Origin of the sequence: Streptomyces asiaticus, assembly GCF_018138715.1 — a bacterium.
GTDB lineage: Bacteria > Actinomycetota > Actinomycetes > Streptomycetales > Streptomycetaceae > Streptomyces > Streptomyces asiaticus.
Window position 1 is genome coordinate 3717663 of the sequence record NZ_JAGSHX010000006.1, and the last position, 56282, is coordinate 3773944.

Genomic DNA, 56282 nt, shown 5'->3' on the forward strand with positions numbered 1-56282 from the left:
TCCAGCGGGCGGCTGCGCTTCACCACCTCCTACGAGGAGGCCGGGGAGTTCGGCGACATCCACTTCATCTGTGTGAACACCCCGCAGAAGCACGGCGAGTACGCCTGTGACATGAGCTACGTGAACTCCGCGGTGGAGTCGCTGGCCCCGCATCTGCGCCGCCCCGCGCTGGTCGTGGGCAAGTCCACGGTGCCGGTCGGCAGCGCCGACCTGCTCGCGGCCCGGCTGGCCGAGCTGGCCCCGGTGGGAGCGGACGCGGAGCTCGCCTGGAACCCGGAGTTCCTGCGCGAGGGCTTCGCCGTCCAGGACACCCTGCACCCGGACCGGATCGTGGTCGGCGTCGCGGGCGACCGGGCCGAGAAGCTGCTGCGCGAGGTGTACCAGACGCCCATCGGCGAGGGCTCGCCCTTCGTGGTGACCGACTTCCCGACCGCCGAGCTGGTCAAGGTCGCGGCCAACTCCTTCCTGGCGACCAAGATCTCCTTCATCAACGCGATGGCCGAGGTCTGCGAGGCGGCGGGCGGCGATGTGGTCAAGCTCGCCGAGGCCATCGGCTACGACGAGCGGATCGGCAAGAAGTTCCTGCGGGCCGGGATCGGTTTCGGCGGCGGCTGTCTGCCGAAGGACATCCGGGCCTTCATGGCGCGCGCCGGTGAGCTCGGCGCCGACCAGGCGCTGACCTTCCTCCGCGAGGTCGACTCGATCAACATGCGGCGCCGGGGCCATATGGTCGAGCTGGCCCGCGAGGCCGTCGGCGGCGCCTTCCTCGGCAAGCGGGTCGCGGTGCTGGGCGCCACCTTCAAGCCGGACTCCGATGACGTCCGGGACTCCCCCGCGCTCAATGTGGCCGGTCAGATACACCTCCAGGGCGCCCAGGTGACTGTCTTCGACCCCAAGGGCATGGAGAACGCCCGGGCCCTCTTCCCGACCCTCGCCTACGCCCCGACCGCCGCCGCGGCGGCGGAGGGCGCCCATGCGGTGCTGCACCTCACCGAGTGGCGCGAGTTCCGGGAGCTGGACCCGGCGAGCCTCGGCGCGGTCGTCGCCGAGCGCCGCATCCTCGACGGGCGCAACGCGCTGGACCCCGACGTCTGGCGCGACGCCGGGTGGACGTACCGGGCGCTCGGGCGCCCGATGGCGTGAGGGCGTCGCAGGGTTGCCTGTTTCACGGGGTGTGAGTGTGAGGCTTCCCGTTTGACGGGGTGTGAAACTCTCCGTTTGACGGGGTGTGAGGTTCCCTGTTTGACGGGGTGTGAGGTTCCCTGTTTGACGGGGTGTGAGGTTCCCTGTTTGACGGGGTGTGAGGTTCCCTGTTTGACGGGGCCCGTTCGGTCAACCCGGGACGGGACCCGAGGAGGAGCCATGGCCACCGCCAAACTGGAACTTGTCGCGTTCGACTGCCCCGACCCCACCGCGCTCGCCTACTTCTACCAGCAGGTGCTGGGCGGTGAGATCAAGAACGAGGGGAAGCCCTGGGTCGATCTCCACCTGCCCGACGGGGCGCGGCTGGCCTTCCAGGAGGCGCCCGGCTTCGTCGCGCCGAGCTGGCCGTCGGCGAAGGAGTCGCAGCAGCTGCACCTCGATCTGCGGGTGGCCGATATGGCAGAGGCGCAGGAGCGGGTGCTGGCGCTGGGGGCCCGGGCGCTGGACCTCGACGACGAGGGCGGGAAGCGGGACTTCCGCGTCTTCGCCGACCCGGCGGGACATCCCTTCTGTCTGATTCATCCCTGACTCGTTCCCCGTTGTGTGCGCCTCAGACCGGGGCTTCCCCGTTGTGTGCGCCTCAGGCGGCGTCCGTGCCGTCCAGTTGGTCGATCGTCGCGATGGACGGGCCGCGTGTGGTCTGCGCCGCGCGTGCCGCGTCTTCTGCGCCGCGCAGCGTACGGACCGCGTTCTGCCAGGTCAGCTTGGCCAGGTCGGCCGGTGACCAGCGGCGGTCGAGGAGTTCGGCCACCAGGTTCGGATAGCCCGCGACATCGCCCAGGCCCTCCGGGGTGAAGGCGGTGCCGTCGAAGTCGCCGCCGATGCCGATGTGGTCGATGCCCGCCACCTCGCGCATGTGGTCGAGGTGGTCGGCGACGGTCGACACGGTGGCCATGGGGCGCGGGTTGGCCTCCTCGAAGGCGCGCTGCACCTTCATCGCGGCGGGCGTCATCTCCAGCGGATGCAGCCCGTGGGCGCGCATGTTCTCGTCCGCCTCCCGGGTCCAGGCGACCGCCTCGGGCAGTACGAACTTGGGCACGAAGGTGGCCATCGCCACGCCCCCGTTGGCGGGCAGCAGTTCCAGCACATCGTCCGGGATGTTGCGCGGATGGTCGCAGACGGCGCGCGCGGAGGAGTGCGAGAAGACCACGGGCGCCTCCGTCACCCGGAGCGCGTCCCGCATGGTGTCGGCCGAGACATGGGAGAGGTCGACGAGCATGCCCAGGCGGTTCATCTCGCGCACCACCTCCTCGCCGAAGTTGGTGAGGCCGTGGGCCTTCGGCTCGTCGGTCGCCGAGTCGGCCCAGGGGACGTTGTCGTTGTGGGTCAGCGTCATATAGCGCACGCCGAGGTCGTAGAGGGTGCGCAGGGTGGCCAGGGAGCAGTTGATGCTGTGGCCGCCCTCGGCTCCCATGAGGGAGGCGATCCGGCCCTCGGTCCGGGCCGCCTCCATGTCGTCGGCGGTGACGGCGGGGCGCAGGTCGGTCGCGTACCGGTCGGTGAACCGGCGGACGACATCGATCTGTTCGAGGGTGGCGCTGACCGCCGTGTCGCCCTGGAAGTCGGAGCGGACGAACACCGACCAGAACTGGGCGCCTACGCCGCCGGCCCGTAGCCGGGGCAGGTCGGTGTGGGTGTAGGCGGTGAGGTCGGTGGCCATGTCGCGCTGGTCGAGGTCGTAGCGGACCTGCTCGCGCAGGGCCCAGGGGAAGTCGTTGTGGCCGTCCACGATGGGGTGGGTGGCCAGCAGGTCGTGGGCTTGCGCGAGGTGATCGGTCATCCTCGTAGTTTCGTATGGGGCGGCGTCGAAGTCACGTGTTGTGGGGGCGAGTGGGGTGGGGGCGCCTACGGTGGGGCGCCTGCGGCGGGCTTTCCCCACCCCGCCCCTTCCCGAAACTGGGGGCTCCGCCCCCAGCCCCCCGTTTTCGGGGGCTCCGCCCCCGGGCCCCCGCCGGAGCTCCGCCCCGGACCCCGCTCCTCAAACGCCGGAGGGGCTGGAATTGCCCCGCCAGCGCCGGAGGGGCTGGAATTGCCCCGCTGGGGCTTGAATACGGCTCAGTGGCCGAAGCCGAACGAACCCGACCCGTCCACCTTCGCGCGCAGACGCTTGCCCTTCTCCGTGGCCTGGGCGTTGAGTTCGTCCTGGAACTCGCGCATCCGGGCCTGGAGTCCGGCGTCGTGGGCGGCCAGGATGCGGGCGGCGAGCAGGCCCGCGTTGCGGGCGCCGCCCACGGAGACCGTGGCCACCGGAACCCCGGCGGGCATCTGGACGATCGACAGCAGGGAGTCCATGCCGTCGAGGTACTTCAGCGGTACGGGTACCCCGATGACCGGCAGCGGGGTGACGGACGCGAGCATGCCCGGGAGGTGGGCGGCGCCGCCCGCGCCGGCGATGATCGCCTTGAGGCCGCGGTCCGCCGCGTTCTCGCCGTAGGCGACCATCTCGCGCGGCATGCGGTGTGCCGAGACGACATCCACCTCGTAGGGGACCTCGAACTCGTCGAGGGCCTTGGCCGCTTCTTCCATGACGGGCCAGTCGGAGTCGGAGCCCATGACGATGCCGATCACAGGAGCGCTCATTCGGTGATGGTCCCTCGGAGGTAGTCGGCGGCGTGGCGGCCGCGCTCGCGGACGTCGGCCAGGTCGTCGCCATAGGTGTTGACGTGGCCGACCTTGCGCCCGGGCTTCACGTCCTTGCCGTACATATGGATCTTGAGCGCCGGGTCGCGGGCCATGCAGTGCAGATACGCCGCGTACATGTCGGGGAAGTCGCCGCCGAGCACATTGGTCATCACCGTCCACCGCGCGCGCGGGCGCGGGTCGCCCAGCGGGAGGTCGAGCACCGCCCGTACGTGGTTGGCGAACTGGGAGGTGACGGCGCCGTCCTGGGTCCAGTGGCCGGAGTTGTGGGGGCGCATGGCCAGCTCGTTGACCAGCAGCCGGCCGTCGCGGGTCTCGAAGAGCTCGACCGCGAGATGGCCGACCACCCCGAGCTCGGCGGCGATCTTCAGCGCCATCTCCTGCGCCTGGCCGGACAACTCCTCGGAGAGGCCGGGGGCCGGGGCGATCACGGTGTCACAGACCCCGTTCACCTGGATCGACTCCACGACGGGGTAGGCGACGGCCTGACCGTGCGGGGACCGTACGACATTGGCGGCGAGCTCGCGGGCGAAGTCGACCATCTCCTCGGCGAGGACGGGCACGCCCGCGCGGAACGGCTCGGCCGCCTCCGCCGCGCCGCGGACGACCCAGACGCCCTTGCCGTCGTAGCCGCCGCGCACCGTCTTGAGGACGACCGGAAAGCCGTCGCCCTCGTCCGCGAATCGCGCCACGTCCTCGGGGTCGGCCACGATGCGGTGGCAGGGGCACGGCACACCGGCCGTACGCAGCCGCTCGCGCATCACACCCTTGTCCTGGGCGTGCAGCAGCGCCTCGACTCCGGGGCGGATGACCACGCCGTCCGCTTCCAGCGCGCGCAGATGCTCGGCCGGGACATGCTCGTGGTCGAAGGTGACCACATCACAGCCCTGTGCGAAAGCACGAAGCGTGTCCAGGTCGCGGTAGTCGCCGATGACGACATCGCTGACCACCTGGGCCGCCGAGTCCTGGGGGGTGTCACTGAGCAGCTTGAACCTGATGCCGAGGGGGATGCCCGCCTCATGGGTCATACGGGCGAGCTGGCCGCCGCCGACCATGCCGACTACCGGGAATGTCACCCTCCCAGGGTAACTTCCCCCTCCGACCGGCCCTGACCTGCGTTGGAGGAACCTCCAGACAATCCGCCGGGCCCAGCCTCGCGGCCTGAAGGGCGCGAGGCGCGGCTGCTGGTTAGCATGGGGTGATTGACAACGCCGACGGGACGGGGCTGAACGATCACCATGAGTGAACGGAGCACACTCGGTGGGCTGCGTGCCCGGATGGGGCAACTGACCCGCGAGATCGCGAAGTTCGGGGTGGTCGGCGGTGCCGGCGTCTTCGTCAATCTCGCGGTGTTCAACCTGGTGCGCGGGGTCACCGAACTCCCCGTGGTGCGGGCCAGCATCGTGGCCACGGTGGTCGCCACCGGCTTCAACTACGTGGGATACCGGTACTTCACCTACCGGGATCGCGACAAGCAGGGCCGCACCAAGGAACTCAGCCTCTTTCTGCTGTTCAGCGCCATCGGCCTGATCATCGAGAACGGTGTGCTCTACACCGCCACCTACGGCTTCGGGTGGGACAGCTCACTCCAGAGCAATATGTTCAAGTTCCTCGGCATCGGCCTGGGCACCCTCTTCCGCTTCTGGTCCTACCGGACCTGGGTGTTCCGGACGCTGCCCGCGCGGGAGGCCGTCGAGCACGCGGAGGCTTTCCTGTCCGAGGCGCCGCCCGCCCAGGCCACCCGGAAGCAGCCGGTCCGCAAGTAGCCCAGCGGCACGGCGGGGCCGCTCAGGAGACCGAGGGGTCCTCGGCCTCCCGGCTGAGGAAGAGTGCGAACACCGGCGGATGCTGCTGGAGCAGCTCCAGCCGCCCGCCGTCCGCCTCCGCCAGGTCCCGCGCCACGGCGAGCCCCAGCCCCGTGGAGTTGCGCCCGCTGACCGTGCGCTCGAAGACCCGCGCCCCCAGGTCAGGCGACACCCCGGGCCCCTCGTCCGAGACCTCCACCACGGCCTGGTTGCCGGTGACGCGGGTACGCAGCGCGACCGTGCCGTCACCGTGCATCAGCGAGTTCTCGATCAGCGTGGCCAGCACCTGGGCGACCGCGCCCGGGGTGCCCACCGCGCGCAGCCCCTTCTTGCCCGAGCGCACGATGGCGCGGCCCTCGCTGCGCGAGGCCGGGCGCCACTCCTCGATCTGCTGCTTGACGACCTCGTCCAGGTCGAAGGCGACCGCGGAGCCGCTGCGCGGATCGCGCGAATTGGTCAGCAGCCGCTGAACGACATCGGTGAGCCGCTCCACCTGGCCCAACGCGATCGTCGCCTCCTCCTTGACCGTCTCCGGGTCGTCGGTGAGCGTGATCTCCTCCAGCCGCATCGACAGCGCGGTCAGCGGCGTACGGAGCTGATGGGAGGCGTCGGCGGCCAGCCGCCGCTCGGCGGTGAGCATCCGGGCGATGCGCTCGGCGCTCGCATCCAGGACGTCGGCGACCCGGTCCAGCTCTGGCACCCCGTAGCGCCGGTGGCGCGGCCGGGGGTCCCCGGAGCCCAGCCGCTCGGCGGTCTCCGCGAGATCGGTGAGCGGGGCGGAGAGCCGGTGCGCCTGGCGTACGGCGAGGGCCACCGCGGCGAGCACGGCGAGCAGCGCCACCGCCAGGATGATCAGCATGGTGCGGCCGATCTCCCGGCTCACCGTGGAGCGGGACGCCTCGACCCGTACGACCTCGCCCTGCTCCCCCGGCTCCTCGGCGGAGATGACACTGCCCGCGGGGCGCTTGCCGATCTCCACCGTGCGGTGGTCGGGCATCCTGATCACGGCGTAGCGCCCGGGCTCGATCTGCTCGCGCAGCACCTTGGGGGTGACCCCCTCGCCGCCCAGCAGCCTGCTGTCGACGATGCTGACCAGGCGCACGGCGTCGGAGCTCACGCTCTCCTGGGCGCTGTTCTCGATGGTCCGGGTCTCGACGATGACCAGCGAAAGACCGAAGACCGCGATGACGACGAGCACCACGGCCAGGGTGGAGTTGATCAAGCGACGGCGCATTGCCCTACCGTGTCAGCTCTGGTCAGCTTTTCTCGAATCTGAAGCCGACACCGCGGACGGTGGCGATATAGCGGGGATTGGCCGCATCGTCACCGAGCTTCTTGCGCAGCCAGGAGATGTGCATGTCGAGGGTCTTGGTGGAGGACCACCAGGTGGTGTCCCACACCTCGCGCATCAGCTGATCGCGGGTGACCACCCGCCCGGCGTCCCGCACCAGGACCCGCAGCAGATCGAACTCCTTGGCGGTCAGCTGGAGCTCCTCGTCGCCCATCCAGGCGCGGTGCGACTCGACGTCGATCCGCACCCCGTGGGTGGCCGGCTGCTGTTGCTGCGTCTCGACCGCGCCGCGCCGCAGCAGTGCCCGGACCCGGGCGAGCAGTTCGGCGAGCCGGAACGGCTTGGTCACGTAGTCGTCGGCGCCGGCGTCCAGGCCGACCACCGTGTCCACCTCGTCCGCGCGGGCCGTGAGCACCAGCACCGGAAAGCCATGGCCCTCCGTACGGAGCCGACGGCAGACCTCGAGCCCGTCCATCCCGGGCAGGCCGAGGTCGAGGACGATCAGATCGACGCCTCCTTGCAGACCGGCGTCGAGCGCGGTGGGTCCGTCCTCACGCACCTCGACCTCGTACCCCTCGCGGCGCAGGGCGCGGGCGAGCGGCTCCGAGATGGATGCGTCATCCTCGGCGAGCAGTACTCGGGTCATGGGGGTGATGGTAGTCCGCTGAGATCGGAGCACGGGGCGCGTACGGCGCGACGGACGGAGCACGGACGGTTGCACACCTCCCCGTGAGCTATCTCTCACCGTCCCCAAAGGTGTCAAGAACGTGTCGTATGGTGAAACAACGTCTGTAGCACTCCTCCGGGACCTTTGGTGGCGACGACGCACCCAAAGGTCTCTGTCATGTCCGGAGCGGGACGGGGTCGGCACAACCGGCCCGGCCGCGCCCGGCCGCTCAGTCGCTCAGCCATCCCCCCCACAGGGCGCTGGCCCCGCCTGGCAGCGCTCCCTGAGCACGCAAGGAAACCACCATGGCGTCCAGCCTGACGAAGGGCGCCACCGCGCAGGGGACCCCTGCCGGCGGCAAAACCTTCTTCGGCCACCCCCGCGGCCTGGCCACTCTCTTCATGATCGAGATGTGGGAGCGATTCAGCTTCTACGGTATGCGGGCCCTGCTCGTGGTCTATCTGATCTCCGGTGGCCCCGACGCCAAGGACGGCGGGCAGGGCGGCGGACTCGGGATGACCGAGGGCAACGCGGTGGCCATCTACTCGGTGTACCTGGCCATGGTCTATCTGCTGGCCATGCCGGGCGGCTGGTTCGGCGACCGGGTCTGGGGTCCGCGCAAGACGGTGGTGATCGCGTCCGGCATCGTGATGGCCGGGCATCTGGCGCTCTCCGTCCCCGGCCAGGCGACCTTCTTCGCCGGACTCGGCCTGGTGGCACTCGGCTCCGGTCTGATCAAGGCCAATATCTCCACGATGGTGGGCCAGCTCTACGACGGTCCGCAGGACCCGCGCCGGGACGGCGGCTTCACCATCTTCTACATCGGCATCAACCTCGGGGCCTTCGCCGCCCCCCTGGTGATCGGCACCGTCGGCCAGTCGTACAACTGGCACCTGGGCTTCGCGCTCGCCGCCCTCGGCATGGCGCTGGGCCTGGTCCAGTTCCTGATCGGCACCCGCCACCTGAGCGCGGAGAGCAGCGTCGTCCCCACCCCGCTGGCCGCCGAGGAGCGCCGCTCCTGGCTGCGCAAGGCGATGATCTGGCTGATCGTGGCCGCGGTCTTCTACACCGGCGTGGTGCTGAGCGGCAGCTGGACCCTCAACTGGGTCCTGATCCCGATCACCATCCTCGGCCTGATCATCCCGACCGGGGTGCTGATCCGGATCAAGCGCGACCGGGAGCTCTCGGCGGTCGAGCAGACCAAGGTGAGCGGGTACATCTGGTTCTTCGTGGCCGCCGCCGTGTTCTGGATGATCTACGACCAGGGCGGTTCGACGATGTCGGCCTTCGCCGACTCCAAGACCGCGGACACGGTCTTCGGGCTGCACTTCCCGTCCTCGTGGTTCCAGTCCGTCAACCCGCTGATGATCATGGCGCTGGCGCCGGTCTTCGCCTGGCTGTGGCTGTGGCTGGCGCGGCGTGACCGGGAGCCGAACACCACGCTGAAGTTCGCGATGGCCCTGGTCCTGGTCGGTGCCTCGTTCTTCGTCTTCGTCGTGCCGATGGGGATGGCCGGGGACGGGACCAAGGTCAGCCCGCTGTGGCTGGTGTCGATCTACATGATCCAGACGATGGGTGAGCTGTGCCTGTCGCCGGTCGGCCTGTCGGTGACCACCAAGATGGCGCCGGCGAAGTACGCCAGCCAGATGATGGGCGTGTGGTTCCTGGCCGTGACCGCGGGCGACTGTGTCACGGGCCTGCTGTCCATCGCCGGGGTCGATCTGAGCGGGGGCGGGGTGATCGCGCTGGAGGCGACGATGGCGGCGCTCGCGGGCTTCGCGGTCTTCATGTACCGGAAGAAGGTCGTGGCGTTGATGGCCGACGTCCACTGACGTCCGTAAGGACGTCCACTGACGTCAGTAAGAGGCTCACGAGGGGCCCGGCGCGGGGAGATCCGCGCCGGGCCCTTCGCCATTCGTGTGGGCTTTCGTATGGGCCGGTGTTCAGCGGGTGGTGCCGCGCAGCTTGCGCCACGGGGTGAGGGTGAAGATGGCGCCGCCGAGCAGCACGGTGGTACCGGCGATCAGGGCGAGCGCCTTCAGCCCGCCGTGGTCACTGGCACCGGTGTCGGCGAGTCCGCCGCTGGTGGACGAACCGCCGCTGCTGCCCGAACCGCCGCCGCCGGAGGTGGAGCCACCGGAGCCGCTGCCGCCGCCGGTCGAGTCACCGCCGGTGGTGCCGCCGGGCTGGCCGGTGGTGTCCAGTTCCAGCGAGGCGCCGGGGTCCTTGGACGGGGTGCAGGTGGTGGTCGTACCGAGCGCCTTGACCGTCAGCACCCCGGGGGTGAGCGTCGACTTGCCGCTCGCACCCGGTTTGTAGGTGCCGGTGAGGTCGGGGATCTCGATCGGATCGCCGGACTTGATGGGCCCCTTGTTGGTCGGCCCCGCCACGGCGACGGTGCCCTTGTCCGCACCGCCGACCTTGACGGCCATCGACGGCTTGACCGAATTGGCGGGGATGTCGGCCGGGCTGTCCATCACGGACTTGCCGAACTTCACGGTCAGCTCGAAGTTCCCACCGCTCTTGGTGGCGTTGATCTGCACCGGGGAGGTCGCGTTCTTGTCGCCGATGGGGGTCTTGCAGGCGTAGGCGACCTGAACCTCCTTGCCGGTGTACGAACCGCCACCGCCGCCCCCGCCACCGGTGGTGCCGCTCGTGGTGCCACTGGTCGTTCCGCTCGTGGTACCGCTGGTGCTGCCACTGGTCGTTCCGCTCGTGGTACCGCTGGTCGTACCACTGGTGGTGCCGCTCGTGGTACCACTGGTCGTCCCGCTCGTGGTACCACTCGTCGTACCGCTCGTCGTACCGCCCGGGCCGCTGCCGCCGTCCGTCACTTTGATGGTCGCGGCGGCCTTCACGTCCTCCTTCGCCGAGCACTTGGTGTCCGTGGACAGCGGCTTGCTGACATTGATGTTGTAGCCGCCGGGCGTCAGCGTCACCTCTCCCGCCTTGGTGAGCTTGAGCTTCCCCTTCATGTCGGAGAGCTTCATCTCACCGCCCTTGGGGATCGCCGGGTTCTCCCGCGGCCCCTCCATGGCCAGTTCGCCGGTCTGCGCGCCGCCCACCGTGACGGTGCCGGTCGGCAGCACGGTGTTGGCCTCCAGGTCGAGGATGGGCGGGTTCTTGGAGGCGGCCTGCACCGTCTTCCACACCACCTCGACCTCGTCCCCGACCTTGGCCGTCTCCGGTGCCGTCACGGCCACGGTCGTGGTGCCCTCCACCGGGGGCAGTCCGGAGATGGGGGGCGGTAAGCACTCGGTCTTGTACGAGACGTCGGCGCCCTCCGCGCTGCCCGCGCCGAGCAGCACGCCCGCACCGCCGAGCAGCAGCGCGACGGCGGCCGCACTCACTCTTGGTCGCATCTCACGTGGTTCCTTTCGGGGTCGGTCGGTTCTCCTCGGTCGGTGCGGAAATCTGGTGGCGCGGCCGAGCCTCCGGCGCGGTGTCCGGGGTGAACCAGGGCAGCGCCGGCGGTGCGCCGTCCGCCGCGGCCGGTCCGGACGGCGGCGACGAGGGCGGGAACGGGGGCGGTGGCGGTGGCGGCGCGGTCCGGGCCGTACGGGGCCGTACCTTGTCCACGACGGCCATGCCGATCCGGAAGACCGTCGCCGAGACCACCACGCACAGCAGGACCCAGAAGAGCGTGACGCCCCAGGGCCGTCCCACCGCCCACGGCTGTTCGACGAGCAGCTTGTGGCCGTAGCGCAGTGAGACCAGATAGTCGCCATGGGCCCCGGCGGACAGTTCGACGTCCAGCTTGACCTGCGCCTTCTTCCCCGGCTTGATGGTCCCCCGCCAGCGCTGCTCCTCCCAGGACGGGGCGAAGACGCCGTGCGAGCTGCCCACCTCGAAGACCGGGTCGCGGGCCGGGGTCGAGCCGAGATTGCCGACGGTGACCACGAGCTTTCGCCTCGGCGGTGCGCCGAACCAGGTCAGCACCCCGCTGGAGCCGTCGAGCCGGGCCGAGAGCACGCTCAGCCGCTCGCCCCCGGTCCGCTGCTTCGGCAGCGGCGCGACCGGGTGTCCGGCGACCTTGAACGCCACGTCCGCGGCGGCGGCTTCGCCGGTGACGGTCGCTATATGGATGACACAGGGGCAGGGTTTGGGCGGCTCGGACACCGGCAGCTTCTTGGTGAAGGTGCCGTCCTTGCCGACGGTGACCGCCCTGCCGGCGCCGTTGGCGCACGCATTGGTGCCGCCGATCATGTTCTGCCCGCAGATGAGCAGGGTGAGCAGGGCGCGCGGCCGCCAGTGGGCGCCGGTCACGGTGACCGTGCCGCCCGTGCCCGCCTCGGCCTTGGAGACCTTGGCGGTCGGGCCCTCGGCCGCCGCGGCGCCGCCCGTAAGGGGCGCGCCGAGGGTGAGGAGGACCAGGGCGAGCACGGTGAGCACGGCGGAGGGCCGGACCGGGGTGCCTGGGTGTCGGCGTGCGTTCACGTGGTCGCTCCTGCCCCTGTGCGCTGCGATTGCGGCTGCGGTTCCGGCTGCGGCTGTGCTTCCGGCTGCGGCTGCGATCGCGGTGTGCGGTGTCGGCGGCGCCGCCTACGCAGCAGCCAGACGCCTCCCCCGGCGCCCGCCAAGGCGGTCGCCGCCGGTGCGAGCAGCCACCAGGGGACGGCCGTGTAGCCGGCGGTCGCGGTGGCGTGCGCGCCCCCGCCCGCGGTGACGGTGAGCGTCACGTCCACCGAGTCCAGGGCGGGCGGGTCCGGCCAGCTCTCGGTGAGCCGGACCCGTTTGCCCGGCGGCAGCTCGACCGGCAGGGTGCGGGGGGCCCGGCGCAGCACCTGGCCGAAGAGCCCGTCGGCACGTACGGCCAGCCGGGGGGTGAGCACGGTGTTGCCGCGGTTGACCAGGGCGTAGCGGATGGCCGCCCCGTCCCCGTGACCCTGGACCGTCACGTCCTCGACGGAGAGGGCGGACAGCGTCGCGCCGCTGATCCGCAGCCGCAGCCGGACCGCGATCTCCCGGCCGCCGGAGGAGACCATGACCGCGCCGGGGTGCTCACCGGGCACCGCGTCGGAGGGGACGGTGACGGTGAAGGGAATGTCGGCGCGGGTGCGGGGCGGCACCGTCACCCGCCGTTCGGCGAGCGCGATCCGGGCGCCGTCGCCGCCGCGCAGCCGGACGGTGCGGGGGTGCTCGCTCCGGTTGGTGACCGAGAGCTTGTCCTCGAGGACGGCGCCGGGCCCGCCTTCGAGGTAGATGTACGGCCGGTCGCCCGCGCCCGGCGCGCCGCCGCCCCCGGCGGCAGGGGCCGCCGACCAGTCGGGCCCGGCCGCGGCCGCCGTGGCGGTCCACGACGCGGAGCTCACCAGGGAGGCCAGGGAGGCGGCCAGCAGGACCGGGGCACAGGCGCGGACGGCTCGGCGGACGGCCGGACGTACCGCTGCCCGGACACCCCGGCGTACGGCTGCCCGCCCGGCCGGGCGGATGACGGCATGGACCGTGGCACGGATACGCGACGGCATCGGCGGCTCCTCGGCTGCCGCGCGCGTCAGGAGGTGGGACGCTGACGGCGGGTCAGCCAGAGCGCCCCGGCCACCCCGGCGAGCAGCACCGTGCCGCCGAGGGTGCCGAGCGCGACGGCGGAGTCCGTCGGTCCGGTCTGCGGCAGCTGGTCGTTGCCGGAGCCGCCCTGCGCACCGCTGGAGCCGTCCGATCCGCCCGTGCTCGTACCACCCGTACTACCCGTACCGCCCGTACTGCCCGAACCGCCGGTGGAGCCGGAGTCTCCGCCGCCGCCCGCGGCCTTGACGTCCAGCGTCAGCGAGGGCTTGGGGTTGTTGCCGGGGGTGCAGGTGGTGGTCGTGCCCAGCGCCTTGATGGTGAGCGTGGAGGCGGTGAAGGTGACCTTTCCGCTCTTCTTGGGGGTGTAGGTGCCCGACAGGTCACTGATCTTGATCGGGGTGTTGGCGGGGATGGCCTTGTCGTTGGCGGGGCCCGACACCGATACCGTGCCGCTCTCCGCTCCGCCCAGTTTGATGAGCGCGCTGGGGTGCATGGCGCCCTTGCCGAGCTCGACGGGGCTGGAGGAGACGCCCTTCTGGAAGGACATCGTGAGCTTGTAGGAACCGCCGCTCGCGACGCTCTTGATGTCGATGGGCGATACGGCGCTCTTGTCGCCGATCGGCGTCTTGCACTTGTAGTCGACGTCCACGGTGTCGGCGTGCGCGGCCGGGGCGGTGAGCAGCACCACGGACCCGGCCAGGGCCGCCGCGAGCGTGAGGGCGCCGCCACGGCCGGCCGGACGGCGTTGGTTGTGGGACACCACGAGATCCCCTCTCGTCAAGCGCCGCAGCCGAATGTAACTGACGGCACATCAGATTGGGCGCTGACGGTACGCCGGGGACCTCGTCAAGGGAAGACAAAGAGCACGCCGGATCGGCGTGGGGCGGAGAAGGGGTGGGGGAAAGCGGGATCGTGGCGCCGGAGCCGTGCTCTTCAGCCCGGCGCGGCCAGCTCGGCCCAGACCGTCTTGCCGGTCCCCTCCACGTTCCGCACGACCCCCCAGTCCAGGCACAGCCGCTGGACGATGAACATGCCATGGCCGCCGGGGCGTCCGGCGCGGTGCGGGGTGCGCGGCGCGGGCGTACCGGTGCCGAGGTCCACGACCTCCAGACGGAGCACTTTGGCGTTGCAGCTGACGCGCAGCTCCTCGGGGCCCTCGGCGTGCAGACAGGCGTTGGTGACCAGCTCGGAGACGACGAGCAGCACATCCTCGGCGGCGGCCCGGTGGTCGGCGGTCGCGGCCGGAAGCCACCCCCAGTCGCGCAGCGCCTGGCGGGTGAAGTCGCGGGCGCGCGGCACGGCCCCGCTGGCACCGATCAGATGGAGTCTGCGGATCTGGCGGGTGGGGCCGGCGGTCGGAGGGGCGCCGGCGGTCGGAGGGGGCGGTGGGGAGGCCGAAGCGGCGGGGCCGTCCGGGTCCGGGCCGCGGTCGCCCGGCGGGTACGGCCGCGTGGTGCTCATCAGCGCTTCACCTCACCGATTCACCGATTCAGGGACAAGGGATACCTGATCTCTTCAACAGTTTCAGCCTGTCTCCTGCCCGGCCATAGCGTGAGAACACCCACTACTTCCGCCCCATCGATGTGACGCGGGCAACGCATCGATGACCCATCGATGACACGCCGGAAACAGGAGTGAGCCAAGTCACTCGACAAGAGCGGCGTCAAGCGACCCATGCACGGTAAAGACGGCGTCCGCGCCCGTGATCTCGAACACCCGGGCAACGATCGGCAACATCCCTGCCAGGTGGACGCCGCCGCCCGCGGCCTCGGCCTTGAGCCGCGCGCCGAGGAGGACATTGAGCCCGGTGGAGTCGCAGAACTCCAGCTTCGAGCAGTCCACCACCAGCCGGACACGTCCCCCCTCCACGCATTTCTCAAGCGGCTCGCGCAGCACCTCGGCGGTGTGGTGATCCAACTCACCCACCGGCGTGACGACCGCACTCGCCCCGTGGTGCCGAACCTCGACCTGAAGTCGGCCCTTGCTGGCGCTGCCGACCATCCCGCGGTCCATCTGCGCACCTCTTCTGGCGTCTCGTTGCTTTCGATTGCGCGCATCGAACCCTACGCCTTCTACCCGCTGCTCTGGTAGCCGAACATTTCGCATAGTTCGGCAAATATGGACAACGTGGACTTGCCACTTGGTGGCCGATGCAGGTAGGCGTAGAGGGTCACACCCGCTTACGGACCGGCTTTGGAGGCGCCGCTCACCGGAGCAGCACGTTATGGCACCGGCAGCCATATGCCGAAGAACGATGGAGGAGACTATGTCACCCCGCCTCGACGACACGCGTACCGAACCCACGGGGAGTACTCGGACCACCGTTTCGTCGGCCCCCCTGCCCGAGCAGTTCACCCCCGACGTTGACGCCCCGGCGACCGTTGGCCATCTCTTCGATGAACTGCCGGAATTGTCCGATCTGCCGGAAATCCCGCCGTATGACACGGTAGCGCCGGTGGACGCGAGGGCTCTGTCGAAGACCCTCTTCGAACGTCTCGAGGTGCTGGAGGAAGGCACCCACGAGTACGCCTATGTGCGTAACACCCTGGTCGAGCTCAACTTGGCGCTGGTCAAGTTCGCGGCCTCCCGGTTCCGCTCCCGCAGCGAGCCGATGGAGGACATCGTCCAGGTCGGCACCATCGGCCTGATCAAGGCGATCGACCGCTTCGAGACCGGCCGGGGCGTGGAGTTCCCGACCTTCGCGATGCCGACGATCGTCGGTGAGATCAAGCGCTTCTTCCGCGACACCAGTTGGTCGGTGCGCGTGCCGCGGCGCCTCCAGGAGCTCCGTCTCGACCTGGCCAAGGCCGGCGACGAGCTGGCCCAGCGGCTCGACCGCGCCCCCACCGTCGGCGAGTTGGCCAAACGGCTGGACATCAGCCCGGCCGAGGTGGTCGAGGGCATGGCCGCGAGCAACGCGTACACCGCGAGCTCGCTGGACGCCCAGCCGGAGGAGGACGACTCCGAGGGCGCGCTGGCGGACCGGATCGGATACGAGGACCACGGGCTCGAAGGCATCGAGTACGTCGAGTCCTTGAAGCCGCTGATCGCCGATCTGCCTGCCCGCGACCGGAAGATCCTCTCCCTGCGCTTCGTGGCCAATATGACGCAGTCGGAGATCGGTGAGGAGCTGGGCATCTCCCAGATGCATGTCTCGCGGCTGCTGTCGCGCACCCTCCGTCGGCTCCGCAAGGGTCTGATGATCGAGGAGTGACGCCTCCGCAGACGGATAAGGGCCCGCCCCCGGATCGCCCGGGACGGGCCCTTATCCGTGTGCTCTGCGCCTATGCCTATGCGTGTGCCTATGCGTGTCTCCGCCGTGCCGTCAGACCAGGGTGCCCTCGTGCCACACCGCCGAGACCAGGGGCACGCCGGGGCGGTAGGCGAGGTGCACATGGGACGGGGCGTCCAGCAGCGCCAGATCGGCGCGGGCGCCCGGGCTCACCCGGCCCACGTCGGTACGGCGCAGGGCCCGCGCCCCACCGGCCGTGGCGGCCCACACCGCCTCGTCCGGCGTCATCCCCATCTCCCGCACGGCCAGGGCGACGCAGAACGGCATGGAGCTGGTGAAGGACGAGCCCGGGTTGCAGTCCGGGGACAGGGCGACCGTGACGCCCGCGTCGAGCAGCCGGCGCGCGTCCGGATAGGTCGAGCGGGTGGAGAACTCCGCGCCCGGGAGCAGGGTGGCCACCGTCTCGCCCTGGGCCAGCGCGTCGACGTCCTGCTCGGTCAGATGGGTGCAGTGGTCGGCTGAGGCGGCGCCCAGCTCGACCGCCAGTCGCACCCCGGGGCCGTAGGAGAGCTGGTTGGCGTGGACCCGCGGGATCAGCCCGCGCTCCTTGCCCGCGGTCAGGACGGCGCGGGCCTGGTCGCCGTCGAAGGCGCCCTGTTCGCAGAAGACGTCGATCCAGCGGGCGTGCGGGGCGCAGGCGTCCAGCATCGGGCCGGTGACCAGATCCACGTACCCGGCCGGGTCGTCGGCGAACTCGGGGGCGACGATATGCGCCCCGAGGAAGGTCACCTCGTCGGTGTGGGCACCGGCGATGGTCAGGGCGCGGGCCTCGTCCTGCGAGGTCAGCCCGTAGCCGGACTTGATCTCGACGGTCGTGGTGCCCTGGCGGCGCGCCTCGGCCACATAGCGGCCCACGTTGGCGTGCAGCACGTTGTTCGAGGCGGCGCGGGTGGCGGCCACGGTGGTGCGGATCCCGCCCGCGCTGTACGGGCGGCCGGACATCCGGGCGTTGAACTCCTCGGTCCGGTCGCCCGCGAAGACCAGATGGGAGTGGGAGTCCACAAAGCCCGGAATGGCGGCCCGGCCACCGGCGTCGACCCGGTTGTCGGTGGCGGGTGCTTTGCTGGACTCACCGACCCAGGCGATGCGGTCGCCGTCGATGACGACGGCCGCGTCCCGGATCAGGCCGAGGGGGCCTTCACCGAGGGAGGGGTCATTGGTGACCAGAGTGGCGATGTCGGTGATGGCCGTCGTGGGCGTCGCGGTCGTCATCGTGGGGGTGCTCTCCTTCGTCGGCCGTGCCGGTAGCGGCCGGGTCACGGTCCGTGCAGGGCTTCGATGGCCTCGGCCAGCGCTTGCGGCACACGCGGGACGAGCTGATGGGCGCCGTCCCGTACGACATGGCGGCCGCCGACCACGGTGTGCCGGACATCCGCGCTGGTCGCCGCGAATACGGCGGTCTCCGCGCCCAGCCGGGGCGGCGGTCCCGCGGTGCGCACCGAGTCCAGCGCGATCGTGGTGAGGTCGGCGAGCGCCCCCACCTCGATCCGGCCCGCCTCCGCGCCCCAGCCGAGCGCCGCATGGCCGTCCGCGGTGGCGGCCCGCAGCAGCTGGGCCGCGGTCCAGTGGCCCCGGGCGCGGGTGCGCAGCCGCTCGTCCAGCTCCATGGCGCGGGCCTCCTCCAGGATGTCGATCACGGCGTGGCTGTCGCTGCCCAGCGAGAGCGGTGAGCCCGCGCTCTGGAGCTCGACGGCCGGGCCGATCCCGTCGGCGAGGTCACGCTCGGTGGTCGGGCACATACAGACACCGGTGGCGGTGTGGCCCAGCAGCCGGATGTCGCCCGGGGTGAGATGGGTGGCGTGCACGGCGGTGGTCCGCGGGCCCAGCACCCCGTGGTCGGCGAGCAGCCGGGTGGGGGTGAAGCCGTGAGCCTCCACACAGGCGTCGTTCTCCGCCGTCTGCTCGGAGAGATGCACGTGCAGGGGCGCCGTGTGCTCGTCGGCCCAGCCGGACACGGTCGCCAGCTGATCGACGGGGACGGCCCGCACCGAGTGGATCGCCGCGCCGATGCGGGTGTTGCCGTCACCCTTCAGCCCGGAGACCCGCTCGGCCCAGGCTTCGGCGGTGCCGTCGGAGAAGCGCAGCTGGTGCTCGTTGGGCTCGGCCCCGAAACCGGAGGAGAGATAGCAGGTGTCGAGCAGGGTGATCCGGATACCGGCCTCGGCCGCGGCCGCGATCAGGGCCTCCCCCATCGCGTTGGGGTTGCCGTAGCGGGCGCCGCCGGGCGCGTGGTGGAGGTAGTGGAACTCCCCGACGCAGGTGATCCCGGCCATGGCCATCTCGGCGTAGACGGCTCGGGCCAGCTCGAAGTAGCTGTCCGGGGTCAGCCGGTCGGCGACGCCGTACATCACCTCGCGCCAGGTCCAGAAGGAGTCCGGCGCGCCGCCCTTGCGCTGCTGGTCGGCCTGGCCGTTCGCCTCGTCTCCGGTCTCGGCTCCCGTCTTGCCGCCGTTTTCGCCGTCCGCCGCGCCGTTCGTCCTGCCGTTCGTCCTGCCGTCCGCCTGGACGACTCCGCGCAGGGCCCGGTGGAAGGCGTGGCTGTGGGCGTTGGCCAGGCCGGGGAGCGTCAGACCACGGAGGGTGACGGACCCGGCGGGCGGCCGCGGGCTCCCGGGCACCACCGCCGTGATCCGCCCATTGGCCGCGGCCACGATCACCACGTCCGACCGCACGCTTCCGTCCACCCAGGCGTGCTCCGCCCAGTACGTCTGCGCCGTCAGTGACACGCCAGGCCCTCCAGTACCTCCGCGAGTGCGGCCACACCGGCGAGGCAATCGTCCTCGCCCGCCGTCTCCGCGGGTGAATGCGAGACGCCGGTGGGGTTCCTTACAAACAGCATGGCCGTCGGAACCGACGCGGACAAAATGCCGGCGTCGTGCCCGGCCCCGGTGGGGAGGATCGGAACGCCGCCGAGCAGGCCCGAGAGCTGGTCACGCAGGTCGTGGGCGAACTCCACGACCGGGGTGAAGGACTCCCGGGTGACCCGGACGTCCACTCCGTCGCGCTGTCCGCGCTCGACCGCGGCACGCTCGATCTCGCCGACCACGGCGGCCAGGGTCTCCTCGTCGGCCGCGCGCGAGTCCAGCCAGCCGCGGACCAGGCTCGCGATCGCGTTGACCCCGTTGGGCTCGACGCTGACCTTGCCGAAGGTCGCCAGCGCCCCGGCGAGCTTCGCCTTCTTACGGGCGGCGAGGACGGTGTTGGCGTAGGTGAGCATCGGATCGCGGCGGTCCTCGATCCGGGTCGTCCCGGCGTGGTTGGCCTCGCCGTGGAAGTCGAACCGCCAGCGGCCGTGCGGCCAGATCGCGGAGGCGACGCCCACGGGGTTCTTCGTATCGTCCAGGGCCCGCCCCTGCTCGATGTGGAGCTCGACGAACGCGCCGATGCGGGCCAGCCGCTCCGGGTCCGGGCCGATGGCGTCCGGGTCGTAACCGGCGCGCTCCATCGCCCGGGGGAGGCTCAGCCCGTCCGCGTCGCGCAGCTCATGCGCCTGCGCGACGCTGAGCTGCCCGCTCGTCAGCCGGGAGCCGACACAGGCCAGGCCGAAGCGGGCGCCCTCCTCGTCGCCGAAGTTGACGATGGCGAGCGGTTTGGTGGGGTGGGCGCCGCGTGCTCGTAGCTCGTCGAGGGCGGCGAAGGAGGAGACGACGCCCAGCGGGCCGTCGAAGGCGCCGCCGTCGGGGACGGAGTCCAGGTGCGAGCCGGTGACGATGGCGTCTCCGGCTTCCGGGTCGCCGAGCCAGGCCCATTGGTTGCCGTTGCGGTCCACTTCGTAGGTGAGGCCGCGGTTTTGGGCTTGTTCCTTGAACCACGTTCTACAGTCGGCGTCCGCTTCGGTCCAGGCGTAGCGGCGGTAGCCGTTTGTTGTTGTGTTGCGGCCGATGGGGGTCAGGTCGCGCCACATGTCGTGGAACGACGCGCTGGTCGTGCTGGGTGCGCCCACGGCCGTCTCAGCCTCCGTTTCGTGTGCGGGTGCGGCCCGGTGGTCGGGTTGTGCCCACCCGTCCCTCCCCCAGCTACCGCTGGGAGGTGCCCCCTCCGCGGAACGATTGCTCACAACGGTCACTCCGACTCCCTCATGGGGATCCTGACGTCTCGCTCGTCGGCTACTTCGTCCGCTCGGTCGTAGCCCGCGTCCACGTGGCGGATGACGCCCATGCCGGGGTCGTTCGTCAGGACGCGGCGGATCTTCTCGCCCGCGAGCGCCGTGCCGTCGGCGACCGTGACCTGGCCCGCGTGGATCGAGCGGCCCATGCCGACGCCGCCGCCGTGGTGGATGGAGACCCAGGAGGCGCCCGAGGCGACGTTGACCATGGCGTTGAGCAGCGGCCAGTCGGCGATCGCGTCCGAGCCGTCCAGCATGGCCTCGGTCTCGCGGTACGGGGAGGCCACCGAGCCGCAGTCCAGGTGGTCGCGGCCGATCGCCAGCGGTGCGGCGAGCGTGCCGTCGGCGACCATCTCGTTGAAGCGCTCGCCCGCCTTGTCGCGCTCGCCGTAGCCGAGCCAGCAGATACGGGCCGGCAGCCCCTGGAAGTGGACCCGCTCCTCCGCCATCTTGATCCAGCGGGCCAGCGACTCGTTCTCCGGGAAGAGCTCCAGGATCGCCTTGTCCGTGGCCGCGATGTCCTTCGGGTCGCCGGACAGGGCCGCCCAGCGGAACGGGCCCTTGCCCTCGCAGAAGAGCGGCCGGATGTAGGCGGGGACGAAGCCGGGGAAGGCGAAGGCGCGCTCGAAGCCCGCCAGCTTGGCCTCGCCGCGGATCGAGTTGCCGTAGTCGAAGACCTCGGCGCCCGCGTCCATGAAGCCGACCATGGCCTCGACGTGCTTGGCCATGGACTCGCGCGCCCGCTGGGTGAAGTCGGCGGGCTTCTCGGCGGCGTAGGAGGCCATCTCGTCGAAGTCCACGCCGACCGGCAGATACGACAGCGGGTCGTGGGCGCTGGTCTGGTCGGTGACGATGTCGATCGGGGCGTTCATCGCGAGGAGCTGCGGGACCAGCTCGGCCGCGTTCCCCAGCACACCGATCGACAGGGGGCGCCGGGCGTCCCGGGCCTCGGTCGCGAGCTGGAGCGCGTGGTCCAGGCTGTCGGCGCGGACGTCCAGGTAGCGGTGGTCGATACGGCGCTCGATGGCGCGCGGATCGCAGTCGACGCAGATCGCGACGCCGTCGTTCATGGTGACCGCCAGCGGCTGGGCGCCGCCCATGCCGCCGAGGCCCGCGGTGAGGGTGATCGTCCCGGCCAGGGTGCCGCCGAACTTCTTCGCGGCGACCGCGGCGAAGGTCTCGTACGTGCCCTGGAGGATGCCCTGGGTGCCGATGTAGATCCAGGAGCCGGCGGTCATCTGGCCGTACATGGTCAGGCCCAGCGCCTCCAGGCGGCGGAACTCCTCCCAGTTGGCCCAGTCGCCGACCAGGTTGGAGTTGGCGATCAGCACCCGCGGCGCCCACTCGTGGGTCTGCATGACGCCCACGGGACGGCCCGACTGGACCAGCATCGTCTCGTCCTGCTTCAGCGTGCGCAGGGTGCGGACCATGGCGTCGAACGAGCGCCAGTCGCGGGCCGCCTTACCGGTGCCGCCGTAGACGACGAGCTTGTCGGGGTGCTCGGCGACCTCCGGATCGAGGTTGTTCTGGAGCATCCGCAGGGCGGCTTCCTGCTGCCACCCCCGGGCGCTGAGCTCTGCACCACGCGGCGCCCGTACGAGTCGCGGTCCTGTCATGGGCCAAGCCTCCCTGTGCCATCAACTGGTTCGACTGCATGGACTGCAGCGACTGGATCGAGTTATTCACATCTTGATGCCGATGAATATGACTAGTCAATACCGTGGGGTTCCGCATACGCCCAGGTGGTTCCGCGGCGCGGGCTCCCCGTGCTGGTCACGGCCGACCCGCGCCGGGCCGCGGGGTAGCGTCACCAGGTCGTGTCCCCACGCCCGCCGAGGAGCCCTTCGTGTCCCTCCCCGCCACCCACCGCGAGGTCCGTCTGGCGGCCCTGCCCGACGGGGAGCTCACCCCCGGTCACTTCGAGGTCGTCACCGCTCCCGTCCCCGCCCCCGGCCCCGGTCAGGTGCTGGTGCGCAACCGGCTGATGAGCGTCGCCGCCGTGATGCGCCCGCTCACGCTCGCCGACCCGGACGCCTTCGGCCTGCCCCAGCTGCTGCACAAGGCCGGTGAGGTGATGCGGGGCGCGGCCCTCGGCGAAGTGGTCCGGGCGCCGGGCACGGACCTCGCCCCCGGCACCCTCGTCCGCCACCGCGCGGGCTGGCGCGAGTACGCGGTCCTGAACGCCCCCGAGGTCTCGCCCGTCGACCCCGAGGTGCTGCCGGACCCCGCGGCCCATCTCTCGCAGGGGTTCACCGCCTGGCTGGGGGTGGTGCGCGGGGCCGGGGTGCGCCGTGGCGACACGGTGTTCGTCACCGGCGCGGCGGGCGGAGTGGGCTCCCTGGCCGGGCAGTTCGCCCGGCTGCACGGCGCAGCGCGGGTCATCGGCTCCACCGGCTCCCGGCACAAGGCCGACCGGCTGACGCGGGAGCTGGGCTATGACGCGGTCGTGCTGCGCGGCGCCGGATCGATCGAGGAACAGCTGCGCGCGGCCGCCCCCGACGGCATCGACGTCCTCTTCGACACCGTCGGCGGCGAACAGCTGCGGGCCGCCCTGGCCCTGGCCCGCCGCAACGCCCGGTTCGCCCTGGTCGGCGCGCTGGCCGCACAGCTCTCCGACGACGCGCTGGCCCCGACCGCGATCAGCACCCTGGCCCTGATCACCCGGAGCATCACACTGCGCGGCATCAGCGCGGTGGACCACCAGGACGCCATGCCCGGGTACCTGAGCGAGTTCGGCCGGGCGCTGCGCGAGGGCGCGCTCACCTACCCGTACACCCGGCTGACGGGGATCGACCAGGCGCCGGGCGCGCTGTGCGAGCTGGTGGCGGGCCGCCATCTCGGAGCGGTGCTGGTGGAGCTGTAGGGCCGGGTCGGCCCGGCTCCGGGGGCCGCGCTCCCGGCGACCGCACGACCCCGCCCCCGGAGCGCCCCCCGCGGAGCTGGTCCGCGGCCGTTCCGGATGGTTGGCTGAAAGCATGACGTCGAAAGCGGTTGCGATGGCCACCCGGCGCGAACAGGCCGTACGGGCGGCCGTGGAACAGCGGCTGCTCGGCCCGGACCAGCCCGTCGTGGGGCTGCTGGACGTGGCCGGGATCCGCTCCGCGGCCGCCGGGCTGCGCGCGGCCTTCGAGGAGGTCGTGGCGCCCGGCACGCCCATCCTGCACGCCTTCGCGGTCAAGGCCGCCGCGCTCGTCCCCGTCCTGCGGCTGCTGGCCGACGAGGGCCTGGGCTGCGAGGTGGCCAGCCCGGGCGAGCTGGCGCTGGCCCGCGCGGCGGGGGTGACGCCCGACCGCATCGTCCTGGACTCCCCCGCCAAGACCACCGCCGAGCTGCGCGAGGCCCTCGACCTGGGCATCGCCGTCAACGCCGACAACCCCCAGGAGCTGGAGCGGCTCGACGCGCTGGTGGGGCACCGCGCCGCCCCGCCCCCGCCCCTGGGCCTGCGGGTCAACCCCCAGGTGGGCGGCGGCAGCATCGACGCGATGAGCACCGCCACCGCGACCTCCAAGTTCGGCGTGGCCCTCCAGGACCCGGGGGCGCGCGCGTGGGTTGTGCGCGCCTTCGCCGAGCGCCCCTGGCTGACCCGGCTGCACGCGCACGTCGGCTCCCAGGGCTGTCCGCTGGAGCTGATGGCGGCGGGCATACGGGCGACCTACGAACTGGCCGAGGAGATCAACGAGGCGGTCGGCCGGCGGCAGATCGACGCCCTCGACATCGGCGGCGGCCTCCCGGTGAACTTCACCTCCGACGAGGTCACCCCCGGCTTCCGGGAGTACGCCCGGCTGCTGCGGGCCACCGTGCCGGGGCTCCTCGACGGGCGGTACAAGCTGGTGACCGAGTTCGGACGGTCCCTGCTCGCCAAGTCCGGCCTGGTGCTGGCCCGGGTCGAATACACCAAGTCCGCGGGCGGCCGTCCGATCGCGGTCACCCACGCGGGCGCCCAGCTCGCCACCCGTACGGTCTTCGCCCCCGAGGCTTGGCCCCTGCGGGTCCTGGCCTACGACGCGGAGGGCCGCCCCAAGGCCGAGACCGGCGACGGCCCGGTCCCCCAGGACATCGCCGGTCCCTGCTGCTTCGCGGGCGACCTGGTCGCCCGCGACCGGCCACTGCCGGAGCTGGCGATGGGCGATCTGGTCGCCCTGCTGGACACCGGCGCGTACTACTTCTCCAACCACTTCGCCTACAACAGCCTGCCCCGCCCGGGGATCTACGGCTTCGACGCGACGAGCCCCGACGGCGATGTGCGCTTCGCGACGGTACGGGAGCCGCAGACGGTGGACGAGATCGTGTCCGAGAGCGGCGCGAAGCATGCGCTGGGCCTGAGCCGGTTGCGGTAGGGCGCGGGGCGCCCAGGCTGTGGGGCGCCCAGGCTGTGCTTGGGCTGTGGGGCGCCCAAGCTGTGCCCAGGCTGTGGGGCCCAGAAGTCCGCCGTACACGTGACGCTTTCGTCTGGGCCGGCGTTGATTGAGCATCGGGTCAGGTGGGGGCGGGCGCGGGCCACGTCGCCGGCCACCGGCCAGTGGGGGCGAAGCCCGGTGGCGGCCTCCGTGACCCGGAGCCGAGGCCGCTGCCGGACTGCGGGCCCCGCGTGGCCCGGCCGCCCGGAGGCGATCGGTCGCTGCCCAGACCGCGCTCCCGGATGGCTGGGCGCGTCACGCGTCGTGCCCGGTGGGGTACCCCCTTCAAGAAAACACTTGATCTGGCGCAACTAATTTGTCAAACGTTTTCGAGAGGGGTACCCCAACCCCACGGCAGTCCGGATCGGCGCGAAGCCCGGGCCGGAGGGGCGCCGCAACCGGGCCCGCCCCCACGGGCGGGCCGTCGGCGACGGACCCCGGCCAGGGCGCCCCCGCCCCCATGCTCAAAGGCGCCGAAGGCGCGAGACGGCGCCGCACCAACCCACGCCGCGCAACCCCGCCGGGGCAACCCCCTCAGGGGCAACCCTCAGCGCCAGGCACCCCTCAACGCCGAGCAACCCTCAGCGCCCGGCCCCCGCCATCGCGCGGGAGCGCCTCGCGCCACCCGGCCCCGCGTCACCGGCCACGATCCCCGTCGTCTGGTAGCCGTCCACCGCCTTGCCCGCCGGCCGCCCCCGGGGGACCCGCTCCGTGCGGACCCACAGCAGCACGTCGTGCGCGCGCTCCCAGCGGCCCAGCCACAGCGCCTTGGCCCACAGCCCGGCGCCCAGCCCCGCCAGCAGCATCCCGCCCGCCGCCGGAACGGCGAAGGACGAGCCCATCGCGGCGAGGAAGGCCAGCAGCAGCCACCACCGCAGGGCGCGCCGCCGGGTCCTTACGGTCACCGCGCGGTCCTGGAGGAAGACCGCCTTGCCCGCGCGCGAGGCGTCGCGCGCCAGCTCCAGATACCGCTTGCGGCGCACCACGAACACCACGGCCCCCGCGACCAGGAAGAGCGCCGCCCCGGCGAGCACTCCGATCCGTCGCCCGGTCAGCCCCGGCACCAGTGCCCCGACCCCCGCGGCCAGCACACCGGGCCACCACAGCCACCCCGCGGGAGCCCTCACGATCACCGCCACCCGTGCCAGCGCATACGCCCCGCGCCCCACGACCGACCTCCTCACGCCTGGTGAATTCCGGAAGAAATCCCTGTCGAATCGAGGAATCTAGCCAGGATGCCTGAGAATTCGGTGAGAGGAACGGGGGTTGGCACACAGAGCGGCCCGGAAGCCCGGCTCACTCCACGAACAGGCCCCGCTCCGCCGCCTTCGCGTCGAACTCCTCCAGCCGCGCCTGCGCGTCCGGCAGCGCGTCGCACATCGCCTCCAGCAGCACCCGCCCCAGCAGCATCGGCGCGCACGCGGTGTCGAAGGCGAGGCCCGTGCCGACCGCCGCGGGCAGCAGCAGATCGCTGTGGCGGGCGACCGGGGCGAAGGCGCTGTCGGCGACGGTGACCACGGTCAGGCCCACCTCCCGGGCGTACTCCAGACCCTCCACGAGCTCGCGCGGATGCCGCGGCAGCGCGAAGCACAGCAGCGCCGTCGCACCCGCCCGCTTCGCCGCGTCCACGCGGTCGTCGAGCATCGTGCCGCCCTCGTCGAGCAGCCGGACGTCCGGATGGACCTTGCGCGCGAAGTAAGTGAAGCCGCGGGCCTGCGCGGAGGCGGCGCGCAGCCCGAGGACCGGCAGCGGACGGGAGTCGGCGAGCAGCCGTCCGGCGCGGACGACGGGGGCGGGGTCGGCCAGCAGCGCGGCGAGATGGCGCAGATTGTCGATCTCGGACTGCACGGCCTGCTGGTACTCGTTGTACGACCCCTCGTCCGCCTCCGGCTCCGCGGGCGCGACATCGCGCAGATGCTTGCGCAGCGCCGGATAGCCGTCGAACCCGAGGGCGACCGCGAAGCGGGTCACGGACGGCTGGCTGACGCCCGCGAGCTCGGCCAGTTCGACGCTGGAGAGGAACGGCGCGTCCGCGGCCCGCCGCACCATGCAGTGGGCGATCCGCCGCTGGGTCGGGGTCAGCCGGTGGCCTTCGAAGAGCGCCTGGAGGCGGGCGGCGGTCGAGGCGCCGGAAGCGGCCGAGACGCCCGGCACCCCCGCCGACACCGCCGTGGCGCCCTCGTCCACCCGCGTCATCCGCGCACCGTCCACCCCGTCGCTCACCCCGTGTTCCGTACCCATCACGTCCTCCTGACCCTCGTACCCTCGTCCCTCAGGCCCCCGCCAGCCGGTCGAGCAACCGCGCGGCCACCGCCACATCCTCCGTCAACGGCCGGTCCTCCATCCGGGGATCGAGCACTTCCGACGCCAGGGCGAAGGCCACACCGGCCGGGAGCTCCGGGTCCGGCTCAAGCCCGCGCTGGCGCAACGCCCGTACGGCGGCGACGAGTTCACAGCCCAGGACCAGCCGGTAGTGGTCGGCCACCCGGAGTGTCTGGCGGGCGCCGAGCGAGGCGAAACTGGCCTGTTCCTCCACCCCGCGCGAGAGCACGGCGTGGCCCAGCGAGGCGGGGTGGGAGACCGCGCGCATCTCGCCGAGGGCCGCCCCCGCCGCGTATTCGAGGATCATCACGCCCGAGCTCGCGGGCGCGGCGTCGCCGAGGAAGGGGCGCAGCCGGGTGAAGTCGGGTTCGCTGAGCGCGGCGAGCCGGGCGGTGGAGAGCCGGGCGGTCTGGAGCGCGGCGAGCCGGAAGTGGTCCAGGGCGAGTGCGGTGTGCGCGGCGTAGAAGTTGCCGTGGTGGTAGGCGGCCTCGTCGGTGGAGCTGATCAGCGGGTTCTCGGCGGCGGCGTTGAACTCGACGGCCAGCACCCGCTCCAGCGCGTCCGCCGCGTCCAACGCCGGTCCGTGGATCTGCGGCAGACAGCGGAAGCCGTACGGGTCCTGTATGCGGCCCAGCGGCGGGGTGGGCCGGGGCGGGGCGCCGAGCAGGGCGCGCATCCGGGCTGCGGCCGCGACGGAGCCGGGGTGCGGCCGGGACGCGTGGACGGGTTCGGCGTACGCCTCGTACGAGCCGCCGACCGCGATCAGCGAGAGCGCGGCCACGGCGAGCGAGGCGGACAGCAGCCGCCGCAGCTCGGCGAGGGCGAGCGCGGACTGGCCGAGGGTGAGGGCGTTGCTGCTGATGAGCGCCAGGGCGTCGTTGCTGTCGAGGGTGATGGGGTCGGGGGCGCGGCGGCCCGGGGCGGCCTCGGTGAGGTCCCAGGGGTGCTCGCCGACGAGCGCGAGACCGGTCTGGGCGAGCGCGGCGAGGTCCCCGGTGCCGACCGCGCCGTATTCGTTGATCACCGGGTGGGCGCCGCTGTCGAGGCCCTCCACGAGCGCGGTGACGACGGCGGGGCGCAGCCCGGCACCGCCCGCCAGCAGCTGATTGGCACGGACGGCCATCATGGCGCGCACCTCGCGGCCGGGCAGCTGTGCGCCGATCGCACCGGCGTGGCTGCGCAGCAGCCGCAGCCCGTGGTCGGAGTCGGCCGGGCCGACGTCCTCGGTGCGGTTGGCGCCCACACCGGTGCTGCGCCCGTAGACGCGGCCGGTGGCCGCGAGCCGGTCCGCGGTCTCCCAGGCGCGCTCGGCCAGGGCCAGCGCTGTGGGATCGGGCGCGGCGGGCCGGCTGAGCCGGTCGGCCAGACGCGCCACATCCACGACGCGTAGGCTCCGGCCGTCCAGCGTGATCCGCGGTTCGGCACCGTCGGCGCCGTCGGCCGCCGCGTGATCAGCGTCCAGCATGTGAGACAACATCCAGGGCAACCCCTCTCGAACACGCCCTTTTCGGGCCAATTGCCTAGCGCTCCGTCCACATCGCGAGCAGAAGTAACCGGTGATTAACGCAGACCTCTTGACTTCTATTCACTCGACTATGACTGTGCATGACTATATGCAGACAGGGCAAGGGGAAGCGGATGATCAGCTTCAAGGACGTCAGTAAGCACTATCCGAACGGCACCACAGCGGTGGATCGCCTCAGTCTCGAACTCCCGGAAGGGGGCATCACCGTTCTTGTCGGCACCTCGGGCTGCGGCAAGACCACCACCCTCCGCATGGTCAACCGCATGGTCGAACCGAGCAGCGGCACGGTGAGCGTGGGCGGGCGTGATGTCCTGAAGGCGGACGCCGCCGAGCTGCGGCGCGGAATCGGCTATGTGATCCAGCAGGCCGGGCTCTTCCCGCACCGCACGATCCTCGACAACATCGCCACCGTTCCACTGCTGCTGGGCTGGGGCCGCCGCAAGGCGCGGGCCCGCGCGGCCGAGCTGCTGGAGCTGGTCGGGCTGCCCGCCGACTCCGGCAAGCGCTACCCGCACCAGCTCTCGGGCGGTCAGCAGCAGCGCGTCGGGGTCGCCCGCGCGCTGGCCGCCGATCCGCCGGTGCTGCTGATGGACGAGCCGTTCGGGGCGGTCGACCCGGTCGTACGGACCCAGCTCCAGAACGAGCTGCTGCGGCTCCAGAGCGAGCTGCGCAAGACGGTCGTCTTCGTCACCCACGACATCGACGAGGCGGTACGGCTCGGCGACCGCATCGCGATCTTCCGCACCGGCGGCCATCTCGTCCAGTGCGCACCCCCCGCCGAGCTGCTGGCGAGCCCCGCCGACGACTTCGTGGCGGGCTTCCTGGGCGCCGAGCGCGGGCTGAAGCTGCTCTCCCTGTCCACCCTCGCCGACGTGGCGCGGCAGCCCGTGCCCGCCGACGGGCAGCGCTGGCGGCTGGTCACCTCCGAGCGCGGTGAGCCGCTGGGCTGGCGCGACACCGAGGGGCCGGAGGGCGACCGGGCCCCGCTGCTGCCGGTGCGCCCGCTGCGGGACGGCGACTCGCTGCTCACCGCGCTGGACGAGTCGCTGGCCTCCCCCGCCGGTCTGGTGGCCCGGGTGGACGCCGACGGGGTGCTCACCGGGGTCACCGGGCGCGAGGCGATCCATGAGTACGCGGGGCGGCGCCACGCGGAGGCGGGCCGCGCGGCCGCGCTCAAGAACGCCGCCGAGGCTCCCGAAGCCGACGGGGACCCGAAGAGCTCCGACACGAGCGTGACCGCATGACCATCGACTGGGGCTGGTTCCCCGACCATCGGAGCACCCTGGTCACGCTCACCCTGGACCACCTCTCCACCGCCGTCCCCGCCGTCCTCTTCGGGCTGCTGATCGCGCTGCCGCTGGCGGTGATCGCCCACCGGGTGCGCCCGCTGCGCGGACTCCTGCTGGGGCTCTCGAACATCCTGTTCACGATCCCCTCCATCGCGATCTTCGTCCTGCTGCTGCCGGTCACCGGCCTCACCCGCTCCACCGCGATCACCGGCCTGACCATCTACACCCTGGTCGTGCTGCTCCGGAACACCGTCGAGGGCCTCGACAGCGTTCCCACCAAGGTCCGTGAGGCGTCCACCGCGATGGGCGCCCGCCCGCTGCGCACCCTGCTCACCGTCGAGCTGCCGCTCGCCTTCCCGGTGATCATGGCGGGCGTACGGGTGGCCACGGTGATGGCGATATCGCTGGTCAGCGTGGCCAGCTACATCGGGTACGGCGGCCTCGGCCAGCTGTTCACCGACGGCTTCCAGCGCAACTACCCCACCCCCGTCGTGGCCGGAGTCGTCCTGTCCCTGCTGCTGGCGCTGGTCGCGGACGCCGTGCTGGTCACCATCCAGTGGCTGTGCACCCCGTGGCTGAGGAGGCGTGCCTGACATGCTCGAACTACTCCAGAACCTCCTCCGCTGGCTGACCAGCGGCGCCCAGTGGTCCGGGCCCGACGGCATCGCCACCCGCCTGCTGGAGCACCTCCAGTACTCGGTGCTGGCCACCCTGGTCGCCGCCGCCATCGCGCTGCCGGTCGGGCTGCTCATCGGGCACACCGGGCGCGGTGCGTTCCTCGCCATCAACCTCTCCGGCTTCGGGCGGGCGCTGCCGACCGTCGGCCTGGTCACGCTGGTCTTCCTGGCCAGCGGGCTGAGCATGTGGCCGGTGTACGTCTCGCTGGTCGCCCTCGCGGTCCCGGTGATCGTCACCAATACGTACGCGGGCATGGCCGCCGTGGACCCCGAGGTCAGGGACGCGGCAAGGGGCCAGGGCATGCGCTGGTACCAGGTGCTGTTCCAGGTCGAGCTGCCGCTCGCGCTGCCGCTGATCATGACCGGGCTGCGGCTGGCCTGCGTCCAGGTCGTGGCCACCGCCACCATCGCCGCGTACGTCAGCTTCGGCGGACTCGGCCGCTATGTCTTCGACGGGCTCGCCCAGCGCGATCTGGTGCAGGTGCTGGGCGGGGCGGTGCTGGTCGCCGTGCTGGCCATCGCCCTGGACCTGGCGCTGGCCGGAGTGCAGCGCCTGCTGTTCCGCAACCGCCCCCCGCGCGCCCACGCGCACTGAGCGCCGCCACCCGGCTTCACCCCGAGGCGACTCAGCGCCCCACCGACTCAGCGACTTCACTCCGAACTCCGATCCGAGGAGACGACCCCATGAACCGCAGGAAACTGCTCGGCGGCTTGCTCGCCGGCGCCTCCGTGCCCACGCTCGCCGCCTGTAGCGGCGGCGTCACCTCGCTCAAGGGCGACGGCGGCAGCGGTGGCTCGGGCGGCGGCAGCAGCCTGGGCGGGCTGGTCATCGGCACCGCCAACTTCACCGAGAACCAGCTGCTGGGCTACCTCTACGCCGAGGCGCTGAAGGGCGCGGGCATCAAGACCAGCGTGCGGCCCAACCTCGGTTCCCGAGAGATCGTCATACCCGCCCTCCAGCAGGGCGATATCGATCTGCTCCCCGAGTACCAGGGCAATCTGCTGCTCCACTTCGACGACAAGGCCCCCCAGACCGAGGCCGGCGATCTCCAGAACGCCCTCACCGTGGCCCTCCCCAGCGGTCTGGAGGCCCTGTCGTACGCGGCCGCCGAGGACAAGGACGTCTTCTGCGTCACCCGCGAGGCCGCCCGGAAGCACGGGCTGCGCAGCTTCGCCGACCTCGCCAAGCAGAACGGCAAGCTGGTCTTCGGTGGCCCGGCGGAGGACAAGAACCGCGTGGTCGGCCTCGTCGGCCTCAAGGACCGCTACGGCGTGACCTTCAAGGAGTTCAAGGCCCTCGACGCCTCCGGGCCCCTGGTCAAGGGCGCGTTGAAGAAGGGCGACGTGGACGTGGCCAACCTCTTCTCCACCGACCCCGACATCGAGGCCAACGACTGGGTGATCCTCGCCGACCCCAAGGCGCTCATCCCCGCCCAGCACATCGTGCCCGTGATCCGCGCCGCCAAGGCCGACGCCAAGGTCCGCAAGGCCCTGGCCCGCCTCGGCGGTGCCCTCACCACCCGGGAACTGGCCCGGCTCAACAAGCTGGTGAGCAACGACAAGAAGGACCCGGACCGGGTCGCCGCCGACTGGGCCGCCAAGAACGGCCTCACCAAGAAGTAGCGGCAGGAGCACCCGTATGCCCGACTCCCCAGACTCTCTGGACTCCCCAGTCCCCCTGGACTCCCTGGTCGAAAAGCGCTCGATCGACGTCGTCCCGGACGCGGAGCGCCATGGCACCGCCTTCAGCCAGTTCACCCTGTGGCTCGGCGCCAACCTCCAGATCACCGCCGTCGTGACCGGCGCCCTGGCCGTGGTCTTCGGCGCCGCCGCCTTCTGGTCGATCATCGCCCTGCTGATCGGCAACCTGCTCGGCGGAGCCGTCATGGCCCTCCACTCCGCCCAGGGACCCCGGCTCGGCCTGCCCCAGATGATCTCCTCCCGGGCCCAGTTCGGGGTCCGGGGCGCGATCGTCCCGCTGCTGCTGGTCATCGTCATGTACGTGGGCTTCTTCGCCAGCGGCAGCGTGCTGGCGGGGCAGGCGGTCGGCGAACTCACCCATCTCGGCGACACCACCGGAATCGTCCTCTTCGCCCTCGTCACCGCCGTGGCGGCGGCCGTCGGCTACCGCCTGATCCACACCCTGGGGCGGATCGCGGGCGTCGTCTGCGCCCTGGCCTTCGTCTATCTGGGCATCCGGCTGCTGGACCGCACCGACCTGGCCACCCTCCTCCACGACCGGACCTTCGACTTCCCGCTCTTCCTCCTCGCGGTGTCGCTGTCCGCCTCCTGGCAGCTCGCCTTCGGCCCGTACGTCGCCGACTACTCCCGCTATCTCCCGCGCGCCACCTCCGCGAAGGCCACCTTCTCCTGGACCCTCGCCGGCACCGTCCTCGGCTCCCAGTGGTCCATGACCTTCGGCGCCCTCGCGGCGGCCGCGGCCGGCCACGCCTTCGTCGGCCACGAGGTCACGTACATCGTCGGCCTCGGCGGCGGCGCGGCCCTGATCACCTCGCTGCTCTACTTCGTCATCGCCCTCGGCAAGCTGACGATCAACGTGCTCAACACCTACGGCGGCTTCATGTCGATGGTGACCAGCGTCAGCGGCTTCCGCGGCCGCGCCACCCTCTCCCCCCGCGGCCGGGCCGCCTACATCGCCGGGATCATGGTCGCGGGCACGGCGGTCGCACTGCTCGGCAAGGACAGCTTCCTGTCCTCCTTCAAGGACTTCCTGCTGTTCCTGCTGACCTTCTTCACCCCGTGGAGCGCGATCAACCTCGTCGACTACTACGCCATCGCCAAGGAGCGCTACGACATCCCCGCCCTCAGCGACCCGAACGGCCGCTACGGCGCCTGGCGCTGGAAGGCGCTGTCCACCTACGCCCTCGGCGTCCTCGCCCAACTCCCCTTCCTGTCCACCGCCTTCTACACCGGCCCCTTCGTCGCCCCCCTGGGCGGCGCGGACATCTCCTGGCTCGTCGGCCTCGCCGTCCCCGCCGCCGTCTACTGGCTCCTGGCCCACCGCGACACCGCCCACGTCCCGGACCGCATGATCCTCACTCCGGAACCGGCCCCCGGCCGTCCGTACGTCGCCGAGCCCGAGTGAGCCGGACCCGGGGTACGTCTACGGTTCAGGAGCGCGGTGGGCGCGACGGTAAGCCAGTGGGGACAGGCCGAGGTGGGCGTGGAAGTGCTTGCGCAGCGCGACCGGATCCCCGAAGCCGCAGACAACGGCGATCCGCGCGACGGTCAGATCGCTGGACTCCAGCAGGCGGCGCGCCTGGGTCAGCCGGCTTTGCACCAGCCATTGGAGAGGGCTGGTGCCCACCTCGGCGCGGAACCGCCGGGTGAACGTACGCTCACTCATGTGAGCGTGGCGGGCCATGTCCTGCAGCGTGAGCGGCTCGGCCAGACGGCTCTGCGCCCACTGGCGGGTGGCCGAGGTGGAACGGTCGGCATCCTTCGGCACCGGGTGCTCGATGAACTGTGCCTGTCCGCCCTCGCGCCATGGAGCCACCACGCATCGTCGCGCCGCGGCGGTGGCCACGGTCGCGCCGTGGTCCCTGCGGACCAGGTGGACGAACAGGTCGATGCCGGCCGCCCCGCCGGCAGCTGTCAGGACGCGTCCGTTGTCGACGAACAGCACGTCCGGATCGACCTCGACGTCGGGGAACAGCCGGGTGAACTGGCCGCACAGCGCCCAATGGGTGGTGGCCCGCAGTCCGTCCAGCAAGCCGGCCGCCGCGAGCAGGAATGACGATGTGCACAGGCTGACGATGCGGGCCTCCGGCCCGATCCGGGCGAAGGCCGCGGCGACCCGGGCGGGCAGCTCGCCGGTGGCCAGCAGATGTTCGTCGGGCTCCTGGGTGGCGATCACCACGGTGTCCGCACCCTCCAGGAGTGACTCGTCGTCGTCGACGACGATCCGGAAACCCTCGTTCGTGCGGACCGGTCGGCCGCCGAGCGAGCAGGTCGTCACGGAATAGAGCCGTGCCCCGGTCGGGTCGAGGGCCTCGTTGAGCACCCGGGCCGCGATGCCCAGGTCCATCGGCATGACCCCATCGAGGGCGAGAACTGCAACGCGATGTGGCATGGCTGGAATGGTACGACACGTGACTGTCCAGCCACTCACGACGTCTTCTGAGCGTCGACGAGGCTGAAGCACATGCCTGGGCTCTCGGCCCGGACCGAAGAACATGCGAAGCGGATATGAGCGAGGAAAGTATGAGCGAGCAGACGATGCGCGCCGTCACCGTCAAGGAGTTCGGTGGACCGGAAGTGCTGACCGCCGGCCGGGTCGCGCGCCCCGAGCCACTGCCGACCGAGGTGCTGGTGCGCGTGCACGCCGCCGGAATCAACCCGGTGGACTGGAAGACCCGCGCGGGCCACGGGATGGCCGGGCTGCAGACGCTGCCGCTGATCCTCGGCTGGGACGTCTCCGGCGTCGTCGAGGAGACCGGCTTCGGTGTCACCACGCTCGCACCCGGTGACGAGGTCTACGCCATGCCGTGGTTCCCGCGCCCGGCCGGCGGATACGCCGAGTTCGTCACGGCACCGTCCCGTCAGTTCGCCCGCAAGCCGGTCTCGCTCTCGCACGTCGAGGCCGCGGCTCTGCCGCTCGCGGCGCTCACCGCCTGGCAGACCCTGGTCGACACGGCGCGCGTCACCGCCGGGCAGCGGGTGTTGGTGCACGCCGCGGCCGGTGGCGTGGGGCACTTGGCAGTGCAGTTCGCCAAGCACCTTGGCGCCGAAGTGATCGCGACCGCCCGCGAGCCCCGGCACGCCTGGCTCAAGGAACTGGGCGCGGACGAGACAATCGACTACACCCGGCAGCGGTTCGAGGAGGCCACCGGCAAGGTCGATGTCGTCATCGACCTGATCGGCGCCGCGGATGACACCGACGTGCGATCGGTGTCGGTGACCCGGAGAGGCGGCCTGATCGTCTCCATCCCGGGCGGTGTCTCGGACGCCCTGGCCACTGCCTCCGGACAGGCGGGTGTGCGCACCAGCCCGCTGCTGGTCGAGCCGGACGCCGCCGCTCTGACGGCCATCGCCGACCTGGTCGACTCCGGTGCGGTCCGGGTCGAGGTCGAGCGCAGCTTCGCCCTGGAACAGGCCGCCGAAGCGCACCGGCTGGGCGAGACCAACCGCACCCGCGGCAAGCTCGTGCTGGAGGTGGCGCGGTGACGTCGACGACCGCACTCGTGGTCGGGGGCACCGGGACCATGGGCACCCGGATCGTCCGCGCCCTCGCCGCACGGACCGGCACCGTCGTGCGGGTGCTGACGCGGAACCCGTCCTCGGAGCGGGCCCGTGGCCTGGTCGAGAACACCCCCGGTGACATTCGGCCGGTCCGCGGCGACCTGGACGACGAGCAGTCCCTGAAGACCGCGTTCCAAGGTGTCGACCAGGTCTTCTGCAATACCGACTTCTTCGCCACCGCCAGCCCTCAGCAGGAGTACGCACAGGGGCTGCGGGCCCTGCACGCGGCGCAGCAGGCCGGGGTGGACCGGTTCGTCTGGTCGTCACTGGACAACGCCGCCATCCTCACCGACGGGCGTATCCCGGTCCCCCATTACGACGCGAAGGCCGCCGTGGAGGCCCACATCGCGCTGCAGCGCTCCGAAGAGGCCATGCGTCAGGAGACCGACGGCTGGTACTCGCGGCACGTCGCCGTCCTGGTGACCGCACCATACTTCGAGAACCTGTACAGCCTGGCGCCGCAGCGGGCCCGGCTGCCCGACGGACGGGAGGGCCTCGTATTCGCCCTGCCGCTGGGCCGGGCCGGCCGCTGGCCCTTGATCGCGCTCGACGACATCGCCTTCTTCGCCCGCCACCAGCTCGACCACTGGGACGACTGGGGCGGCCGGACCCTGCGCATCGCCGCCGACGCCCTCACCGGTGACCAGATCGCGGCGGCGTTCGAGAAGGCGACCGGTGTGCCGAGCGTCTACCAGGCGGTGGATCTCGACGAGTTCAGCCGGTCTCTACCAGGGATCGGCCACGACCTGGCCGCGATGTTCGCCTTTTTCCAGGACCACGACCTCCTCTCCCGGGACCGGGATCTGCAGGCCCTGCGCGCCCTGCACCCCGAACTCGCCACCTTCGGCGACTGGTTGACCACCACCGGATGGGACGGCGCCGCCGCGGGATGACAACGCGGCAGCCGACCGAAAATGATCTTTGCCAGTAGAGAGGATTTTGATGCAGAACGTCACCCGGACGCATTCCCTGCCCACACCTTCGATCACCCGCTCCTCCGCCGCCGAACTCATCGCGGCTGTGCGCGCGGCTGCCGAGAACATCGGATTCGAAGCCGCCATCGCGGTCACAGACGCCGGCGGTCATCTGAAGGCGTTCGAACGCGCCGACGACGTACCGTTCCTCGCCGCCGAGGTCGCCGTCGACAAGGCATGGACGGCAGCCTCCTTCCGCAGCGCCACCCACGTCTGGAATTCCTACGTAACCGACCCTCAGGTCGCCCCTCTCTCCCACCATCCTCGGCTCATGGCCGTCGGCGGCGGCTATCCCGTCATCGAACTCGGCGAGTCAATCGGCGGTTTGGGCGTCTCCGGCGGCAGTGCCGAGCAGGATCAGCAGGCCGCGGAAGCCGGACTGCGAACGCTGGGGTTCGAAGTCCCCGCCTGAGCCACGCGCGCGCCCGCCGGCGGCGAGGAAGACCGGACGGTCGCCCTCCGGAGTGCCCCATGCCCTGGCACCGGCCCGCGCCCTCGTCATCTCAGGGCGGCGACGATGCGCTCCCGCGCCCCGGCTGCCCGGGGGTCGTCGGAGGAGGCCAGCGCGCTCAGGGCCGCGGCCCAGTGCCGCCGCGCCTCCTCGGCCCCGTCAGCCTCATCGGCCTCTCGCAGCGCACCGGCGAGACCGTCGAGGGAGAGCGCCGTGTGCCACAGGTCGTCCAACTCCCGGTGGGTCGCCGCGGCGCGGCGGTAGAAATCGGCCGCCTCGCCGGGCCGCCCAAGCCGCCGGTACGTCTCCCCCGCGCCGTCCCACGCCCGCGCCTCCCGCGCCCGCGCCTGCCACGCCCGGTCGCCGAGGCGTCGCTGGAGGGAGGCGGCCCGCTGGAACGAGACCAGGGCGGCGTCGAACGCACCGTTGGCCTGCCGCGCCCGGCCCGGCTCCAGCAGCCAGTACCCCTCCCGCATGTGGTTGCGGTGGGTGAGGGCGATGTCCAGCGCGCCCTGTGCGGACCGCAGCGCCTCCTCCGGCTGCCCGCGGTCCCGCTGAATGGCGCTGACGCTCGGCCTCCGCGGTGCGGTCGCCCAGCCTGCGGGCGGCGCGCAGTCCGATGCGGCCCATGGGGAGCCATTCCTCGAACGGGTTCAGGAGCATATGCGCGCTCTGCAGCACCGCGGGAAGCCTTCAGGCGATCACATCGAGACCGGCCTCCTCGGCCGCGCGGGTCGCGGCCGGCGCGGAGTGCGCATACCAGACCGGCACCCGCCGCGGCGCCGCCCCGCGTTCCTCCGGGAATTCCTCCTGGCGGCCGGGCACCCGCACGCGCATGCTCATGAGCCGCTGTCCTTTTGCTGCCCTGTCCATCACGATCCGCCTCTTCTCTCGCGTTCGGTCGTCGGGACGGTCGCTGGACGGCCCGGATCAGGCCGGGGGCAGGAGCTTCTTCTGGGGCTTGCCCATGGCGTTGCGGGGCAGGGCCTCCAGGAAGCGCACCTTGCGGGGGCGCTTGTGGACGGAGAGCTGGGAGGCCACGAAGTCGATCAGCTCCTGTTCACCGATGCCGTCGGCCACGACATACGCGACGATCTCCTGACCCAGGTCCTCGTGCGGGGCGCCGACGACGGCGGCCTCGCGGACGGCCGGGTGGTCCAGCAGGGCGTTCTCGACCTCGCCCGCGCCGATGCGGTAGCCGCCGGACTTGATCATGTCGGTGGAGGCGCGGCCCACGATGCGGTGGAAGCCGTCCGGGTCGATGGCGGCGATGTCGCCCGTGCGGAACCAGCCGTCCTCGGTGTACGAACCGGCCGTGGCCTCGGGGCGGTTGAGGTAGCCGTCGAAGAGGGTCGGGCCGGTCAGCTGGAGCTCGCCGATCTCGGCGCCCTCCTCGGCGGCGATCCGGGTGCGGATGCCCGAGAGCGGGGTGCCGACGTAGCCAGGGCGGCGCTCGCCGTCGGCGCGGGTGCTGAGGGTGATGAGGGTCTCGGTCATGCCGTAGCGCTCGATGGGGCGCTGGCCGGTGAGCCGTTCCAGCTCGCGGAAGACGGGGGCGGGCAGCGGGGCGCTGCCGGAGACCAGCAGCCGGGCCGAGGCCAGGGCGCGGGCGGAGTCCGGGTCCTGGACGATGCGGTTCCAGACGGTGGGGACGCCGAAGTAGAGGCTGCCGTTCGCCGCCGCGTACGCCGCCGGGGTCGGCTTGCCGGTGTGGACGAGGCGGCTGCCGGTGCGGAGTGCGCCGAGGACGCCGAGGACCAGGCCGTGCACATGGAACAGCGGCAGGCCGTGGACCAGGGTGTCGTCCGGCGTCCAGGCCCATGCCTCGGCCAGCCCGTCCAGGTCGGCGGCCACCGCCCGCCGGGAGATCAGCGCGCCCTTGGGCGCCCCCGTGGTGCCCGAGGTGTAGAGGATGAACGCCGTGGACTCCGGGTCCGGCTCCGCCTTCGTCCACGCGGCGCGCTCGGTCGGGTCCACCGGGACGGTCTCGACCGGGGCGTCCACGGCCTCCCCGGTGAGCAGCAGGGTGGCGCCCGAGTCCCGCAGTATGTGGTCGCGTTCGGCCGGACCTGAGTCCGGCGGTACGGGCACCACCGGCACCCCGGCCAGCAGCGCGCCGACCACCGCGACCACCGTCTCCGGGGTCGCGGTCGCCCGGACCGCGACGACCGGCGCACCGGCGATACGAGCCGCCACCGCGCCCGCGGCCCCGAGCAGTTCCTCGCGCGAGAGCGCGCGGCCGCCGATGCTCAGCGCGTCGGGGCGGTCGTCGCCGGGCGATGCGAGGGACGTGAGGAGAGGTGCGGTCACGGAACTGACTCCTTCCACAGCGGGCCGGGGGTGCTTCTCCGTCCCGCGCGTCTTCCGGGGGGCTGGCTTCGGGGCCTGGTTTCGGGGGCTGGTTTCGGGGGCTGGTTTCGGGGGCTAGCCCTACCGACAAAGCGTCCCCGCGACCGTACCGTTCCTAAGCATGGACGCCCGTGACCCGGATCTGAATAAGGAACTCGACGCGGCCCTGCAAACCCGTAAGGAGCTGGGTGCGGAGTACGAGTCGGAGCTGGTCGACTCCTTCATGGAGAAGGTCGAGCAGCGCTTCAACGATACGGCGGACCGCCATGTCCGCCGCCAGCTCGCCGAACAGCAGATGGCGACGGCCCGCGGCAGCCGCCCGTACGCCACCGGCGCGCCCGCGGACCAGGCCCACGGCCTGGGCGTCGGCGAGCGCTTCGCCTTCGTCGGGGTCTCCCTGGTGCTGGCCATCCCGCTGTCGGCCATCGGCGTCGTGAACGAGGGCCTGCCGGGCCTGCTGATCACCTGGGCCGGAGTCTTCGGCGTCAACGCCGTTCATGCCATGGGGGCCTTCTCCCGGCTCCGCCGGGGCCATGGGCAGGAGAAGAGCAGGGACTAGAGAAGTCTGCGCGGGGACCGCCGCACCCCGGTGACAAGCCACCGAGGGCGGGACGACGGCGGTCCCCGCGGGGACGCGGGCCGGGTCAGGGCCGGAATTCCGCGTCCAGGCGACCATGGAGGTCCGGGAGCCGCTCCGGAGGTCCTGTCGCCTTGTCTCGGGTGTCGGTGTCGTCCTTCCGACGCCCACTAATCTGCCGGAGCTGTGTTAACCCTGTGCTGCGGGCGCGTGACACGTTCGTACCACTTGCCCGAAGGGGGCGTTGGGGTCCTTACGGGCCCTCACTTCGGGCCGTTGGCCAGGTACGCCAGCAGGTCCTGCCGGCTCACCACACCCTTCGGCTTGCCCTCCACCAGCACGATCGCCGCGTCCGCCGCGCCCAGCACCGCCATCAGGTCCTCGACCGGCTCACCGGAGCCGACATGCGGCAGCGGCGGGCTCATGTGCTTCTCCAGCGGGTCGGTCAGCTCCGCGCGCTTCGCGAACAGGGCGTCCAGCAGCTCGCGTTCCACCACCGAGCCGATGACCTCGGCGGCCATCACATCCGGGTGGCCGGCGCCCGGCTTGACGATCGGCATCTGCGAGACGCCGTACTCCCGCAGTACGTCGATGGCCTCGCCCACCGTCTCGTCCGGGTGCATATGGACCAGCGAGGGCAGCCCGCCCTCCTTGCCCTGGAGCACATCGCCGACCCGCACCGAGGGGCCGTCCTCCTCGAGGAAGCCGTAGTCGGCCATCCACTCATCGTTGAAGATCTTGGAGAGATAGCCGCGGCCGCTGTCGGGCAGCAGGACGACCACCACATCGTCCGGGCCGAGCCGCTCGGCGACCTTCAGCGCGCCCACCACGGCCATCCCGCAGGAGCCGCCGACCAGCAGTCCCTCCTCCTTGGCCAGCCGCCGCGTCATCTGGAAGGCGTCCTTGTCGGAGACGGCGACGATCTCGTCCGCGACGGTCTGGTCGTACGCGGTCGGCCAGAAGTCCTCGCCGACGCCCTCGATCAGATACGGGCGGCCGGAGCCGCCGGAGTAGACCGAGCCCTCGGGGTCGGCGCCGATCACCTGGACCCGGCCCTCGCTGGCCTCCTTCAGATAGCGGCCGGTGCCGGAGATCGTGCCGCCGGTGCCGACGCCCGCCACGAAGTGGGTGATCTTGCCTTCGGTCTGCTCCCACAGCTCGGGGCCGGTGGTCTCGTAGTGGGAGAGCGGGTTGTTCGGGTTGCTGTACTGGTCGGGCTTCCAGGCGCCCGGCGTCTCGCGGACCAGCCGGTCGGAGACGTTGTAGTACGAGTCGGGGTGCTCGGGGTCCACCGCGGTGGGGCAGACCACGACCTCGGCGCCGTAGGCCCGCAGCACATTGATCTTGTCCGTGGACACCTTGTCCGGGCAGACGAAGACGCACTTGTAGCCCTTGCGCTGGGCGACCATGGCGAGGCCCACACCGGTGTTGCCGGAGGTCGGCTCCACGATGGTGCCGCCCGGCTTCAGCTCCCCGGAGCGCTCGGCGGCCTCTATCATCCGGACCGCGATCCGGTCCTTCACCGAGCCGCCGGGGTTGAAGTATTCGACCTTGGCCAGGACGGTCGCCCGGATGCCTTCGGTCACGGTGTTGAGCTTCACCAGCGGGGTGTTGCCGACCAGCTCAATCATCGATTCGTAGTACTGCACACCTGCTCCTGGTCCGGTTCCGCGGGATCTCCGCGTCGGGGCGGCCGCCGTCGCGGGGCCGTGCTGTCAGCTTATTGCGCGCCACCGCCCTCCGGCCGGTGCGTTGGGACGAAGCCTGCACGGGGCAACAAGTTGTTAGCAAGGCGTACAAAGGAGAAAGAAGCGCGTACGCGTGCGGACGGAGGTGGGCTGGACCCATGTCGATGTCGAGGGCGAGGGTGGCGCGGCGGATCGCCGCCGCGGCGGCGTACGGGGGCGGCGGGATCGGGCTGCTGGGCGGGGTGACCGCCGTGCTGTTGCTCACTGAGGTGTCCCATGCGAAGCGGGTCGTGGGCGGGTCGGACGACCCGCCTCCGCGCGCGGACGGGCGATATGGCTTCGCCTTCGCCCGCAGGACCGGCCAGTCACCCTTGCGGCTGGCCTTTCTCGGCGACTCCACGGCCGCCGGGCAGGGCGTCCACCGCCCTAGTCAGACACCGGGCGCGCTGCTCGCCTCGGGGCTGGCGGCGGTCGCGGAGCGCCCGGTGGACCTGCGGAACGTGGCGCTGCCGGGGGCACAGTCCAGCGACCTGGAGCGCCAGGTCACGCTGGTGCTGGAGGATCCGGACCTGCTCCCCGACGTATGCGTGATCATGATCGGCGCCAATGACGTCACCCGTCGGATGCCGCCCGCCAAATCGGTGCGGCTGCTGTCGGACGCGGTGCGCAGACTGCGCGACAGCGGTTGCGAGGTGATCGTGGGCACCTGTCCCGACCTCGGCACGATCGAGCCCGTCTATCAGCCGCTGCGCTGGATCGCGCGGCGGCTGAGCCGACAGCTGGCCGCCGCGCAGACGATCGGGGTGGTCGAGCAGGGCGGGCGCACGGTCTCGCTGGGCGATCTGCTGGGCCCGGAGTTCGCGGCGAATCCGCGGGAGCTCTTCGGCCCGGACAACTACCACCCCTCGGCGGAGGGGTACGCCACGGCCGCGATGGCCGTCCTGCCGACCCTGTGCGACTCGCTGGGCCTGTGGCCCGAGGAGGCGCCGGAGACGCTCGACGAGGGCATCCTGCCGGTCGCCACGGCGGCGGCCGAGGCGGCCGCGGAGGGCGGCACGGAGGTCACCGCGGCCCGCGGCCCCTGGGCCCGTCTGCTGCGCCGCCAGGGCCCCGCCACGAAGGAGCCCGCGGCCGTCTCCGGCTCCCCCGACGCACCGTCCCCGACGTCCCCGCCCCCTTCGGGCTGCTGACCTTGCGCGGGCCCGCCGCCCCGGGGTGAGGCCCCAGCCGCCCACCCGGGCCCGGCCCGGCGCACCCCTCCGGGTGCGGGCTGATCTACTCGGCCAGGTGCGGCTTTCGTCTCGCGCCTTCGGCGCAATTGAGCATGGGTCGGGGGTGCCGGGCCGGGCCCCCTCCGCCGGGCGCCGGGCCGATGGGCGCGAAGGCCGGCGACGGCTTCCCCGGCTGGGGGCCGGAGCCGAAACCGGACAGCGGGCGGGGGCCCTCTCAGGGAATCGCTTGATGTATTAGTTGCGCCAGATCAAGCGTTTTGGAGAGGGGGTACCGAACCCCTGCCGCCCGCAGCCCGGAGGGATCCCGGCCCCCGAGCACGGAAGCCGCCACCGGCCGCCGCCACCACCGGTCCGGCGCCCGGCGGCGCATCCCGGCCCCGGCACCCCTGCCCCGCTGCTCAATTGCGCCGAAGGCGCGAGACGGCGCCGCACCCGGGGCGAGCCGCGCAGCCAGACCCCATGCGCGAAAAGGGCGCACCCCAGGCGAAACCCCGAGTCGCTGAGCGTACGCTTGGAAAAAAGAGTCCGGTGTCACAGCCCGCACCCCGTGACCCTGCCGATACGTACGGGTAACTTCCCTCGGAGTCCCGCCCGCACCCCGCCCCCCTGGAGCCGTGATGCCCGAAGCAGTGATCGTCTCTGCCGCCCGTTCCCCCATCGGCCGCGCCTTCAAGGGCTCGCTCAAGGATCTGAGGCCGGACGACCTCACCGCCGAGATCATCCAGGCCGCGCTCGCCAAGGTCCCCGAGCTCGACCCCCGCGAGATCGACGACCTGATGCTCGGCTGCGGGCTCCCGGGCGGTGAGCAGGGGCACAACCTGGGTCGGATCGTGGCCGTGCAGATGGGGATGGACCACCTCCCCGGCTGTACGATCACCCGCTACTGCTCCTCCTCCCTCCAGACCTCGCGGATGGCGCTGCACGCCATCAAGGCGGGCGAGGGCGACGTCTTCATCTCGGCGGGCGTCGAGATGGTCTCGCGGTCGAAGAAGGGCACCTCGGACGGGCTGCCGGACACCCACAACCCGCTGTTCGCGGAGGCCGAGGCCCGTACGGTCGCGCGCGCCGAGCAGGAGGGCTCCGACTGGCACGACCCGCGCGAGGACGACCTGCTGCCCGACCCGTACATCGCGATGGGCCAGACGGCGGAGAACCTGGCCCGGCTCAAGGGGGTCACCCGCGAGGAGATGGACGAGTTCGGCGTGCGGTCCCAGAACCTCGCCGAGGAGGCCATCAAGAAGGGCTTCTGGGAGCGGGAGATCACCCCGGTGACCACCCCCGACGGCACGGTCGTCAGCCAGGACGACGGCCCCCGCGCGGGCACCACCCTGGAGGGGGTGCAGGGCCTGAAGCCGGTCTTCCGCCCCGACGGCCGGATCACCGCGGGCAACTGCTGCCCGCTCAACGACGGCGCCGCGGCGCTGGTGATCATGTCCGACACCAAGGCGCGGGAGCTGGGCGTGACCCCGCTGGCGCGGATCGTGTCCACCGGCGTCACCGGCCTCTCCCCCGAGATCATGGGCTACGGCCCGGTCGAGGCGTCCAAGCAGGCGCTGGCCCGCGCGGGGATGTCGATCGGCGACATCGACCTGGTGGAGATCAACGAGGCGTTCGCCGCGCAGGTCATCCCGTCCTACCGCGACCTGGGCATCGACCTGGACCGTCTCAACGTCAACGGTGGCGCGATCGCCGTGGGCCACCCCTTCGGCATGACCGGCGCCCGGATCACCGGCACGCTGATCAATTCGCTCCAGTTCCACGACAAGCAGTTCGGCCTGGAGACCATGTGCGTCGGCGGCGGCCAGGGCATGGCCATGGTCATCGAGCGCCTGAGCTAGCAGGTGCCCGGCGGATCGTGACGCCCGCGGCGGGCTGTTCCACGCGGCCGAGCCGACCCGGGCCCCGCGGCCCCGCCGCGGCGCGTCTGCGACACTGGTTCGATCCGGGCCGTGACCGAATCTCCCCCAGGATGTGACAAAAGTCCTGGGGGAGAGCCGTCTGCCCAGCTCAGCACCGGTGACCAAAGGCCCGCCCGGTACCGAATTCTGCCCATTTGGTGATGGTATGCACTGACGTCGAGAGGCGATAAGCCTCAAGCTGAGGTAGGAATTCGGGGGATCTACAGCCAACCGGGAGTACGTCAGTGAGCCCCACGAGTCTTGTCCTCCTCCTGGCCGCGGTGACCGCCACGGCCGTAGGGGCGGCTGCCTTGCACACCGCGCGCGGTGTGCGCCGGCAGATCAGTGAGCTGCGCGCCGAGCTCGCGGCCACCGTGACCGCCGGCCCCCGGACGGGCGGCGGAGGCGGCGGCGAGGAGGGCGGCCCGACGGTGCCCGCGCCCCGCGCCACCCCGGTCGCCGAGATACGCGCGGCCGTCGCCGACGCGCTGGCCGAGGAGCGGGAGCGCGAGCTGGCCGAGGCGCGGGCGTTCTGGGCCGCCCAGGAGGCCAGGGACTCCGCCGGAGCGGCCGACGCCCATTCGCTGCTGAGCGGGCCGGGCGGGTTCGAGGACGCCTCCCAGGACGCGCAGCTCTTCGTGCCTCGCCAGGCAGACCTGGCCGGGCTCGAACCGCTGCTCGGGCTGGACGCGCTGGGCCCCGACGCCATGGACTCCTATGGGGACCAGGAGCCCGAGGTCGAGTCCGAGGTGGAGCTGGAGCTGGGCGCAGGGGCGGAGCCCGCGGCCGAGCCCCGGGAGTCGGCCGAGCTGGCGGCGGCCCGCCGTCGCCATCCGTCCCACCCCGACTTCGCCCCGTCGTCACCGGTCGCCGACCACGACCGTACGGTGACCCGGCTCACCGAGCTGGCCGACGCCCGCACCCCGCTGTCCGATGTGCGGCCCGGGCCCCTCGGCACCCTCGATGTCTACGTCTTCGCCGACGGCACCACGATCTGCATGACCCCGGGCCACCGGGAGACGGCCGAGCGGCTGGCGGACGCGCTGCGCGAGGGCACCGCCCCGGTGCTGCTCGGCGGCTCGGGCGTCTCCGGTGCTTATGCGCTCACGTTCGGTTGCGGCGAGGAGAACGTGTACGTCCTCGCCGACCGCGTCATCGCCTCGCTGTAAGGGACACAGCTCCCCGGGGCGGGCCCTCGGGCCGCAAGCGGGCTCCTCAGGCCGCAAGGGGACCTCAGACCGCAAGTAGGCCCCGGGCCGCAAGCGGGCCCTCAGACGCCGCAGCGCCCCGCCGCCTCCACCACGAGCGCCACCGCCTCGGCGGCCCCCCGCGCCGCCTCGTCGCCCCCGGCGCCGCCCGGCGCACGCTCCAGCGCGTGCACCAAATCATGTCCGGCCACCGCCACCTGGTCGGCGACCACGAAAAGCCCCGCGTCGGGCATGATCCGCAGCGGGGTTCCCGGCTCCTCGAGCCGCTGTGCGCGCACCGACAATTCCCTGGCCAGGGCCAGCCCTTCGGCCGCCGCGCCCGCGCGCAGCCGGGACTGCGGAAGGGCGCGCAACCGGTCGGCGAGCCGGTCGACGGCGGTCAGGAGGGGGGAGACATCATCCACGCTCCGAGCGTATGCGCCACTGAGGGACTGTTGCCAACGGGCGAACACTCAGGCACGGTGAGCTGAAGGAAACCCGGGCTATGGAACCGGGTCCGGCATGGAAGCGTCCGGAGGCGCCGATGTCCCAAATCTTCTCCGACGAGACTCACCGGAACCTACTCTCCCGCATCCCCCAGTGCACGGGCCGTGAAGTCGCAGACTGGCTGCGCACGGTCGACGAGGGCCCCGCTTTCTTCCGATTCGAGGAGAAGGTCAGCTGGCTGCGCGGCGAGCACCAGCTCGCCTACGGCCATGCGAAGGCCATCATCCATGAACACGACTTGAGGCGCGCGGCCCGCAAGCTGCTGTAGCCCGCTGCCCGGAGGCAGAAGCGTGTATGACAGACCCACCGAACGGAGCGGCTTAAGCCGTACAGGAAGAAGGGCCCGCGGAGGTCTTCGCCTCCGCGGGCCCTTCTACGTGCTACGCGACGCTCAGGGGCGCTAGTGCTAGTCGCTAGTCCCTGAAGATCGAGATCAGCCGGAGCAGCTCCAGGTAGATCCACACCAGCGAGAGCGTCAGCCCGAAGGCGGCCAGCCAGGACTCCTCGCGCGGAGCGCCGTACCGGACACCGTCCTCGACCTGCTTGAAGTCCATCGCCAGGAACGCCGCGCCGAGCACGACGCCGACGAGGCCGAAGACGATGCCGAGGCCACCGCTGCGGAAGCCGAGGCCGTCCCCGCCGCCGATGGCGGCAAACAGCAGGTTGACCGCCATCAGCAGGATGAACCCGATGGCGGCGGCGAGCACAAAGCGCTGGAATCGCGCGTTCACCCGGATGAGGCGGGTCTTGTACGCGACGAGCACACCGACGAACACGGCCATCGTGCCGAGCACGGCCTGCATCGGGATGCCGGACCAGCGCTCGTTGTACACCTGGCTGATAACGCCGAGGAAGAGGCCCTCGAAGAGGGCGTAACCCATGATCAGCGCGGGCGAGGCCGTGCGCTTGAACGACTGGACGAGGCCGAGCACCATCGCCACGAGCGCGGCGCCGAAGCCCACGCCCACCGGAAGCTGCGCGATCCACGCGGCCGCGGCGGCGACGATGACGGTACCGAGGGTCATACCGGTGCGCATGACGACGTCGTCCATCGTCATCCGGCCGGTCTGAAGCGGGCCCGCCGGCGGCGCGCCGTACATCTGCTGGAGCTGTTCGGGGGTCAGATTCTGCTGGTCGCCCGCCGCGTAGGGGTTCGTGGGCGCCTGTGTCTGCGCGTACGGGGTACCGCCCGCGTACGGATTGGCCTGACCGGCGGCGGGGCTCCCGGCCTGCGGCGCCGCGCCGAAACCGGCGTAGCCGCCGCTGCGGCTGAACCCCCGTCGCGAGAAGACCGGGTTGCTGCTCCTCATCTCACTCCTCCGTGGCCGCCGAGCGCGACCTTGACTCAAGAGTAATGGGTAAGCAAAGAAAGCACCCTAGTGCCCAAGGAGGATCTTTTCATGCAAGAAGAGGCCGCGCGAGGCCCCTGCGGGCCCCGCGCACGCACCTGGGGCGACCATCCACACACGCTGAGTGCGCCCACCGGATCTGAAGGTGCCCGGAACCGGACTTGAACCGGTACGCCCGCGAGGGGCAGCGAGGTTTAAGCTCGCCGTGTCTGCATTCCACCATCCGGGCAGCGGTTCCCCCTGGGCCGTACGGTGCGCATACGGCCCTCCCCTGGAAGAGAGCAGCACGAGCCTATCCGGGGACATGCCCCCGCACAGCGAATCCTCGGCCCGAGGTTGTCTTATTTTATTGGCAACTGAGGGTGCATCAGCAGCGGGGCGGGGTACCCAAAGATGCCGACGGCCATTGGACCTGGCGATATGCCCTGAACCCCCATTAACTGGGGATTGACGCAATCTCGACGCCCCGGATGGGGCGTCCTCTCCTCCTTGAGGAGGACTCCGCCAACACCACCTACATCGCGAGACCCCCACGAGAACGGGAGCACGGGCTGATCCCGTCCCCCTTCACAACCGGAACCATGGAGTGACGTCCCGCCCACTCCCGCAGAGCACGACAGGAGTCATTCACCGTGACCACCATGCCCCTCGGCGTCCAAACCACCGCCCACTCCGCCGCGGCAGCCGCCCGCGCCACGGACCTGAGCAAGGTCTACGGCGAGGGCGAGACCCAGGTAATCGCCCTGGACTCGGTCTCCGTCGAGTTCCGCCAGGCGGAGTTCACCGCGATCATGGGCCCCTCCGGCTCCGGCAAGTCCACGCTGATGCACTGCATGGCGGGTCTCGACACCATCTCCAGCGGCTCGGCCCGGATCGGCGACGTCGAACTGACCACGCTCAAGGACAAGAAGCTCACCCAGCTGCGCCGCGACAAGATCGGCTTCATCTTCCAGGCATTCAACCTGCTGCCGACGCTGAACGCGCTGGAGAACATCACCCTCCCGATGGACATCGCGGGCCGCAAGGCCGACCAGGCGTGGCTGGACCAGGTGGTGGCCACGGTCGGTCTGGCCGGCCGGCTCAAGCACCGCCCCAACCAGCTGTCGGGTGGTCAGCAGCAGCGCGTCGCCGTGGCCCGCGCCCTGGCCGGCCAGCCGGAGATCATCTTCGCCGACGAGCCGACCGGCAACCTGGACTCCCGCTCCGGCGCCGAGGTCCTGGGCTTCCTCCGCAACTCGGTGCGTGAGCTGGGCCAGACGATCGTGATGGTGACCCATGACCCGGTCGCCGCGTCCTACTCCGATCGGGTGGTCTTCCTCGCCGACGGCCGGATCGTGGACGAGCTGCGGAACCCCACCGCCGACTCGGTACTGGACCGCATGAAGCGCTTCGACGCCAAGGGCCGTACGAGCTGACGCGGGGCGCGCGCCCGTACCAGCACGCCGCCCCGCACTCCCCCACTCCACCCCCTCAGGACTGACACCTCATGCTCCGTACAGCCCTGCGCAATGTGCTTGCGCACAAGGCCCGGTTGCTGATGACCGTGCTCGCCGTGATGCTCGGCGTGGCCTTCGTCGCCGGCACCCTGGTCTTCACCAACACCATCTCCGACGCCTACCAGAAGAGCTCCCAGAAGGGCTTCAAGGGCGTCGACGTCGCCATCACGCCCGACAAGAAGGACGACGACTCCGCCAACCCCGGTGACGCGCCCCGGCTGAGCCAGCGGCTGCTGGACCAGGCGTCCAAGGCGCCCGGCGCCACCTCCGCCTTCGGTGTGGTGAAGGGCTCCTCCGCCCTCGCCGACAAGAAGGGCGACCTGCTCGGCAGCGGCTTCCCCAACCTCGGCGGCAACTACTACCCGGGCTCGGGCGGCAAGGACCCCCGGTACAACATGACCGAGGGCCGCGCCCCCAAGGCCGCGGGTGAGATCGCGCTCGACTCCAGGACCGCCGAGCGCGGCCACTACAAGGCCGGGGACTCCATCCGGGTCTCCGTCGACGGCCCGGTGCGCACCGAGAAGGTCGTCGGCGTCTTCACCACCGACGACGGCAATGTCGCTGCGGGCGGCACCCTCGCGCTGTATGACACGGCCACCGCGCAGAAGCTGTTCGGCAAGCCCGGGCAGTTCGACGAGATCGATGTGAAGGCCGACGCGGGCACCTCGCAGTCCACCCTGAAGTCGTCGATCGACAAGATCCTGCCCGAGCAGGCCAAGGCCACCACCGCCAAGAAGCTCGCCAAGGACCAGGCCAAGGCGATCGAAGAGGGCATGAGCAGCATGCAGACCGCGATGCTGGTGTTCGCCGGTATCGCGCTCTTCGTCGGCATCTTCATCATCGTCAACACCTTCTCCATGCTGGTCGCCCAGCGCACCAGGGAGCTCGCCCTGATGCGCGCGGTGGGTGCGACCCGCCGTCAGGTCACCCGCTCGGTGCTGATCGAGGCCACCGTCGTGGGCGCCGTCGCGGCCGTGGTGGGTCTCGCCGCCGGTGTCGGCATCGGCGCCGTACTGCGCTCGGTGCTCAACTCCACCGGGGCCAAGGTCCCGGACGGTCCGCTGATCATCGCGCCGACCACGGTGCTGGCCTCGGTGGTCGTGGGTGTCGTGGTGACCGTCCTCTCCGCCTGGCTGCCCGGCCGCCGCGCCGCCAAGATCCCGCCGGTCGCCGCGATGAACAGCGTGCACGCCGCGCCGACCACCCGCGGTCTGGTGCTGCGCAACACCATCGGCTCGATCCTCGCCGCGGCCGGTGCCGCGCTGGTGGTCGCCGGTGCGGGCATGGGCGGCGACGGCCAGGGCCCGATGGCGTTCGGCGCGGCCGTCCTGGTGATCGGCATCTTCGTGCTCACCCCGCTGCTGTCCCGGCCGCTGATCGCGGCCGCCGGCCCGGTGCTGCGGATCTTCGGGATGCCCGGCAAGCTGGCCCGGCAGAACGCGGTGCGCAACCCGCGCCGCACCGCCGCAACCGCCTCCGCCCTGATGGTGGGTCTCACTTTGATCACCGGTATGACGGTGATCGCTGGATCCATGCAGAAGGGGATCGACAAGATGGCGGCCGACGGGCTGAAGTCCGACTACGTCGTCAGCATGGGCGGGGGCGGCGGGACCGGCGGGCGGCCGCTGTCGCCCGAGGTGTCCAAGACCCTGGCGAAACTGCCCGAGGTCACCACGATCAGCCCGCTGCGCTCCTCCCCGGCCCGGATCGCCGGCGACTCCGACTCCCTGACGGGCGTCGACCCGAAGGCCATCAAGGACCTGGTGAAGGTGGACTTCACCGAGGGCTCGTTCGCCGCGCTCGGGGGCACCAAGGCCCTCATCGACGACAAGATCGCCGATGAGCACCACTGGAAGGTCGGCTCCACCATCCCGGTGACCTACGAGGACGGCCGCAGCGGCAAGCTGACCGTGGGCGGTGTCTTCGAGGGCAACCAGATGATCCGCGGCGTCATGGTCGACAGCGCCACGGTCACCCCGCACATGACCACCGTCGCGGACTTCCAGGTGATGCTGAAGACCAAGGGCGGCGCCACGGAGAACAACAAGGACCTGCTGAAGAAGACGCTCGGCGAGAACCCGGCGATCAAGATCCAGAACAAGCAGGACACCTCGGACGAGATCGCCAGCGCCTTCACCCTGATGCTGAACATGCTCTACGGGCTGCTCGCCATGGCCGTGATCGTCGCCGTGCTCGGTGTCATCAACACCCTGGCGATGTCGGTCTTCGAGCGGTCCAAGGAGATCGGCATGCTGCGGGCGATCGGCCTGGACCGGGGCGGCGTCAAGCGGATGGTGCGGCTGGAGTCGCTGGTCATCTCGCTCTTCGGCGGGGTGCTCGGCCTCGGGCTCGGCGTCTTCTTCGGCTGGGCGGCCGGTGAGCTGATCGCCACCGAGCTGCCGAGCTACGAGCTGGTGCTTCCGTGGGCCCGGATGGGGCTGTTCCTGCTGATGGCCGCCCTCGTGGGCGTCATCGCGGCGCTGTGGCCGGCCCGGCGGGCCGCCAAGCTCAACGTGCTGGCCGCCATCAAGGCCGAGTAGCCGAGCAGCCGAGCGGGCCGCACAGCGGCGAGCCGGACCCGGGACGTCCCCGTCCGCCCCTCTGAGGGGCGGACGGGGACGTCCGCGTTACGGCCGGTTTCAGCCGCGCCAGTCGCGGGCCCGCAGCGGAAGCCCCGAGGCCCCGCCCTCGGGGGTACGGACGGCGAGGATCTGGTTGACCCCGATCCGGTTGCGCTCGAAGGAGAGGGCGGAGGCCGCCATGTAGAGCCGCCAGACCCGGGCCCGGCCCGGGGAGGTCAGCCGCACGGCCTGGGCCCAGGACCGCTCCAGGTTGGCGACCCAGCGGCGCAGCGTGAGCGCGTAGTGCTCACGGATGGCCTCCACGTCGCGCACCTCGAAGCCCGCCTCCTCCAGCTGGGCCACGGTCCGGCCGACCGGGGCGAGCTCACCGTCGGGGAAGACATAGCGGTCGATGAACTCGTCCACGTGGTACGCCCCTTCGTCCGGCTGGGGGCGCCGGGCGATCTGGTGGTTGAGCAGCCGCCCGCCGGGCCGCAGCAGCCGGTGCAGGATGGCGGTGTACTCGGCGTACCGCACGGCGCCCACGTGCTCGGCCATGCCGATCGAGGAGATGGCGTCGTAGGGCCCGTCCGGAACCTCGCGGTAGTCCTGCACCCGGATCTCCACCTGGTCGGTGAGCCCGGCGTCCGCGATGCGCTTACGGGCGTACGCCGCCTGCTCCTCGGAGAGCGTGACGCCGACGGCGCGCACCCCGTACTCGCGCGCCGCGTGCAGCACCATCGAGCCCCAACCGCACCCCACGTCCAGCAGTCGCTGACCGGGCTTCAGCGCCAGCTTGCGGCAGACCAGGTCCAGCTTGGCGCGCTGGGCCTCCTCCAGCGTGGAGTCCGCCCGGTCCCAGTAGGCGCAGGAGTAGACCATCGAGGGGCCGAGCACCAGCTCGTAGAAGTCGTTGCCGACGTCGTAGTGGTGGCTGATGGCCTTACGGTCGCGGCGCAGGGAGTGCAGCGGACCGAGGGTGGTCCTGGCCTCCTCGCGCGGCGGGGGCGGCGGCAGCCCCGGCCCGGCGAGCGCGATCATCTCCAGGGCGGCGGTGCGCAGCCCGGGGGCGCGCAGCGCCTGGAGGCCGGTGCGCAGCCGGGACCGCGGCGCGGTGGCGGGGCCGCGCTCCCACAGCAGCCCGGACAGCCGGTCCAGCGCGTCGTACAGATCGCCCTCGACATCGAGGTCCCCCGCGACCCAGGCGCGGGCCAGGCCCAGCTCGCCCGGCCGCCACAGGATCCTGCGCAGCGCCCGGCGGCGCCGGATGACCAGGGTGGGCGCGCCGGGCGGGCCGGTCTCGCTGTGGTCCCAGGCGCGGACGCGGATCGGGAGAGGGGTCCCCAGCACCTCCTCGGCCAGGGTGGCGATCCGCCCAGCGGCGTCGGCCATTTCGCACCTCCGTGATGGCGAGTCAGGAAGATTCACTCACCACGTAAACACCATGGAACCCGCCGTACAGTCCCGCCGACACGTCTGGAATCGGCAAAACAGCTTCAAAAGCGGGCCATTGGAGGGCGTCCGGGGGCAGACGTAAGGGCGTCCGCCCCACGGATGGCGGACGCCCTCGGCGTTCAGTTGTGCGGTTCGCGCCCGTCTGGGCGGGCCGGGCGGGCCCGTACGGTCAGGACGCCTTGGCCTTCTCGGCCGGGGCCGCGGGCTTGGCCGCGGTGGCGGCGCTGACCGGGGAGGCGGCCTCGTAGAACTCCTCGCGGGGGTTCTCGATGGCGCCGAGCGAGACGACCTCGCGCTTGAGGAACATCCCCAGCGTCCAGTCGGCGAGCACCCGGATCTTCCGGTTGAAGGTCGGCATGGCCATGCCGTGGTAGCCACGGTGCATGTACCAGGCCAGGCGGCCCTTCAGCTTGATCTTCATCTTGCCGAAGACGATCATCGCGACGCCCTTGTGGAGGCCCAGACCCGCGACGGCGCCCTTGTTGGCGTGCTTGTACTCCTTCTGCGGGAAGCCCCGCATACCGGAGATCACGTTGTCACCGAGGACCTTGGCCTGGCGCAGCGCGTGCTGGGCGTTCGGCGGGCACCAGGCGCCCTCGCCGGCGGCGAGGTCCGGGACCTGGGCGTTGTCGCCGGCGGCCCAGATGTAGTCGCTGCCCTGGACCTGGAGGCTCGGGGCGGTGTCCACATGGCCGCGCGGGCCGAGCGGGAGACCGAACCGGGCCAGCGCCGGGTTGGGCTTGACGCCCGCGGTCCACACGATGGTGTTGGAGTCGACCTCGAGGCCGTTCTTGAGGACGACATGGCCGTCGACGCAGGAGTTCATCGAGGTCTCGAGGTAGACCTCGATACCGCGCTTCTGGAGGTGCTCAAGACCCCACTTGCCGAGCTTCGGGCCGACCTCGGGGAGGATCTTGTCGGCGGCGTCGACGAGGACGAAGCGCATGTCCTCGCGCTTGACGTTGGGGTAGTACTTGGCCGCGTCACGGGCCATGTCCTCGACCTCGCCGATGGTCTCCGCGCCGGCGAAGCCACCGCCGACGAAGACGAAGGTGAGCGCCTTGCGGCGGATCTCCTCGTCCGTGGTGGAGTCGGCCTTGTCGAGCTGCTCGAGGACGTGGTTGCGCAGGCCGATGGCCTCCTCTATGCCCTTCATACCGATGCCGTTCTCAGCGAGACCGGGGATCGGGAAGGTGCGGGAGACCGCGCCGAGGGCGACGACCAGGTAGTCGAAGGGCAGCTCGTACGTCTCGCCGACGAGCGGCTGGATGACGGCGACCTTGCGGTCCTGGTCTATGGTCGACACGCGGCCGGTGAGGACCTCCGCCTTGGGGAGCACGCGCCGCAGCGGAACCACGACGTGGCGCGGGGAGATGCTGCCGGCCGCAGCTTCGGGGAGGAAGGGCTGGTACGTCATGTACGAGCGAGGGTCGACGACCGTGACGGTCGCCTCGCCGTACCGCATCTTCTTCAGAATGCGGCGCGCCGCGTACAAGCCAACGTACCCACCGCCTACAACGAGGATCCTGGGACGCTCCGTGGTGCTCATGATTCGAGTATCCAGCACCCCTTGGGGGGGACCTCGTGAGCCCCTTCACAAGCATGGTGGAGGTATCTGCTACACTCCGCCGCCCCCGTGATGGACGCCATACCGGCACAGCGGAACCACTGGCCGGATCGAGACGTTCCCACCCCTCTGAACAGGGCTTGTGACTGAACGCGCGAGTAGACCAGACGGTCCGCGCGAGGACACCGAACACCGCCCTGACACCTCACGATCCGGTCAGTTACGGGGCCCGGCCGCCGAAACCGCCCCAGAGCGCCGCATCGGGGCGGCCACCAGGCGCCTTTTTCATGTGAAGAGTTTCACGAACTTTCTCGGAGGCGGCTCGCGGAGGGCCCCCGACGGGGGTTCCGCGGCCGCTCATACGTTATTCCGCCCGCTCAGGCGATGCTCCAGGCGAGCCCGTCGAGGATGTCGTGTTCGCTCACCACGACCTCCTCGGCGCCGGTCCTTTCCATGATCGAAAGCAGGATGAGCGCCCCCGCGCCGATCACGTCGACCCGCCCCGGGTGCATCACCGGGATCTCCGCCCGCTCCGCGTGACTGGAGCCGAGCAGCCTGCCCGTGATCTCACGGACCTGGCCGAGGGTGATCCGGGAGTGGTGGATCGCGGAGGAGTCGTACTCCTTCAGCCCCAGCGCGATCCCGGCCACGGTGGTGACCGAACCGGCGAGACCGACCAGCGCGTGTCCGTCCGCGGGACGGCAGGCGCGGCTGAGCGGCACGGTGCGCTCGGCCAGGTCCAGCGCCCGCTCCACATCGGCCCTTATGGCGGCGATCTGATCCTCCGTCGGAGGATCGGTGATCCGGCCGTCCACCACCAGATGGCGCTCGGTCAGCCGGACGCAGCCGATGTCCACGCTGCGGGCCGCCCGCACCCCGTCGCCGCCCTCGACGAACTCCGTCGAACCGCCGCCGATGTCCACCACCAGGTACGGCCCGGCCACATGGTCATGGCCGGTGAGCTCCTTGGTGGCCCCGGTGAAGGAGAACTCCGCCTCCTGGTCCCCG

At 71.4% G+C, this 56282-nt stretch carries 50 protein-coding genes and 1 tRNA gene (2 of these 51 cut by a window edge); 22 read left to right on the forward strand and 29 right to left on the reverse strand.

Annotation, left to right across the window (positions count from 1 at the left end; genetic code table 11):
* A protein-coding gene (locus tag KHP12_RS23025) for a UDP-glucose dehydrogenase family protein (protein ID WP_086879848.1) crosses the window boundary here: on the forward strand, nucleotides 1–1143 show its 3' portion. It extends 198 nt beyond the left edge of the window; the window shows 1143 of its 1341 coding nt (coding positions 199–1341); its start codon lies off the left edge, out of view; it ends in the stop codon at nucleotides 1141–1143.
* Between the two features lie 219 nt (nucleotides 1144–1362).
* Complete coding sequence (locus tag KHP12_RS23030; RefSeq protein ID WP_037954329.1) at nucleotides 1363–1731, forward strand: VOC family protein; 369 nt, start codon at nucleotides 1363–1365, stop codon at nucleotides 1729–1731.
* Nucleotides 1732–1783: 52 nt separating this feature from the next.
* Here the strand turns inward: KHP12_RS23030 and KHP12_RS23035 are convergent, their stop codons facing one another.
* The 3 genes from KHP12_RS23035 to KHP12_RS23045 form a co-directional block, all read right to left on the reverse strand.
* On the reverse strand, nucleotides 1784–2983 hold the full coding sequence (locus KHP12_RS23035) for a dipeptidase (protein ID WP_086879847.1): 1200 nt from the start codon (nucleotides 2981–2983) through the stop codon (nucleotides 1784–1786).
* A gap of 275 nt (nucleotides 2984–3258) precedes the next feature.
* Nucleotides 3259–3783 carry a 5-(carboxyamino)imidazole ribonucleotide mutase gene (gene purE / locus KHP12_RS23040; protein ID WP_086884528.1) on the reverse strand — a complete coding sequence of 175 codons (525 nt, stop codon included), beginning with the start codon at nucleotides 3781–3783 and terminating at the stop codon, nucleotides 3259–3261.
* Nucleotides 3780–4919 (reverse strand): 5-(carboxyamino)imidazole ribonucleotide synthase, encoded by a 1140-nt coding sequence (locus KHP12_RS23045; protein WP_308036127.1) that lies wholly within the window; start codon nucleotides 4917–4919, stop codon nucleotides 3780–3782. Before KHP12_RS23045 ends, purE begins: the two co-directional genes overlap by 4 nt.
* 162 nt (nucleotides 4920–5081) lie before the next feature.
* On the opposite strand from KHP12_RS23045, the gene KHP12_RS23050 reads away from it, so the two are divergent.
* Nucleotides 5082–5609, forward strand: a complete 528-nt coding sequence (locus tag KHP12_RS23050; RefSeq protein ID WP_211833631.1) for a GtrA family protein — start codon at nucleotides 5082–5084, stop codon at nucleotides 5607–5609.
* A 22-nt stretch (nucleotides 5610–5631) separates the two neighbouring features.
* Here the strand turns inward: KHP12_RS23050 and KHP12_RS23055 are convergent, their stop codons facing one another.
* Both KHP12_RS23055 and KHP12_RS23060 read right to left on the reverse strand, forming a co-directional pair.
* Entirely contained in the window at nucleotides 5632–6882 is a 1251-nt protein-coding gene (locus KHP12_RS23055; protein WP_086884526.1) for a sensor histidine kinase, read from the reverse strand.
* A gap of 22 nt (nucleotides 6883–6904) precedes the next feature.
* A complete protein-coding gene (locus KHP12_RS23060) occupies nucleotides 6905–7585 on the reverse strand; it encodes a response regulator transcription factor (RefSeq protein WP_020870789.1) in 681 nt (226 codons plus the stop codon).
* A 326-nt stretch (nucleotides 7586–7911) separates the two neighbouring features.
* On the opposite strand from KHP12_RS23060, the gene KHP12_RS23065 reads away from it, so the two are divergent.
* Nucleotides 7912–9438, forward strand: a complete 1527-nt coding sequence (locus KHP12_RS23065) for a peptide MFS transporter (protein WP_211833633.1) — start codon at nucleotides 7912–7914, stop codon at nucleotides 9436–9438.
* A 111-nt stretch (nucleotides 9439–9549) separates the two neighbouring features.
* On the opposite strand, the gene KHP12_RS23070 is transcribed toward KHP12_RS23065, so the two are convergent.
* From KHP12_RS23070 to KHP12_RS23095, 6 genes are all read right to left on the reverse strand, one after another.
* Nucleotides 9550–10968, reverse strand: a complete 1419-nt coding sequence (locus KHP12_RS23070; protein WP_086884524.1) for a hypothetical protein — start codon at nucleotides 10966–10968, stop codon at nucleotides 9550–9552.
* Nucleotide 10969: 1 nt separating this feature from the next.
* Complete coding sequence (locus KHP12_RS23075; RefSeq protein WP_086884523.1) at nucleotides 10970–12043, reverse strand: hypothetical protein; 1074 nt, start codon at nucleotides 12041–12043, stop codon at nucleotides 10970–10972.
* Nucleotides 12040–13074, reverse strand: coding sequence for a COG1470 family protein (locus KHP12_RS23080; protein ID WP_086884522.1), 1035 nt, complete (start codon nucleotides 13072–13074; stop codon nucleotides 12040–12042). The genes KHP12_RS23075 and KHP12_RS23080 overlap by 4 nt, the downstream gene beginning before the upstream one ends.
* A 26-nt stretch (nucleotides 13075–13100) precedes the next feature.
* Nucleotides 13101–13877 (reverse strand): LPXTG cell wall anchor domain-containing protein, encoded by a 777-nt coding sequence (locus KHP12_RS23085; protein WP_086884521.1) that lies wholly within the window; start codon nucleotides 13875–13877, stop codon nucleotides 13101–13103.
* 170 nt (nucleotides 13878–14047) lie between these two features.
* Nucleotides 14048–14575 (reverse strand): ATP-binding protein, encoded by a 528-nt coding sequence (locus KHP12_RS23090; protein ID WP_138915297.1) that lies wholly within the window; start codon nucleotides 14573–14575, stop codon nucleotides 14048–14050.
* 183 nt (nucleotides 14576–14758) lie between these two features.
* On the reverse strand, nucleotides 14759–15127 hold the full coding sequence (locus KHP12_RS23095) for an STAS domain-containing protein (RefSeq protein WP_037954359.1): 369 nt from the start codon (nucleotides 15125–15127) through the stop codon (nucleotides 14759–14761).
* A gap of 253 nt (nucleotides 15128–15380) precedes the next feature.
* On the opposite strand from KHP12_RS23095, the gene KHP12_RS23100 reads away from it, so the two are divergent.
* Nucleotides 15381–16328 (forward strand): RNA polymerase sigma factor SigF, encoded by a 948-nt coding sequence (locus KHP12_RS23100; RefSeq protein WP_037954360.1) that lies wholly within the window; start codon nucleotides 15381–15383, stop codon nucleotides 16326–16328.
* Between the two features lie 111 nt (nucleotides 16329–16439).
* Here the strand turns inward: KHP12_RS23100 and hutI are convergent, their stop codons facing one another.
* The 4 genes from hutI to hutU all read right to left on the reverse strand — a co-directional run bounded on the left by hutI (nucleotide 16440) and on the right by hutU (nucleotide 22127).
* Nucleotides 16440–17618, reverse strand: a complete 1179-nt coding sequence (gene hutI / locus KHP12_RS23105) for an imidazolonepropionase (protein ID WP_037954362.1) — start codon at nucleotides 17616–17618, stop codon at nucleotides 16440–16442.
* Nucleotides 17619–17662: 44 nt separating this feature from the next.
* Nucleotides 17663–19132, reverse strand: a complete 1470-nt coding sequence (locus KHP12_RS23110; protein ID WP_372455217.1) for a formimidoylglutamate deiminase — start codon at nucleotides 19130–19132, stop codon at nucleotides 17663–17665.
* Nucleotides 19123–20310 (reverse strand): allantoate amidohydrolase, encoded by a 1188-nt coding sequence (locus KHP12_RS23115; protein WP_211834899.1) that lies wholly within the window; start codon nucleotides 20308–20310, stop codon nucleotides 19123–19125. The genes KHP12_RS23110 and KHP12_RS23115 overlap by 10 nt, the downstream gene beginning before the upstream one ends.
* A gap of 158 nt (nucleotides 20311–20468) precedes the next feature.
* Nucleotides 20469–22127 (reverse strand): urocanate hydratase, encoded by a 1659-nt coding sequence (gene hutU, locus KHP12_RS23120; RefSeq protein WP_086879811.1) that lies wholly within the window; start codon nucleotides 22125–22127, stop codon nucleotides 20469–20471.
* Nucleotides 22128–22357: 230 nt separating this feature from the next.
* On the opposite strand from hutU, the gene KHP12_RS23125 reads away from it, so the two are divergent.
* Both KHP12_RS23125 and KHP12_RS23130 read left to right on the forward strand, forming a co-directional pair.
* Complete coding sequence (locus KHP12_RS23125) at nucleotides 22358–23374, forward strand: MDR family NADP-dependent oxidoreductase (protein ID WP_086879810.1); 1017 nt, start codon at nucleotides 22358–22360, stop codon at nucleotides 23372–23374.
* A gap of 112 nt (nucleotides 23375–23486) precedes the next feature.
* Nucleotides 23487–24848: a type III PLP-dependent enzyme domain-containing protein gene (locus KHP12_RS23130; RefSeq protein WP_086879809.1), complete on the forward strand. Its 1362-nt coding sequence runs from the start codon at nucleotides 23487–23489 to the stop codon at nucleotides 24846–24848.
* A gap of 641 nt (nucleotides 24849–25489) precedes the next feature.
* Here the strand turns inward: KHP12_RS23130 and KHP12_RS23135 are convergent.
* From KHP12_RS23135 to KHP12_RS23145, 3 genes are all read right to left on the reverse strand, one after another.
* Nucleotides 25490–26077 (reverse strand): hypothetical protein, encoded by a 588-nt coding sequence (locus KHP12_RS23135; protein ID WP_037954380.1) that lies wholly within the window; start codon nucleotides 26075–26077, stop codon nucleotides 25490–25492.
* A 127-nt stretch (nucleotides 26078–26204) separates the two neighbouring features.
* Nucleotides 26205–27149 (reverse strand): MurR/RpiR family transcriptional regulator, encoded by a 945-nt coding sequence (locus KHP12_RS23140; RefSeq protein WP_245010108.1) that lies wholly within the window; start codon nucleotides 27147–27149, stop codon nucleotides 26205–26207.
* Nucleotides 27150–27180: 31 nt separating this feature from the next.
* Nucleotides 27181–28707 carry an aromatic amino acid ammonia-lyase gene (locus KHP12_RS23145; RefSeq protein ID WP_372455218.1) on the reverse strand — a complete coding sequence of 509 codons (1527 nt, stop codon included), beginning with the start codon at nucleotides 28705–28707 and terminating at the stop codon, nucleotides 27181–27183.
* Nucleotides 28708–28868: 161 nt separating this feature from the next.
* On the opposite strand from KHP12_RS23145, the gene KHP12_RS23150 reads away from it, so the two are divergent.
* The 5 genes from KHP12_RS23150 (at nucleotide 28869) to KHP12_RS23170 (ending at nucleotide 33827) form a co-directional block, all read left to right on the forward strand.
* A complete protein-coding gene (locus KHP12_RS23150; protein WP_086886223.1) occupies nucleotides 28869–29999 on the forward strand; it encodes an ABC transporter ATP-binding protein in 1131 nt (376 codons plus the stop codon).
* A complete protein-coding gene (locus KHP12_RS23155) occupies nucleotides 29996–30637 on the forward strand; it encodes an ABC transporter permease (RefSeq protein ID WP_037954388.1) in 642 nt (213 codons plus the stop codon). The genes KHP12_RS23150 and KHP12_RS23155 overlap by 4 nt, the downstream gene beginning before the upstream one ends.
* Before the next feature lies 1 nt (nucleotide 30638).
* A complete protein-coding gene (locus KHP12_RS23160; RefSeq protein WP_037954389.1) occupies nucleotides 30639–31316 on the forward strand; it encodes an ABC transporter permease in 678 nt (225 codons plus the stop codon).
* Nucleotides 31317–31405: 89 nt separating this feature from the next.
* Nucleotides 31406–32344: an ABC transporter substrate-binding protein gene (locus KHP12_RS23165; protein WP_086886222.1), complete on the forward strand. Its 939-nt coding sequence runs from the start codon at nucleotides 31406–31408 to the stop codon at nucleotides 32342–32344.
* Between the two features lie 16 nt (nucleotides 32345–32360).
* The gene (locus KHP12_RS23170) at nucleotides 32361–33827 is read left to right on the forward strand and encodes a purine-cytosine permease family protein (protein ID WP_086886221.1); all 1467 of its coding nucleotides are present in this window, start codon (nucleotides 32361–32363) and stop codon (nucleotides 33825–33827) included.
* 18 nt (nucleotides 33828–33845) lie between these two features.
* Here KHP12_RS23170 and KHP12_RS23175 read toward each other — a convergent pair whose 3' ends face one another.
* Nucleotides 33846–34814 (reverse strand): GlxA family transcriptional regulator, encoded by a 969-nt coding sequence (locus KHP12_RS23175; RefSeq protein ID WP_086886220.1) that lies wholly within the window; start codon nucleotides 34812–34814, stop codon nucleotides 33846–33848.
* Nucleotides 34815–34945: 131 nt separating this feature from the next.
* On the opposite strand from KHP12_RS23175, the gene KHP12_RS23180 reads away from it, so the two are divergent.
* Genes KHP12_RS23180 through KHP12_RS23190 form a run of 3 tightly spaced genes read left to right on the forward strand, consistent with a single transcriptional unit; the run spans nucleotide 34946 to nucleotide 37369 of the window.
* Nucleotides 34946–35908 (forward strand): NADP-dependent oxidoreductase, encoded by a 963-nt coding sequence (locus KHP12_RS23180; RefSeq protein ID WP_086886219.1) that lies wholly within the window; start codon nucleotides 34946–34948, stop codon nucleotides 35906–35908.
* Nucleotides 35905–36876, forward strand: coding sequence for an NmrA/HSCARG family protein (locus tag KHP12_RS23185; RefSeq protein ID WP_086886218.1), 972 nt, complete (start codon nucleotides 35905–35907; stop codon nucleotides 36874–36876). Before KHP12_RS23180 ends, KHP12_RS23185 begins: the two co-directional genes overlap by 4 nt.
* Before the next feature lie 49 nt (nucleotides 36877–36925).
* Entirely contained in the window at nucleotides 36926–37369 is a 444-nt protein-coding gene (locus KHP12_RS23190) for a GlcG/HbpS family heme-binding protein (protein ID WP_086886217.1), read from the forward strand.
* An 86-nt stretch (nucleotides 37370–37455) separates the two neighbouring features.
* Here KHP12_RS23190 and KHP12_RS23195 read toward each other — a convergent pair whose 3' ends face one another.
* From KHP12_RS23195 to KHP12_RS23205, 3 genes are all read right to left on the reverse strand, one after another.
* A complete protein-coding gene (locus KHP12_RS23195) occupies nucleotides 37456–37884 on the reverse strand; it encodes a tetratricopeptide repeat protein (RefSeq protein WP_208653281.1) in 429 nt (142 codons plus the stop codon).
* Between the two features lie 217 nt (nucleotides 37885–38101).
* Nucleotides 38102–38251, reverse strand: coding sequence for a hypothetical protein (locus tag KHP12_RS23200; RefSeq protein WP_208653280.1), 150 nt, complete (start codon nucleotides 38249–38251; stop codon nucleotides 38102–38104).
* A gap of 87 nt (nucleotides 38252–38338) precedes the next feature.
* Nucleotides 38339–39718, reverse strand: a complete 1380-nt coding sequence (locus KHP12_RS23205) for an acyl-CoA synthetase (RefSeq protein WP_210609383.1) — start codon at nucleotides 39716–39718, stop codon at nucleotides 38339–38341.
* A gap of 160 nt (nucleotides 39719–39878) precedes the next feature.
* Here KHP12_RS23205 and KHP12_RS23210 point away from each other — a divergent pair, with 160 nt between their 5' ends.
* Complete coding sequence (locus KHP12_RS23210) at nucleotides 39879–40316, forward strand: hypothetical protein (protein ID WP_210609385.1); 438 nt, start codon at nucleotides 39879–39881, stop codon at nucleotides 40314–40316.
* 281 nt (nucleotides 40317–40597) lie between these two features.
* Here KHP12_RS23210 and KHP12_RS23215 read toward each other — a convergent pair whose 3' ends face one another.
* Nucleotides 40598–41983, reverse strand: coding sequence for a cystathionine beta-synthase (locus KHP12_RS23215; RefSeq protein ID WP_086886614.1), 1386 nt, complete (start codon nucleotides 41981–41983; stop codon nucleotides 40598–40600).
* Nucleotides 41984–42180: 197 nt separating this feature from the next.
* On the opposite strand from KHP12_RS23215, the gene KHP12_RS23220 reads away from it, so the two are divergent.
* The 3 genes from KHP12_RS23220 (at nucleotide 42181) to KHP12_RS23230 (ending at nucleotide 46321) form a co-directional block, all read left to right on the forward strand.
* Complete coding sequence (locus tag KHP12_RS23220) at nucleotides 42181–43212, forward strand: SGNH/GDSL hydrolase family protein (RefSeq protein WP_037954405.1); 1032 nt, start codon at nucleotides 42181–42183, stop codon at nucleotides 43210–43212.
* A 659-nt stretch (nucleotides 43213–43871) separates the two neighbouring features.
* Nucleotides 43872–45092: an acetyl-CoA C-acetyltransferase gene (locus KHP12_RS23225; RefSeq protein ID WP_037954408.1), complete on the forward strand. Its 1221-nt coding sequence runs from the start codon at nucleotides 43872–43874 to the stop codon at nucleotides 45090–45092.
* Nucleotides 45093–45397: 305 nt separating this feature from the next.
* Nucleotides 45398–46321: a hypothetical protein gene (locus KHP12_RS23230; RefSeq protein WP_086881278.1), complete on the forward strand. Its 924-nt coding sequence runs from the start codon at nucleotides 45398–45400 to the stop codon at nucleotides 46319–46321.
* Between the two features lie 101 nt (nucleotides 46322–46422).
* Here KHP12_RS23230 and KHP12_RS23235 read toward each other — a convergent pair whose 3' ends face one another.
* Complete coding sequence (locus KHP12_RS23235) at nucleotides 46423–46764, reverse strand: hypothetical protein (protein ID WP_086881279.1); 342 nt, start codon at nucleotides 46762–46764, stop codon at nucleotides 46423–46425.
* Nucleotides 46765–46883: 119 nt separating this feature from the next.
* Between KHP12_RS23235 and KHP12_RS23240 the strand changes: the two genes are divergently transcribed.
* Nucleotides 46884–47114: a DUF4287 domain-containing protein gene (locus tag KHP12_RS23240; RefSeq protein ID WP_037954490.1), complete on the forward strand. Its 231-nt coding sequence runs from the start codon at nucleotides 46884–46886 to the stop codon at nucleotides 47112–47114.
* Nucleotides 47115–47259: 145 nt separating this feature from the next.
* Here KHP12_RS23240 and KHP12_RS23245 read toward each other — a convergent pair whose 3' ends face one another.
* Both KHP12_RS23245 and KHP12_RS23250 read right to left on the reverse strand, forming a co-directional pair.
* A complete protein-coding gene (locus KHP12_RS23245) occupies nucleotides 47260–48156 on the reverse strand; it encodes a Bax inhibitor-1/YccA family protein (RefSeq protein ID WP_086881280.1) in 897 nt (298 codons plus the stop codon).
* A 185-nt stretch (nucleotides 48157–48341) separates the two neighbouring features.
* Nucleotides 48342–48424 (reverse strand) — tRNA-Leu (locus KHP12_RS23250).
* A 403-nt stretch (nucleotides 48425–48827) separates the two neighbouring features.
* On the opposite strand from KHP12_RS23250, the gene KHP12_RS23255 reads away from it, so the two are divergent.
* Complete coding sequence (locus tag KHP12_RS23255; protein WP_086881281.1) at nucleotides 48828–49610, forward strand: ABC transporter ATP-binding protein; 783 nt, start codon at nucleotides 48828–48830, stop codon at nucleotides 49608–49610.
* 71 nt (nucleotides 49611–49681) lie between these two features.
* Complete coding sequence (locus KHP12_RS23260) at nucleotides 49682–52231, forward strand: ABC transporter permease (RefSeq protein WP_086881282.1); 2550 nt, start codon at nucleotides 49682–49684, stop codon at nucleotides 52229–52231.
* Nucleotides 52232–52330: 99 nt separating this feature from the next.
* Here the strand turns inward: KHP12_RS23260 and KHP12_RS23265 are convergent, their stop codons facing one another.
* From KHP12_RS23265 to KHP12_RS23275, 3 genes are all read right to left on the reverse strand, one after another.
* Nucleotides 52331–53644, reverse strand: a complete 1314-nt coding sequence (locus KHP12_RS23265) for an SAM-dependent methyltransferase (protein WP_086881283.1) — start codon at nucleotides 53642–53644, stop codon at nucleotides 52331–52333.
* A 232-nt stretch (nucleotides 53645–53876) separates the two neighbouring features.
* On the reverse strand, nucleotides 53877–55256 hold the full coding sequence (locus tag KHP12_RS23270) for an NAD(P)/FAD-dependent oxidoreductase (RefSeq protein WP_086884817.1): 1380 nt from the start codon (nucleotides 55254–55256) through the stop codon (nucleotides 53877–53879).
* A gap of 395 nt (nucleotides 55257–55651) precedes the next feature.
* Nucleotides 55652–56282, reverse strand: partial view of a Ppx/GppA phosphatase family protein gene (locus tag KHP12_RS23275; protein ID WP_211833640.1) — the 3' portion only. It continues 329 nt past the right edge of the window; 631 of the gene's 960 nt are visible here — the last part of the coding sequence; its start codon lies off the right edge, out of view — the gene reads right to left on this strand; it ends in the stop codon at nucleotides 55652–55654.

Coding starts and splice junctions, on each gene's coding strand:
- hutI (WP_037954362.1), bottom strand. CDS start 17,618: ATGACGACCGCGACGCCCACGACGGCCATCACCGACATCGCCACTCTG.
- KHP12_RS23095 (WP_037954359.1), bottom strand. CDS start 15,127: ATGGACCGCGGGATGGTCGGCAGCGCCAGCAAGGGCCGACTTCAGGTC.
- KHP12_RS23155 (WP_037954388.1), top strand. CDS start 29,996: ATGACCATCGACTGGGGCTGGTTCCCCGACCATCGGAGCACCCTGGTC.
- KHP12_RS23265 (WP_086881283.1), bottom strand. CDS start 53,644: ATGGCCGACGCCGCTGGGCGGATCGCCACCCTGGCCGAGGAGGTGCTG.
- purE (WP_086884528.1), bottom strand. CDS start 3,783: ATGAGCGCTCCTGTGATCGGCATCGTCATGGGCTCCGACTCCGACTGG.
- KHP12_RS23170 (WP_086886221.1), top strand. CDS start 32,361: ATGCCCGACTCCCCAGACTCTCTGGACTCCCCAGTCCCCCTGGACTCC.
- KHP12_RS23080 (WP_086884522.1), bottom strand. CDS start 13,074: ATGCCGTCGCGTATCCGTGCCACGGTCCATGCCGTCATCCGCCCGGCC.
- KHP12_RS23240 (WP_037954490.1), top strand. CDS start 46,884: ATGTCCCAAATCTTCTCCGACGAGACTCACCGGAACCTACTCTCCCGC.
- KHP12_RS23190 (WP_086886217.1), top strand. CDS start 36,926: ATGCAGAACGTCACCCGGACGCATTCCCTGCCCACACCTTCGATCACC.
- KHP12_RS23030 (WP_037954329.1), top strand. CDS start 1,363: ATGGCCACCGCCAAACTGGAACTTGTCGCGTTCGACTGCCCCGACCCC.
- KHP12_RS23180 (WP_086886219.1), top strand. CDS start 34,946: ATGAGCGAGCAGACGATGCGCGCCGTCACCGTCAAGGAGTTCGGTGGA.
- KHP12_RS23225 (WP_037954408.1), top strand. CDS start 43,872: ATGCCCGAAGCAGTGATCGTCTCTGCCGCCCGTTCCCCCATCGGCCGC.
- KHP12_RS23245 (WP_086881280.1), bottom strand. CDS start 48,156: ATGAGGAGCAGCAACCCGGTCTTCTCGCGACGGGGGTTCAGCCGCAGC.
- KHP12_RS23150 (WP_086886223.1), top strand. CDS start 28,869: ATGATCAGCTTCAAGGACGTCAGTAAGCACTATCCGAACGGCACCACA.
- KHP12_RS23055 (WP_086884526.1), bottom strand. CDS start 6,882: ATGCGCCGTCGCTTGATCAACTCCACCCTGGCCGTGGTGCTCGTCGTC.
- KHP12_RS23050 (WP_211833631.1), top strand. CDS start 5,082: ATGAGTGAACGGAGCACACTCGGTGGGCTGCGTGCCCGGATGGGGCAA.
- KHP12_RS23195 (WP_208653281.1), bottom strand. CDS start 37,884: ATGCGGGAGGGGTACTGGCTGCTGGAGCCGGGCCGGGCGCGGCAGGCC.
- KHP12_RS23220 (WP_037954405.1), top strand. CDS start 42,181: ATGTCGATGTCGAGGGCGAGGGTGGCGCGGCGGATCGCCGCCGCGGCG.
- KHP12_RS23065 (WP_211833633.1), top strand. CDS start 7,912: ATGGCGTCCAGCCTGACGAAGGGCGCCACCGCGCAGGGGACCCCTGCC.
- KHP12_RS23140 (WP_245010108.1), bottom strand. CDS start 27,149: ATGGGTACGGAACACGGGGTGAGCGACGGGGTGGACGGTGCGCGGATG.
- KHP12_RS23130 (WP_086879809.1), top strand. CDS start 23,487: ATGACGTCGAAAGCGGTTGCGATGGCCACCCGGCGCGAACAGGCCGTA.
- KHP12_RS23210 (WP_210609385.1), top strand. CDS start 39,879: ATGGACGCCCGTGACCCGGATCTGAATAAGGAACTCGACGCGGCCCTG.
- KHP12_RS23175 (WP_086886220.1), bottom strand. CDS start 34,814: ATGCCACATCGCGTTGCAGTTCTCGCCCTCGATGGGGTCATGCCGATG.
- KHP12_RS23165 (WP_086886222.1), top strand. CDS start 31,406: ATGAACCGCAGGAAACTGCTCGGCGGCTTGCTCGCCGGCGCCTCCGTG.
- KHP12_RS23270 (WP_086884817.1), bottom strand. CDS start 55,256: ATGAGCACCACGGAGCGTCCCAGGATCCTCGTTGTAGGCGGTGGGTAC.
- KHP12_RS23060 (WP_020870789.1), bottom strand. CDS start 7,585: ATGACCCGAGTACTGCTCGCCGAGGATGACGCATCCATCTCGGAGCCG.
- KHP12_RS23160 (WP_037954389.1), top strand. CDS start 30,639: ATGCTCGAACTACTCCAGAACCTCCTCCGCTGGCTGACCAGCGGCGCC.
- KHP12_RS23200 (WP_208653280.1), bottom strand. CDS start 38,251: ATGAGCATGCGCGTGCGGGTGCCCGGCCGCCAGGAGGAATTCCCGGAG.
- KHP12_RS23035 (WP_086879847.1), bottom strand. CDS start 2,983: ATGACCGATCACCTCGCGCAAGCCCACGACCTGCTGGCCACCCACCCC.
- KHP12_RS23100 (WP_037954360.1), top strand. CDS start 15,381: ATGTCACCCCGCCTCGACGACACGCGTACCGAACCCACGGGGAGTACT.
- KHP12_RS23090 (WP_138915297.1), bottom strand. CDS start 14,575: ATGAGCACCACGCGGCCGTACCCGCCGGGCGACCGCGGCCCGGACCCG.
- KHP12_RS23145 (WP_372455218.1), bottom strand. CDS start 28,707: ATGTTGTCTCACATGCTGGACGCTGATCACGCGGCGGCCGACGGCGCC.
- KHP12_RS23115 (WP_211834899.1), bottom strand. CDS start 20,310: ATGTGGCGCGACCTGACCCCCATCGGCCGCAACACAACAACAAACGGC.
- hutU (WP_086879811.1), bottom strand. CDS start 22,127: ATGACAGGACCGCGACTCGTACGGGCGCCGCGTGGTGCAGAGCTCAGC.
- KHP12_RS23070 (WP_086884524.1), bottom strand. CDS start 10,968: ATGCGACCAAGAGTGAGTGCGGCCGCCGTCGCGCTGCTGCTCGGCGGT.
- KHP12_RS23260 (WP_086881282.1), top strand. CDS start 49,682: ATGCTCCGTACAGCCCTGCGCAATGTGCTTGCGCACAAGGCCCGGTTG.